This is a genomic window from Streptomyces lavendulae subsp. lavendulae (assembly GCF_002803845.1).
Taxonomy (GTDB): domain Bacteria; phylum Actinomycetota; class Actinomycetes; order Streptomycetales; family Streptomycetaceae; genus Streptomyces; species Streptomyces lavendulae.
The window spans coordinates 3,991,334-4,046,072 of record NZ_CP024985.1; the positions used below are offsets into that span (position 1 = coordinate 3,991,334).

Below are 54,739 nucleotides of genomic sequence, written 5' to 3' on the forward strand. Positions count from 1 at the left end.
AAGAAGGACCCGCAGGACATCGCGCTGCGCCGCCGCTTCGGCTACACCGGGGGCGAGCTGACCGCGTACGAGGACGAGCACCTGTCCGACCCGGCCGAGGCGGCCGCCGTCAGCAAGCTCCTCCAGCAGGAGATCGAGCGCCCGCGCGTCGGCCCCATGCGCGACATCGTCGCGACGATCCAGCCCGAACAGGACGAGATCGTCCGCTCCGGCCTGTCCGGCTCGGTCTGCGTCCAGGGCGGCCCCGGCACCGGAAAGACCGCCGTCGGCCTGCACCGCGTCGCCTACCTCCTCTACGCGCACCGCGACCGTCTGGCCCGCACCGGCACCCTCGTCATCGGGCCGAACCGTTCCTTCCTCCACTACATCGAGCAGGTCCTGCCGGCCCTGGGCGAGCTGGAGGTCAAGCAGGCCACCGTCGACGACCTCGTCGCCCGCGAGGGCCTGGAGGTACGCGGCGACGACACCGCCGAAACCGCCGTGATCAAGGGCGACGCCCGGATGGCCCAGGTGCTGCGCCGCGCGGTCCGCTCACACGTCACCGAGCCCACCGAACCGCTGATGGTGGTGCGCGGCTCGCGCCGCTGGCGGGTACCGGCCTACGAACTGGCGGAGATCGTCTCCGAACTCCAGACGCGCGACATCCGCTACGGAGCCGCCCGCGACGCCCTCCCCCAGCGGATCGCCCACGCGGTCCTCGTCCGCATGGAACAGGCGGGCGAGGCACCCGACGACCGGGTGCAGGACGCGGTGGCCCGCAACGCGGCGGTGAAGGCCGCCGTCAAGGCGGTCTGGCCGCCGGTGGAACCGTCGAAGCTGGTGCTGCGCCTCCTGTCCGAGCCGGAGTTCCTGGCCGCGCACGCCGAGGGGATCCTCACCGAGGACGAACAGAAGCTCCTGCTGTGGCCGAAGCCGTTCCGCAGCGTGCGGTCGGCGAAGTGGTCGGCGGCGGACCTCGTCCTCATCGACGAGGCCTCCGACCTGGTGGAGCGCACCCACTCCCTGGGCCACGTGGTCCTCGACGAGGCCCAGGACCTGTCCCCGATGCAGTACCGGGCCGTCGGGCGCCGCTGCACGACCGGCTCCGCGACCGTCCTCGGCGACCTCGCCCAGGGCACCACCCCGTGGGCCACCCGCAGCTGGGACGAGGCCCTCACCCACCTCGGCAAGCCGGAAGCGGCGGTGGAGGAGCTCACGGCGGGCTTCCGCGTGCCGCGCGAGGTGATCGCGTACGCGTCGCGGCTGCTGCCGTCGATCTCGCCGGGGCTGTCCCCGGTGTCCTCGGTCCGCGAGACCCCGGGATCCCTGGTGGTCTCCGAGACGGCCGACCTGACGGCGGACGTCGTGTCGGCCTGCCGGGACTCCCTCGCGCACGAGGGCTCCATCGGCCTGATCGCGGCGGACGCGCGGATCCCCGTACTGGCGGAAGCGCTGCTGGCGGCGGGGCTGCCGTACCTGTCCCCCGGCGAGGAGACGACGGCGCGGTCGCGGCTGACGCTGGTGCCGGCGTCGCTGGCCAAGGGTCTGGAGTACGACTACGTCGTCCTCGACGAGCCCGCCGCCATCGTCTCCGGCGAACCGGACGAGCGGACCGGCCTGCGGCGGCTCTACGTCTGCCTCACCCGCGCGGTCTCAGGCCTCACGGCCCTCCACACGGCCCCCCTCCCGGCCCCCCTCACCTAACCCCCTGGGGCCCCGCCCCGGCCCCCGCGCCTCAATCGCCGGCGAGGCTGGATCTGGCCACCGGTCGCCATCCGCCTGCGGGCCGTCTGCCGGGGGCCAGCCCCCGGACCCCCGCGCCTCAAACGCCGGCGGGGCTGGATTTTGCCCGGCCGGGGGCGGGGACGGGGTGGGGTGTTGGCCGGGACGTAAAACGTGATTTGTTGGCGCGAGGTGCCCGGGGCCACTGGAGGCTCGGACAGGGCGCCATAAATCATGCAGTCCCGGACGACACCCCACCCCGGCACCGACCCCGGCCACCCCCGACCCCGCCCGGCCAGGGCACCCGCCCGGCCAGGGCACCCGCCCGGCCAGGGCAACGGCCCGGCCAGGGCAACGGTCTACCCCAGCGCCTCCCGCCACTCCGCCACCGCCGCCGCCGAGACCGGCCGGTCCCAGCCGGACGGCCTCGCCGCGCCGCCGATGTGGAAGGCGTCGACGCCACCCGCCCGCAGCCCCGGCACGTGCGCCAGCCCCAGCCCCCCGCCGACCAGGATCCGCGCCCCGTACCCCGGCTCACCCGCCCGCGCGGCCTCCGCCAACAGCACGGGCAGCCCCTCCGAGACCCCGGCCGCCGACCCCGCCGTCAGGTAGGTGTCGAGCCCCGGCAGATCCGCGAGCGCCTTCCGCAGCTGGTCGCGGTCCGCCGCCCGGTCGATGGCCCGGTGGAAGGTCCAGCGGCAGCCGTCCAGCTCCGCCACCACCGCCTCGACCGCCGCCAGGTCCGGGCTGCCGTCCGGGTTCAGGAACCCGAGGACGAACTCCGTCGCCCCCTCCGCCCGCATCTCCCGCGCCGCCTCCACCAGCCGGGAGACGTCCCCGGCCGCGAACCCGTCGGCCTTGCGGAGCATCACGCGCAGCGGGATGTCGACCGCCGACCGGATCGCCGCGAAGGTCTCGCGCGACGGCGTGAGCCCGTCGGCGGCCATATCGGTGATCACTTCGAGTCGGTCCGCCCCACCGGCCTGCGCGGCGACCGCGTCCTCCACGTCGAGGGCGATCACCTCCAGGAGCGCACGGTTGCTCATTCGATGCCGTCCTTCGTTCCGGATGCCCGGATAGGGAAAATAGGTCTAGTCCAATATCCAGGGTACGGGCCCACCACCGCGCTCCACCAGCGCTATCACGCCACCCCCACAATGTGCGCATGAACACAGACACCCCGCACAGCGACACCACCGCCCTGCGCGCCCGCTGGCGGGCGACCGCCACCGCCGCCGGAGCCGCCCACGACCCCGACCCCTACGCCGACCGCCTCCTCGCCGCCTGGGCGGAGCCCCACCGCCGGTACCACACCACCGCGCACCTGGCCCACGTACTGGACCGCCTCGACACGCTCGCCCCGCACGCCGCCGACCCCACCGCCGTCGAGCTCGCGGCCTGGTTCCACGACGCCGTCTACCGTCCCGACCGCTCCGAGAACGAGGAACGCAGCGCCGCCCTCGCCGAGCGCGCCCTCCCCGAGCTCGGCATCGACGACTCCCGCACCGCCGAGGTCGCCCGCCTGGTCCGGCTCACCGTCACCCACGACCCCGCCCCCGGCGACACCGACGGCGAGGCCCTCTGCGACGCCGACCTCGCCGTCCTCGCCGGCACCCCGCAGGCCTACGCCGCGTACGCCGCCGCCGTCCGCGAGGAGTACGCGTTCGTCCCCGACGCGGCCTTCCGCACCGGCCGCGCCGCCGTCCTGCGCCAGCTGCTCGCCCTCCCCCGCCTCTTCCGCACCCCCCACGGCGCCGAGCACTGGGAGACCCCGGCCCGCCACAACCTCACGGCGGAACTCCACACGCTCACCTGACCCGACCTGACAGACTCCACGCCGCCGGGAATGTCCCCTCCGCCCCGGCGGTTCGTGAAGAACATGCCCGCAGCCCCCGTACGCCCCCGCATGCCCGTTGCCGTCTACATCCTCGGCCTGTCCGTCTTCGCACTCGGGACCAGCGAGTTCATGCTGTCCGGGCTGCTGCCGCCGATCGCCGAGGACATGGGCGTCACCATCCCGCAGGCGGGACTGCTGATCTCCGCCTTCGCGATCGGCATGGTCGTCGGGGCCCCGCTGCTGGCCGTCGCCACCCTCCGCCTGCCGCGCCGCACCACCCTCGTCTCCCTCATCAGCCTCTTCGGCCTCGGGCAGGTCGCGGGCGCGCTGGCCCCCACATACGGGCTGCTCTTCGCCTCCCGGGTGGTCTCCGCCCTCGCCTGCGCCGGGTTCTGGGCCGTCGGCGCGGCCGTCGCCATCGCCATGGTGGACAAGGACCAGCGGGCCCGCGCCATGGCCGTCATGATCGGCGGGCTCTCCATAGCCAACGTCCTCGGCGTCCCGGCCGGCGCCTTCCTCGGCGAGCAGTTCGGCTGGCGGGCCGCGTTCTGGTCGGTCGGCGCGGCCTCCGCCATCGCCCTCGCCGGCATCCTGGCCCTGATCCCGAAGATCCCGCTGCCCGCCGAGAAGCCCCGCCTCGGCCGCGAGCTGCGCATCTACCGCGACCGTCAGGTGTGGCTGTCCATCGGCATCACCGCACTGGCCGCGGGCGGCGTCTTCTGCGCCTTCAGCTACCTGTCGCCGCTGCTCACGGACGTCGCCGGGCTGGACGCGGCGTGGGTGCCGTGGATCCTCGGCCTCTTCGGCGTCGGCGCGCTGGTCGGCACCACCATCGGCGGGCGGATCGCCGACGCCCACCTGTTCGGGGTGATGCTCTGGGGCATCACCGCCTCCACGGTGTTCCTCGCGGCGCTCACGGTCCTGGCCTCCAGCGCGGCGGCCGCGATCGCCCTGTCCTTCCTGCTGGGCGTCTCGGCGTTCTTCACCGCCCCCGCCCTCAACGCCCGCATGTTCAACGTCGCGGGCGCCGCCCCCACCCTGGCCGGAGCCACCACCACCGCCGCGTTCAACCTCGGCAACACCGGCGGCCCCTGGCTCGGCGGCACCGTCATCGACGCCGGACACGGCTTCGCGAGCCCCGCCTGGGCAGGCGCCGCCATGACCCTCACCGCGATCGCGCTCACCGTGATCGCCCTGCGCCTGGACCGCCGTACGCCGCCCACCGCCAGCACCGTGATCGCCTCGGGCACCGCCACCCCGGCCCCCGCGCCCCAGCCCGCCGAGGCATAACCCCGGCCCCGGCCCGAGCGGCTCCCCGGCCTCAGGCCGGGCGGCCCTTCGGCCGCCGCAGCCCCGCGTCCGTCAGCCGGCGCACCAGCTCCTTGCTGCCGATCTCCACCGCCCCCGCCCCGACCGCGTCCGCGTACCGGTGCGAGGGCACGTCGTAGTGGTCCCGCTCGAAGGCCCGCGGCGGACAGCCGATGCCCGCCGCGAAGGCGTGCAGCTCCTCGTACGAGACGTCGCTGACCAGGTGCGACCACATGCGGCCGTGCCCCGGCCAGACCGGCGGGTCGATGTACACCGTCACGGGCGGCTCACCGGCCCGGGTGGAAGACGGGGCCGAGGCCGCCCACCGCCGCCACCCGTACGCCCGCCTCGGAACACACCCAGTGCGGATCGGGCCCCAGCTCCGGCTCCACGTCCAGCGCGTGCGGCTCCCCGTGCGCGCACACGGGGCACAGCGGCCAGCGCCCGTACTTCTCCAGCAGCGCGTCCTTCACGTCCTGCGCGACGAGTCCGGCGAGGTAGTCGACCCCCTCGGGCCACTGCTCCACCCACCACCGGCGGTGCGTGACCGAGTCCTCGACGAGGGAGACGACATCGGCATCGGCGACCTCACCGGCGGCGAGATCGGCGAGAACAAGTGCACGGGCGACATGCAGCGCCTGTTCCAGGGGGGTCGCGTGGTCCATGCGCCCATTGTGGACCCGGACCGGCCCCGTGGCTAAGGCCCTTCCGGCGGGGGTCCGAAGTCCCGGCGCGCCGGGGCCGCATGGCACCTTGACGCCCACCGGCCCCGAAAATAGCTTTCAAAGGTGAGCCAAAGAGCGAAAGAAACCTTCACCACCGCCCCCGCTCCCACCCCCGCCGCCCTGCGGGCCCGGATCCGCGGGCTCGGGGCGTCCATGACGCGGTCCGCGCAGATCGTCGCCGAAGCCGTCGCCGCCGATCCCGCCGGGTGCTCCCGGCTCACCGTCACCGCCCTCGCCGAACGCACCGGCACCAGCGAGGCCACCGTCGTGCGCACCGCCCGCCTCCTCGGCTACCCCGGCTACCGCGACCTGCGCCTGGCCCTGGCCGCGCTCGCGGGCCGGCAGGAGTCCGACGAGGCGCCCGCCGTCACCGCAGGCATAGCCGTCGACGACCCCCTGGCCGACGTCGTCGCCAAACTGGCGCACGAGGAGGCGCAGACCCTCGCCGACACCGCCGCCGCACTCGACCTGGCCCAGCTGTCCGCCGCCGTCGACGCCCTCGCGACCGCACGCCGCATCGACATCTACGGAGTCGGCGCCTCCGCCCTCGTCGGCCAGGACCTCGCGCAGAAGCTGCTGCGCATCGGCCTGATCGCGCACGCCCACCACGACCCCCACCTCGCCGTCACCAACTCCGTCCTGCTCCGCCCCGGGGACGTGGCCGTCGCCGTCACCCACTCCGGCGCCACGGGCGACGTCATCGACCCGCTGCGCCACGCCTTCGAGCGGGGCGCGACGACCATCGCCGTCACCGGCGGCCCCGCCTCGCCCGTCACCCACTACGCCGACCTCGTCCTGGCCACCTCGGCCGCGCGCGAGAGCCGGCTGCGCCCGGCCGCCATGTCGAGCCGGACCAGCCAGCTCCTCGTCGTCGACTGCCTGTTCGTCGGCGTCGCGCAGCGGACCTACGACACCGCCGCGCCCGCGCTCGCCGCGTCGTACGAGGCCCTCGCCCCCCGCCACCGCGCCACCGCCCCCCGTACCGCACGCCAGGAGCCCCGCACATGACCGCGTACGCCGCCCTCCGCGCCCAGCTCGACACCCTGACCACCGAGGCCTTCCGCCCCGAACTCGCCGACATCGACCGGCTCCCCACCCTGGAGATCGCCCGGATCATGAACGCCGAGGACGCCACCGTCCCGGCCGCCGTCGCCGGCGAGCTGCCCCGGATCGCCGCCGCCGTCGACGCGATCGCCGCGCGCATGGCCCGCGGCGGCCGCCTGGTCTACGCGGGCGCGGGCACCGCGGGCCGCCTCGGGGTCCTGGACGCCAGCGAGTGCCCGCCCACCTTCAACACCGATCCGCAGCAGGTCGTCGGCCTGATCGCGGGCGGCCCCACAGCGATGGTCAAGGCCGTCGAGGGCGCCGAGGACTCCGCGGAGCTGGCCGCCGCGGACCTCACCGCCCTCGGCCTGACCGCCGACGACAGCGTCATCGGCATCTCGGCCTCCGGCCGCACCCCGTACGCGATCGGCGCCGTCGACTTCGCCCGCTCCCGCGGCGCGCTCACCGTCGGCCTGTCCTGCAACGCCGGCTCCGCCCTCGCCGCCGCCGCCGAACACGGCATCGAGGTCGTGGTCGGCCCGGAACTGCTCACCGGATCCACCCGGCTGAAGGCGGGCACCGCCCAGAAGCTCGTCCTGAACCTGATCTCGACCGTCACGATGATCCGCCTCGGCAAGACCTACGGGAACCTCATGGTCGACGTGCGCGCCTCCAACGAGAAGCTGCGCGCCCGCTCCCGCCGCATCGTCGCCCTGGCCACCGGCGCGCCCGACGCGGAGATCGAGGCCGCCCTCACCGCCACCGACGGCGAGGTCAAGAACGCCATCCTCGTGATCCTCGGCGGAGTCGACGGCCCCACCGCCACCGCCCTCCTCGCCACCGCCGGAGGCCACCTGCGCGCCGCCCTCGCCGAAGCCCGCTGACCCCGTTCCCCCCGCCCGCTCCCCCAACGCAAGGCGACCCAGCATGCCCACTGACAAGAACCGCGCCACAGCCGCCGCGATCCTTCCTCTGGTCGGCGGCCCGGACAACATCACCTCCGTCGCGCACTGCATGACCCGTCTGCGCATCGCGCTGCGCGACCGTTCGCTCGTCCGGCACGAGGAGCTCAAGGCCCTCCCCGCGGTCCTGGGCGTGGTCGAGGACGACACCTACCAGATCGTGCTGGGCCCGGGCACCGTCGCCCGCGTCACCCCCGAGTTCGAGGCCCTGGTGGCCGAGGCCCGTACGCAGGCCGCGCCCGCGCCCGACACCGCGCCCGCCGCCGCGTCCGCCACCGCCCCGGAACCCGCCGCGGCCCCGCACCCCGGCGTCACCGCGGCCGAACTCGCCGACCGGGGCACGGCGCTGAAGGACGCCCGCAAGGCCCGCAACGCCACCCCGTTCAAACTGTTCCTGCGCCGCGTCGCGAACATCTTCGTCCCGCTGATCCCCGCCCTCATCGGCTGCGGGATCATCGCGGGCCTGAACGGCATGCTCACCAACCTCGGCTGGCTCCCGGCACTCGTCCCCGCCCTCGCCGCGATCGCCTCCGGCTTCATGTCCCTGATCGCCGTGTTCGTCGGCCACAACACCGCCAAGGAGTTCGGCGGCACCCCGGTCCTCGGCGGCGCGGTCGCCGCGATCATCGTCTTCCCCGGCGTCGCGAAGATCGACGCCTTCGGCCAGCACCTCTCCCCCGGCCAGGGCGGCGTCCTCGGCGCGCTCGCGGCGGCGCTGCTCGCCGTCCAGGTGGAGAAGTGGTGCCGCAAGCGGGTGCCCGAGGCCCTGGACGTACTGGTCACCCCCACCCTCACCGTGCTGGTCTCCGGCCTGGTCACCCTCTTCGGCCTGATGTTCCTCGCCGGCTCGGTCTCCACCGCCATCGGCACCTCCGCCACCTGGCTGCTGTCCACCGGCGGCGCCTTCGCCGGGCTCGTGCTCGGCGGGCTCTTCCTCCCCCTGGTGATGCTGGGCCTGCACCAGGCCCTGATCCCCATCCACACCACCCTCATCGAGCAGACCGGCTACACGGTGCTCCTGCCCATCCTGGCCATGGCGGGCGCGGGCCAGGTCGGCGCGGCCATCGCCGTCTACTTCCGGCTCCCGCGCAACCGCTCGCTGCGCACCACCATCAAGTCCGCGCTCCCGGCCGGATTCCTGGGTGTCGGCGAGCCGCTGATCTACGGGATCTCCCTGCCGCTGGGCCGCCCCTTCGTCACCGCCTGCGTGGGCGGAGCGGCGGGCGGGGCCTTCGTGGGCCTCTTCAACCAGCTCGGCGTCGGCTTCGGCTCCACCGCGATCGGCCCCTCGGGCTGGGCCCTCTTCCCGCTGCTGGACGGCAGGGCGGGCATGGGCGCGACCGTCGCCGTCTACGCGGGCGGCCTCGCCGTCGGCTACCTGACCGGCTTCGCCGCGACCTACTTCTTCGGCTTCACCCGGCAGATGCTGGCCGAGCTCGACACCGACCCGGACCCGGCGGCCGGCACCCCGGCCGCCGGTCCGGCGAAGCAGCCGGTGCCGGCGTAGGGACGGACCGCGGGGCGGCGGCGGTGCCCCGTCACCACCGCCGCCCCGGACCGCCCCGGCTCAGAGACCGTTGGTGAACAGCAGCTTGTTCGGGGTGTTGTCGCTGAGGTTCTGCAGGATGTCCTTCGTGGACGAGTCGTCCAGGAAGTCCGCCACCTCGGCCGGCAGCGCGTTGGGGTGCAGGGACTTGTAGAGGGCGGCCACCCCGGTGACGTGCGGGGTCGCCATCGACGTGCCGTCCAGGGCCACGCTGCCGCCGCCGAGCCGCGCGGAGACGATGTCCTTGCCCGGTCCGTACAGGTCCACGCAATTGCCCCAGTTCGAGAAGTCGGTCTCCTCGTCGAAGCGGTTCGTCGCGCCGACCGTCACCACGCGGGCGGCGGAGGCGGGCGAGACCCGGCAGGCGTCCCTGTTGTCGTTGCCCGCCGCGACGAGGGGCAGCACGCCCCGGTCCGACACCGCGGTGGCGGCCGCGTTCACGGATTCGAGCCGGTCACCGCCCAGGGAGGCGTTCAGGACCGCCGGCTGCCGGGCGTTGCGGGCCACCCAGTCGAAGCCCGCGATGATCCCCGACCAGGCACCGCGGTTGTCGCAGCCGAGGACGCGGACGCTGACCAGGTTCACCTTGCGCGCGACCCCGAAGGTCGTACCGCCGACCGTGCCCGCGACGTGCGTGCCGTGGCCGTTGCAGTCCGCGCCGCCCCGGCCGTCGCCGATCGCGTCGAAGCCGGCGCGCGCACGGCCCCCGAAGTCGGGGTGCGTGAAGTCGATGCCGCTGTCGAGGATGTACGCCGTCACGCCCTGGCCGCTGCGATTGGCACTGAAGTTGTTGTCGAGCGGCAGGAAGCGCTGGTCGATCCGGTCCAGGCCCCAGGAGTGGGCGGGGGACTTCGTCTGAACGCCCTTGGAGGGCATCGGCGGGCCGCTCACCCGCGCGTCCTCCTCCACCGACAGCACGCCGTACGACTCCCGGACCGTCTCCAGCTGCTTCGGCGTGAGGCTCGTCGCGAACCCGTTGATCGCCGTGGTGTAGGTGAACTTCGGCTTCAGCCCGATGGACTCGGCGAAGTTCTTCGGGTCGAGGGACTTGGCGAGGGTGACGATGTAGCTGCCGGGAATGGCGTTCGCGGAGGTGTGCAGCGGAGCCGGCGTCGGCTCCGGGGCTGCGGCAGAGGCCGTACCGGCCGCCACGGGACTCAGGGCCAGGACGGCGGCGGTGGTCAGGCGCGCGGCGAGCAGACGCATGGAGGGGACTCCCTGGAGTGCGTGGGGATCGGCGTGGGTGAGCCGCGCCCGGCACCGGCGGCGGTTCCCGGGAGGCGGCCCTCCGGTTCATCGGGTCACCCCCGGAGCCGACTTGAGCCGCCCGCCTCCGCCTGGCCGAAGGCCCGCACCGCCCGTCGCGGACCCGCCGCACCGACTGCAGAAACGATCATTCGCCGTTGTCGCCCAGCCCCCCGGCCCCCGTTACGGCCCTGAGGAATCCACCCGTACGGGCGACCCGGGGCCCGCCGTGCCGGGGCGATCGCCCGCACCGGTTCCCCGCGCCGTCAGGCCCGGTACACCTGCAGCCGGGAGACCTCGTAGGACATCCGCGTCAGCTCCGGACCGGGCGCCGGGTGGTACCGCCCGGCGGACACCGACAGGTTCACGATGAGGTACGCGTGCCAGCCGCGCCCCACGCCCCGGCGGTCGGAGAAGACGCGCGCGCCGTTGACCCACCAGACGACCGAGGTCCGGCCGAACTCGACCTTCAGGTCCACCCACGCTCCGGGCCGGACCGCGGGATCGCGGTGGTAGCGGTGTGCCTCGCGGACGTGGTTGGAGAGTTCGAGCAGGTCGGGGTTGTCGGGGTGGTACTCGAAGACGTCGATCTCCTGACCGCCGTCGCGCCAGGTCCAGATCGCGGGCCAGGCCCCCGTCTCGACGGGCAGCCGCACCCGCGCCTCCAGCACGTCGCCGGTGCGGACCATGAACTCCTCGTCGCTGCCCTCGGTGGTGAGCAGTCCGGTGTCCCAGTTCCCGTCGGGGCGCAGGGTCGCGAGGAAGGTCCCGCCGCGGCTGTAGGCGGGGTCGGTGACGAGGTGGTCGAGCTTGTTGTCGCCCGGGTTGACCGGGCCGCCGTTGGGATAGGCCCAGGAGCGGCCGGCCACCCACTGGGTGGTCGAGGTGAAGTCGGCGGTGAAGGCGGGGGTACGGCGCGGGGCGAGCCCGGGCAGCCCTCCGCCGCCACCTCCGGGAGCGAGGCGGCGCGTCAGGCGCCGCAGCCATCCGAACGTTTCCGGTTCCATACGGGCGTTCTGCCCGCCCCCGAATGCCTCACACGGACTTTCTCACTCAGAGTAATCATATGATTGCGCCGCGGAAACGAAGGCGCGGATCAGCTCCGGGGACTTCACCCCGCGCTCGCTCTCGACCCCGCTGGAGACGTCCACGCCCCAGGCCCCGGTCGCGGCGACGGCCTCGCGCACGTTGCCCGGATTCAGCCCGCCGGCCAGCAGCCAGCGGCCCTCGGGGGCGGCGAATTCCGCGGAACCCCAGTTCCAGGGCTTGCCGGAGCCCGGGTCGGGCGCGTCGATCAGCAGCAGGTCCTCCCCGTACTCGCCGCAGCGCTCCACGTGCAGGGCGGTGGCCCGCAGCAGGGTCCGGCCGGGCGCGCGCAGGGCCTCGTAGTGCGCCGGCGGCTCCTCCCCGTGCAGCTGCACGCCGCGCACGCCGCTCTCCTCGGTGAACCGGCGCACCTCCTCGACGGACTGCCCCCGGAACACCCCGACGGTGAGCACCCCGGCGGGCACCCGCGCGGCCAGCTCACGCGCCGCACCGGCCCCGATGGTCCGGGGGCTGCCGGGCGCGAACACGAACCCGACGGCCCCGGCCCCCGCCTCCACGGCCACGTCGACGTCACGGGCGGTCTTGAGCCCGCAGATCTTCACGAAGAGATCGCTCATGCCCCAAGTCAACCAAAGCCCCCCGCCCGACGACGCCCCGTCTCGCCCCCCGGGCACGGACACCCGCGCGCCGCTAGCCTGGAACGGGGCTCACGCCCCGTGCACGGCACACCACGCCACGCGGAGGACGACGGTGACGACCATGATCGAGCGGGCCACACCGATAGAGCAGGCGGCACCACCGACGTTCGAAACACTCCTGCGCATGGTCGCGGAGATGGACACGCCAGACGGCTTCAAAGCCGAGCTCATCCGGGGGAAGATCATCGTGTCGCCGTTCTCGTCGCTGCGTTATCTGCGCAGCATGCGTGCGCTTCGTGAGCAGCTCAAGGTCCATGCTCCCGAAGGCCACATCACCGAGACCTCCCCGTTCCTCTTCCGGTTCCCTGCCGCAGAGCGGGCCTACGGCCCCGACCTGTTCGTCGCGGACGAGGCCGCCTTCGAGGACGATGGCCGTCACGCGGACAGTGCGGCCCTGTCCTTGGTCGCCGAGTTCACGTCCACCTCCACGAAAGACGTGGACTGGCACGAGAAGCTGGAGGTGTACGGCCAGGTGGTCCCCGTGTACCTGGTGGCCGACATGCAGGCGAAAGAGATCACCTGCTTCTCCGAACCCTCACCACATGGCTACCGGTCCCGCAGGACGGTGTCCTTCGGCGAGGAGCTGCACGTCCCCGAACCCTTCGACTGCACCGTCGACACCACCGGCTTCTAGAGGACCGGGAACGCCCGAGGGCGGCACCCCCCGTGTGGGGAGTGCCGCCCTCGGCCGAAGAACAGCCGATCAGCCAGGGGCCGATCAGAAGTCCATGTCACCGCCCGGCATGCCGCCGCCCGCGGGGGCACCGGCCTTCTCGGGCTTGTCGGCGATGACGGCCTCGGTGGTGAGGAAGAGGGCCGCGATCGACGCCGCGTTCTGCAGCGCGGAGCGGGTGACCTTCGCCGGGTCGATGATGCCCTCGGCGATCATGTCGACGTACTCGCCGGTGGCGGCGTTCAGACCGTGGCCGACGGCCAGGTTGCGCACCTTCTCGACGACGACGCCACCCTCAAGACCACCGTTGACGGCGATCTGCTTCAGCGGGGCCTCCAGCGCGAGCTTCACGGCGTTGGCGCCGGTCGCCTCGTCACCGGTGAGCTCCAGCTTCTCGAAGACCGAGGAGGCCTGCAGCAGGGCCACGCCACCGCCGGCGACGATGCCCTCCTCGACGGCCGCCTTCGCGTTGCGAACGGCGTCCTCGATGCGGTGCTTGCGCTCCTTGAGCTCGACCTCGGTCGCGGCGCCGGCCTTGATGACGGCCACGCCGCCGGCCAGCTTCGCGAGGCGCTCCTGGAGCTTCTCGCGGTCGTAGTCCGAGTCGGAGTTGTCGATCTCGGCGCGGATCTGGTTGACGCGGCCCTGGACCTGGTCGCTGTCACCGGAGCCGTCGACGATGGTGGTCTCGTCCTTGGTGATGACGACCTTGCGGGCGCGGCCGAGCAGGTCGAGACCGGCGTTCTCCAGCTTGAGGCCGACCTCCTCGGAGATGACCGTGCCGCCCGTGAGGATGGCGATGTCGCCGAGCATGGCCTTGCGGCGGTCGCCGAAGCCCGGGGCCTTGACGGCGACGGACTTGAAGGTGCCGCGGATCTTGTTGACGACCAGGGTCGACAGGGCCTCGCCCTCGACGTCCTCGGCGATGATCAGCAGCGGCTTGCCGGACTGCATGACCTTCTCCAGGAGCGGCAGCAGGTCCTTGACCGAGCCGATCTTGGAGTTGACGATCAGGATGTACGGGTCGTCCAGGGACGCCTCCATACGCTCCATGTCGGTGGCGAAGTAGGCCGAGATGTAGCCCTTGTCGAAGCGCATGCCCTCGGTGAGTTCGAGCTCCAGACCGAAGGTCTGCGACTCCTCGACGGTGATGACGCCTTCCTTGCCGACCTTGTCCATGGCCTCGGCGATGAGCTCGCCGATCTGGGTGTCGGCGGCGGAGATGGAGGCCGTGGAAGCGATCTGCTCCTTGGTCTCGACGTCCTTGGCCTGCGCGAGCAGGGCGGCGGAGACGGCCTCGACGGCCTTCTCGATACCGCGCTTGAGGGCCATCGGGTTGGCACCGGCGGCCACGTTGCGCAGACCCTCGCGGACGAGAGCCTGGGCGAGGACGGTGGCGGTGGTCGTACCGTCGCCGGCGACGTCGTCCGTCTTCTTGGCGACTTCCTTGACCAGCTCGGCGCCGATCTTCTCGTACGGGTCCTCGAGCTCGATCTCCTTGGCGATGGAGACGCCATCGTTGGTGATCGTGGGCGCGCCCCACTTCTTCTCAAGGACGACGTTGCGACCCTTGGGGCCAAGGGTGACCTTGACGGCGTCGGCGAGCTGGTTCATGCCACGCTCGAGACCGCGCCGGGCCTCCTCGTTGAACGCAATGATCTTGGCCATCTGAAGTGGTCCTCCCGGACAGGGGTGGATTGCTCCGGACCGCGCCCGCGCCCGCGACGGACGGCCTGCGGAGCCGGCGGTTCCTTCCCGCCGGACCCGTCGGGCCTCACCGACCCGGTCCTCGTCTTAGTAGCACTCTCACCTGGAGAGTGCTAACGCCAATGATTAGCACTCGACCCCCGCGAGTGCAAGCGGCTTGAGGCAACGCCGGGCTGCTTCCGGCCGGGCGCAAGGGGCGACGCACGAGGGGCCCGCATCCCGTGTCCAGGATGTGGGCCCCTCGTACGTCTGTTGCGTCGGTGGTCGATCGCGCTGGGTTTCAGCCGGCAGCAGCGAGCTTGACCATGTCCGCCTGCGGACCCTTCTGGCCCTGCGAGATCTCGAACTCGACCCGCTGACCCTCTTCAAGGGTGCGGTACCCGTCCATCTGGATGGCGCTGTAGTGGACGAACACATCCGCACCACCGTCGACCGCGATGAAGCCGTAGCCCTTCTCCGCGTTGAACCACTTGACGGTGCCCTGAGCCATGCCTAACTCCCCTATTACTGGCCCTTGCGCGGTACCGCACTTCGCGGTCCCGGGTCAGAACTTGCGCCGGAACGCCTCGACCGGGGCTGAATGTATCCGCACCGCTGCTGTCTGCAACAGGTCAATCCGACGAGAATTCTGGACACGCGGAAACATAGAAATAGAGTGAAAATTTGGCATATGGCAGGGCAACTCGGGCCAGACAATCTTCGCCAAAGCCCCAAAGGGCGCACGCATGTTGACTCAATGTCAACCCTCCCGAGGCCCGCTCATATGCGGCGGGCAAGAGCACCGGAGGGGACTTCCCCAACCCTACCGCGCCCAATCAAGCAGAATTGCCCCCTCCGCTTATTAGCGGAGGGGGCAATTCTACTTTTCGGGGTCTCAGCCGCCCGCGACGGCCGGAATGATCGAGACGCCGGCGCCGTCCGGCGTCGCCGCCTGCAGGCCGCCCTCGAAGCGCACGTCGTCGTCGTTGACGTAGACGTTCACGAAGCGGCGCAGCTTGCCCTGGTCGTCCAGGACGCGCGCGGCGATGCCCGGGTGGTTCTGCTCCAGGGACTGGATGACCTCGGCCAGGGTCGAGCCCTCGGCCGGGACCTCGGCGACGCCGCCGGTGTAGGTGCGCAGGATGGTGGGGATGCGGACGTTGACGCTCATGGCGCTACCGCCTTTCCGGGAGTCGTGGGAAGGGTCAGGCCAGGCCGGCGGCGCGGAACGCGTCCAGGCTCGGGCGGATGGTGGCGGTCTGCCCGCTGTCCGCGGCCACCGCCTCCAGGGTCTTGAGGCCGTCACCGGTGTTCAGGATCACGGTGGTCAGCGCCGGGTCGAGCTGCCCGTTCTCGATGAGCTTCTTCGTCACGCCGACGGTCACGCCGCCCGCGGTCTCGGCGAAGATGCCCTCGGTCTGCGCCAGGATCTTGATCGCCTCGACGACCTGGGTGTCGTTGACGTCCTCGACGTAGCCCCCGGTGCGGCGGGCGATGTCCAGGACGTACGGGCCGTCCGCCGGGTTGCCGATGGCGAGCGACTTGGCGATGGTGTCCGGCTTCTGCGGGCGGACCACGTCGTGGCCGGCCTTGAAGGCGGTGGAGACCGGGGAGCAGCCCTCGGCCTGGGCGCCGAAGATCTTGTACGGCTTGTCCTCGACCAGTCCGAGCTTGATCAGCTCCTGCAGACCCTTGTCGATCTTCGTCAGCTGGGAGCCGGACGCGATCGGGATGACGATCTGGTCGGGCAGCTGCCAGCCGAGCTGCTCGCAGATCTCGTACGCCAGGGTCTTGGAGCCCTCGCCGTAGTACGGGCGGAGGTTGACGTTGACGAAGCCCCAGCCCTCGCCCAGCGGGTCGCCGATGAGCTCGGAGCAGAAGCGGTTGACGTCGTCGTAGTTGCCCTCGATGCCGACGAGGTCGCCGCCGTAGACCCCGGCCATGACGACCTTGCCCTGCTCCAGGTCGTGCGGGATGAACACGCAGGAGCGGAAGCCGGCGCGGGCGGCCGCGGCGCCGACGGCGCCGGCCAGGTTGCCGGTGGAGGAGCAGGACAGGGTGGTGAAGCCGAAGGCGCGGGCCGCCTCGACGGCGATGGCCACGACGCGGTCCTTGAAGGAGTGCGTCGGGTTGCCGGAGTCGTCCTTGACGTACAGCTTGCCGGTGACACCCAGCTCCTTGGCCAGGTTCTGCGCGTCCACGAGCTTGGTGAAGCCGGGGTTCAGGCTGGGCTTGGAGGCCACGTCGGCGGGGACGGGCAGCAGCGGCGCGTAGCGCCAGATGTTGTTCGGGCCGGCCTCGATCGCGGCGCGCAGGGCCTCGGGGTCGCCGAGCGGGAGCTCGTAGGCGACTTCCAGCGGACCGAAACACTCGACGCACGCGAAGATCGGGCCGAGCTCGAAGCGGGTGCCGCACTCGCGACAGGAAAGGCCGGTGGCGGGTCCGAGGTCGACGGAACCGGGGGCGGTGGAGGTGGTGACGGTCTGTGCAGCCATGACGGCGAGGCCCTTTCTCCTCATCTTCCCCATGGCGCACTTCGCCATGAGACGGAATTGGCACCTTCCCTAGCCGGGGACCTCGCGGCGTGCGTGTCGAAAACGCATCGCGAGAACCGACTGGAGGGTTGCCGGGGCTTCAACGGGCCGTGTCCCTCTGCCCCTCTGGATGAGCGGTATGGCACCGGCACACGCGCTCTGTGGCGCGCCGGTGCGTTTGTGCGCGGGGACCCCGGCATGCCGTGGTCCTTCGCGTTGTTCAAGACTGTAACCGAAGGCCAGGGCGGTTGAGACAGCCGTCCGAACCGCGAGATGGATCACATATCGGCCGATATCTCCGAGGGCCGCCGAGGAAGCAGGGAGTGCTGAGGGTGCTGGATGAGGTGGAGCGCTGGCTGGCAGACCGCTCCTGGTCCGCCGCCGACCGACCGCTCGACCAGCTGCTCGACCGGAAACGGGCGGCCGGGACGACGGTCAGCGTGGTGCTGCCCGCGCTCGACGAGGAGGCCACGGTCGGGGAGATCGTCGGGGTGATCCGGCGCGATCTGATCGACGGCCTGCCGGTCCCCCTGGTCGACGAGCTGGTGGTGGTCGACTCCGGCTCCACCGACCGTACGGCGGAGGTGGCGGCCGCGGCCGGCGCCCGGGTCGTGCACCGGGACGCGATCCTGCCGCGGATCCCCGCGCTGCCCGGCAAGGGCGAGGTGCTGTGGCGTTCGCTGCTCGCCACCACCGGGGACGTGGTCTGCTTCGTCGACGCCGACCTGCGGGACTTCTCGGCGTCGTTCGTCTCCGGGATCGTCGGCCCGCTGCTGACCGATCCGCAGGTGCAGTTCGTCAAGGCCATGTACGACCGCCCGCTCGCGGACGCCCCCGGCCAGGGTGGACGGGTGACCGAGCTGGTCGCCCGCCCCCTTCTGAACCTGCACTGGCCGCAGCTGGCCGGCTTCGTTCAGCCGCTCGGCGGGGAGTACGCCGTACGGCGCTCCCTGCTGGAGCGGCTCCCCTTCCCCGTCGGCTACGGCGTGGAGCTGGGCCTGCTGGTGGACGCGCTGCACACGGTCGGGCTGGACGCGCTGGCCCAGGTCGACGTCGGGGTCCGGCTGCACCGGCACCAGGACGGGCGGGCGCTGGGCCGGATGGCCGCCGCGATCTACCGGACGGCGCAGGTCCGGCTCTCGCGCGCGCACCTCGTGCGGCCGGAGCTGACCCAGTTCGAGCGGGGGCCGGACGGGTTCGTTCCGCGCACCTACGCGGTGGACACCGAGGAGCGGCCGCCGATGGCCGAGATCAAGGAATACGCGGGCCGCCGCGTGGCTTGACGGCCGCCGGAGCGGCGCCGCACACGAGTTTGAGCCGGGGCGGCCCGGGCTAGGTTCGCCCCATGGCTTCTCAGGTACTCGTCGCGGCGAACCGCGGCCCGCTCTCCTACGCCCTCTCCGACGACGGCACGCTCAGCGCCCGGCGCGGCGGGGGCGGACTCGTCTCCGGCCTGTCGGCGGCCCTCGCGAAGCAGCCGGACGCCCTCTGGATCTGCGCGGCCCTCTCCGACGCCGACCGGGAGGCGGTGCGCCGGGGCACCTCCGAGCCGGGGGTGCGGATGCTGGACATCGACCCGGCCGTGTACGACGGCGCGTACAACGGCATCGCCAACTCGGTGCTCTGGTTCACCCACCACCACCTCTACGACGTCCCGCGCGAGCCGGTCTTCGACGCGGCGTTCCGGCGGCACTGGGACGCGTACGTCTCCTACAACCGGGCCTTCGCCGAGGCCCTGGCCGAGGAGGCCGCCGAGGGGGCCCGCGTCCTGGTGCAGGACTACCACCTGGCGCTGGTGCCGGGGCAGCTGCGGGAGCTGCGCCCCGACCTGCGGATCGCGCACTTCACGCACACGCCGTGGGCGTCGCAGGAGTTCATGGAGATGCTGCCCGAAGACATCCGCGGGCAGCTGGTGTGGGGGATGCTCGGCGCGGACCAGCTGGGCTTCCACGCCTGGCGCTGGTCGGTGAACTTCATCGTCGGATCCAACAGGGAAGACGCGACCGGCATCGCGGAGTCCTCCCTGCCCAGCGGGGTCCCCGAGCGCGGGGTGTGGCACTACAGGGCGGCCGCCGACGGGCGCGGCTTCGAGCGGAAGCGGTTCACCGAGGTCCGGCAGTACCCGCTGGGCGTGGACGCGGACGACCTGCGGGCGCTGGCGCACCGGCCGGTCGTGGACGACAGGCTGGCGGCGCTGCGGGCGGAGGTCGCGGGCCGCAGGACGATCGTGCGGGTGGACCGCACCGAGCTGTCGAAGAACATCCTGCGCGGGCTGCTGGCCTACCGGGAGCTGCTCGTGACGCACCCCGAGTGGCGGGAGCGGGTGGTGCACCTGGCCTCCGCGTACCCGTCGCGGCAGGACCTGGCGGTGTACCGCGCGTACACGGATGCGGTGCGGGAGCTGGCGGCGGAGATCAACGAGGAGTTCGGGACGGCGGACTGGCAGCCGGTGCTGGTGTCGGTCGAGGACGACTTCGCGCGTTCCCTGGCCGCGTACCGGATGGCGGACGTGGCGCTGGTGAACCCGGTGCGGGACGGCATGAACCTGGTCGCGAAGGAGATCCCGGTGGTCTCGGAGGAAGGCTGCGCGCTGGTGCTCTCGACCGGGGCGGGGGCGCACGAGGAGCTGAAGGGCGACGCGATCACCGTGAACCCGTACGACGTCACCGCGACGGCCGAGGCCCTGCACGAGGCGCTGTCGATGCCCCGGGAGGAGCGGGCGGAGCGGACGAAGCGGCTGGCCGCGGCGGCCACGGCGCTGCCCCCGGCGGCCTGGTTCGAGGCTCAGCTGGCGGCGCTGGCCGGGGCCTGAGCGGGGGCGGCCGCGCCCACGGGCCGCGGGCGCGGCCGGAGGCACAGGGCGAGGGCGCCGAGGAGGAATCCGTAGCAGGCGACCAGGCCGTGGCCGTTGGCCTGGGCGAACCAGAGGACGAGGCCGAGGACGGGCACCCCGGCGGAGAGCAGCAGCTCCTTGGCGCGGCCGGGGGCGGGGTGTCCGTCCTCGGCCGTGCCGGCGCGGGGTGCGCGCAGGGCGTGGTGCAGGAGTGCGGCGGCGAGGGTGGCGCCGAGGAAGTAGGTGGCGCCGGAGCTCCCGGCGAAGTTGCGGGGGTCGGCGCCGTGGTGGCCGCCAGCGCCGAGCAGGGCGTCGAGGTGCTCCGGCAGAAGGATCCCGGCGAGGAACAGGGCCAGGGTGCGCGCGGTGCCCCAGTACCGGTCGGCCAGCGCGGCGACGGCGGCGAGGGTGGCGATGTTCCAGGCGCCGCCGAGGAGGCCGCCGTTCTGCAGGAAGACGGCGGTGACCACGCGCCACCACCCGCTCCGGGCGGGGTCGTCGTCGAGCGCGTCCATGGCCCCGGACCAGCACAGCTGCGTGAGGACGCCGGCGAGGGCGAGGGCCGTCAGCACCACCGCCGCCCGGGGGACCGGGCGGCCGCGCAGGGTGTCCCGGCCGACGAGGTCGAGCCCTGCGTTGAACATCATCACCATCAGTGCCGCCGTGGTCGCGTTGAACACGATCGCGCCCATCGCCGCCACCCCCCTTCGGTCGTCGTGGGACGACAGTAGCGCTCCCGGCGGCCACTTTCAAACAGTGTTAGAAAATGGGCGTAGGCTGTCCCCGTGAAGCTGACGAAGGAACGCATCATCGACGCGGGCATGGCGGAGTTCGCCGAGTCCGGCTACCACGGCCTGTCCATGCGGCGCGTGGCCCAGCGGCTCGACGCGAAGGCGGGCAGCCTCTACTACCACGTGCCCAGCAAGGGCGTCCTGGTCCGGCTGATGGCGGACCGGGTGGCCCGGCAGGCCTACGACGCCGGCACCGCCGCCCTGGCCGCACTGGATCCCGGTGCGGGCTGGCGGGAACGGGTGGAGGCCCAGGCCCTGACGCTGCGCGCCGTCATCCGGCGCCACGCCGGGGGCGCGGTGATGTTCGCCGACAGTCCGAAGGTGCTCAGCGACGGGGCGCTGTCGGTGATGGAGCGACTGCTGGAGACCCTGCGCGCGGCGGGGGTGCCGGAGGGGGACTGCGCGGTGGGGGCCGACGCGCTGCTCAGCCACCTCACGGGCTTCGTGCTCCAGGAGCAGAGCGAGTCCCCGGAGGCTCCCGTCGGGCCCGAGGACGTCGCCGCGCTGCTGGAGCGCTTCCCGCTGACGGTGGCGGCGGCCTCGGCCCACGGGGAGGACGAGAAGTTCCTGCGCAGCGTGCGCCTGATCTGCGCGGGCCTCGCGACGCTGATCCCCTGATCCGTCGCGAGGGCCATGCGGACCGGGCGGGTCAGGCGGTGCGCAGGGCCCCGGCGAGGGTCGCGAGGAAGGCCGCCACGGCGCCCGGGCCGGGCAGGACGAGGTCGGCGCGGGCGGCGAGTTCCGGGACCTCCGCGGAGCCGCTGCACACCAGCAGCCCCGGCAGGCCGTCGGCCCGGCGCTTCTCGACCGCCGAGAACGCCGCGAGGTCCCCGAGGTCGTCCCCGGCGTACAGCACGGCCTCGGCCCGCCGCTCCTCCAGGAACTCCGTCAGGGCGACGCCCTTGTCCATGCCCGGCGGACGCAGCTCCAGCACCGCCCGGCCCGGCTCGACCATCAGCCCGTGGCGGGCGGCGAGCTCCGCGAGGGGTTCGCGCAGGGCGCTGAACGCCGCCTCCGGGTCCTCGGCCCGCCGGGTGTGGACGGCCAGCGCGCGGCCCTTCTCCTCGATCCAGGTCCCGCGCCACGCGCCGATCGCGTCGAGGAAGCCCGGCAGCTCGGCCCGTACGGCGGCCACTCCGGGGTGTTCGGCGGGGGCGTGCACGATGCCGGTGACGGCGTCCCAGCGTTCGGCCCCGTAGTGGCCCAGGACGACGAGGTGTTCCAGGCCGGGCACCCCGGCGAAGCCGCCGTAGCGGACGGCGACCCCCGCGGGGCGGCCGGTGACCACGGCGACGGCCGCGACCTGCGGGGCGAGCGCGGCGAGCGCCGGTACGGCGTCCGGGTGCGCGCGCGCCTGGTCCGGGTCGGGGACGATGTCGGCGAGGGTGCCGTCGAAGTCGAGGGCGACGACGGCGCTGCGGGGTGCGCGGAGGAGGGCTTCGAGTCCCTCGCGTCCGGCTGCGGTGGCGGGCACGGGCATCGGCAGGTCGTGCGGATGGCTCCCCATGCAGACGACCCTACCGGCGACGCCGGGACGCGCCCACCCCTTCGCGGACAGTCGCCTACCGCCGGGCCCGCTGGGCCTCGCGGATCCGCCGGAGCCGGTTGACGGTGCCCGGCGCGTGTTCGAGCGCCCGTGGATCGTCCATCAAGGCGTTGAGCAGCTGGTAGTAGCGCACGGGGGTCAGGCCGAGCCCTTCCCGTATCGCCCGCTCCTTGGCGCCGGGCCCGGGCCAGGTGCGGCCTTCGTACGCGAGCACGGCGGCCTCCGTGGCCGTCAGCCGCCCGTCGTCCGTCATACGGCCAGATTAACGCCGCCCGCCGACAGCGCCCCCGCGCGGCCGGGGAGGCCGACGGCGGGGGCGCTGAACGGCGTGCGGCGCCGGCTCAGTGGTCGCCGTCGGCCTTGCGGGCGCTCGTCGCGATGTTCTCCAGGACCTTCGCGGGCTGTCCGCCCGGCTGGACGACCTGTCCGATGTTCTGCTTGATGTCCTCGCTGACCCCGGCCCAGGACTTCTTGCCGACCGGGTAGAGGCGGGACGTCGGCAGGGCGGCCAGGAAGGTCTTCAGCTGGGCCGCCGAACCGCCCGTGCTCGCGTCCATGGCCCGGTAGCCGCTGGTGGTGACGGGCAGCAGGTCGTACGTGTTGGTGAAGGCGGTCACGTTCTTCGCCGAGTACAGGAGGTCCAGGAACTTCCCGGCCTCCTTCCTGTGGCCGTTCTTGAAGGCCATCACCCAGTCCGCGACGCCCATCGCGGAGTGGTCGGCGCCGTCGGCGGTCGGCATCGGGACCATGCCGAACTTCACGCCCTTGCCCGCGGCCTGCTTGATCAGGGTGGGGTGGCCGTTGAGCATGCCCACCTCGCCGCGGGTGAAGGCGTCGAAAGCGGCCTGGCGGTCCAGCTTGCCGGGCTCGACCGGGCCGGTCAGGCCCTGTCCGACCATCTTGTCGCGCAGGAACTCGAAGGACTTCACGTTCTCCGGGGAGTCGATCGCGTACGCCTCCTCGTTGTCGGTGTAGCCGCCGCCGCCCGCGAGCATCCACATCATCGACTCGGCCTGCGCCTCCTCGCGGCCCAGCGGCAGCGCGAAGGGGGTGGGCACGCCCGCGCCCTTGAGCTTCTTGGCGGCGGCCTCCAGGTCGGCCCAGCTCTTGGGCTGCCAGGGGGCCGAGCCGTCCTTGGGGATCACCCCGGCGTCGCCGAGCAGCTTGGTGTTGTAGAAGAGCAGCCGGGTGCTGGCCACGAAGGGCATGCCGTACTGGACCCGCTTGACCTTGCCCGCGTCGGCGAGCGGGGCGAGGAAGTCGGCCTCGGTGTTGACGGAGAGCAGCTCGTCGGCGGTGTAGAGCTTGCCGGCCTCGGCGTAGTCGGCGTAGGCGCCGATCTGCGCGATGTCGGGGGCCTTGCCCGCCTTGACCATCTCGGCGACCTTGGCGTCGACCTCCGACCAGGAGTAGACGCTGACCTCGACGTGCACGCCGGGGTTGTCCTTCTCGAAGGAGGAGGCGAGGCCCTTCCAGTAGGTCGCGGAGGAGTTCTGCGGATTGTCGCCGTAGTCGGCCGCCACGACCCGCAGGGTCACCTCGTTGTCCCCGCTGAGACCCGACACGGTTCCACAGCCCGTCAGCGTCGCCGTCAGGCACAGTGCGGCCCCGGTAGCGGCCAGGCTCAGGTAACGGCCCTTCACGGTTCTCGATCCACCCCTTTTTGTACGTACGATTCGACGTAAGGTCTACACCACTTTGGCGGCTCCTCCACATCCGGAACGGCGTGGCGCCCGGACTGTGTCCGGACCGTATCCGGACCAAGGTCCCGAATTTGTATGGCAGCTCAACAATCCCCTCCAATGGACTAGACCTTTCCCTCCCGAGCACGCGAGACTGTCTCCTGTGAAACCCGTGAAACACGTCATCGCCCTCGATGTGGGCGGCACCGGGATGAAGGCCGCCCTCATCGCCCGGGACGGCAACCTGCTGCACGAGGTGCGCCGCGCCACCGGCCGCGAGCGGGGCCCCGAAGCCGTCGTCGAGACGATCCTGGACTTCGCCGCCGAGCTGCTGCGCCTGGGCGCCGAACGCTTCGGCACGACCGCCTCCGCCGCCGGAGTGGCCGTCCCCGGCATCGTCGACGCCGAACGGGGCACCGCCGTCTACGCCGCCAACCTCGGCTGGCGCGACGTCCCGCTGCGCGCGCTCCTCGGCGCCCGCCTCGGCGGCCTCCCCGTCGCCCTCGGCCACGACGTGCGCACCGGCGGGCTCGCCGAGGGCCGCATCGGCGCGGGCCGGGGCACCGACCGCTTCCTGTTCGTCCCGCTCGGCACCGGCATCGCCGGCGCCATCGGCATCGCCGGCCGCATCGAGGCCGGCGCCCACGGCTACGCGGGCGAGATCGGCCACATCGTCGTCCGCCCCGGCGGTCCCGCCTGCGGCTGCGGCCAGCACGGCTGCCTGGAGACCCTGGCCTCCGCCTCCGCCGTCTCCCGCGCCTGGGCCGCCGCCTCCGGCGACCCGGGGGCCGACGCCGCCGACTGCGCCAAGGCCGTCGAATCCGGCGACACGCGGGCCCGCGAGGTCTGGCTCACCGCCATCGGCGCCCTCGCCGACGGCCTGGTCACCGCGATCACCCTGCTGGACCCGAGCAGGGTGATCATCGGTGGCGGGCTGGCCGAGGCGGGGGAAACCTTGTTCACACCACTACGGGCGGCCGTCGAGGAGCGCGTGACGTTCCAGCGGCTGCCCGAGATCGTTCCGGCGGCCCTCGGGGACACCGCCGGATGCCTGGGCGCAGGGCTGCTCGCCTGGGACCTACTCGCCACGGAGGTACCTGCCTGATGTCCGGAAGCGCACACAGCACCGTTCTCTCCGGCGCCAGGGTGGTGCTGCCCACCGGGACCGTCGCGGGAGGCCGGGTCATCGTCGAGCGCGACCGCATCGCGGGCAGCGCCCACGAGGGCGCCGAGATCGTCGACCTCTCCGGACACTGGATCGTCCCCGGCTTCGTGGACGTGCACAACCACGGCGGCGGCGGGGCCTCCTTCACCTCCGGCACCGCCGAGGAGGTCCTGCGGGGCGTACGCACCCACCGCGAGCACGGCACCACCACCCTCGTCGCCTCCACCGTCACCGGCGACCTCGACGAACTGGCCCGGCGCGCCGCCCTGCTCGCCGAACTCACCCAGCAGGGCGAGATCGCCGGCGTCCACTTCGAGGGCCCCTTCATCAACCCCTGCCGCAAGGGCGCGCACAAGGCCGACCTGCTCCGCGACCCCGACCCGGCCGAGGTCCGCAAGCTGGTCGACGCCGCGCACGGCACCGCCCGGATGTTCACCCTCGCCACCGAACTGCCGGGCGGACTGGACTCCGTACGGCTGCTGGCCGAGCACGGGGTCATCGCCGCGATCGGCCACACGGACTCCACGTACGACCAGACCCGCCAGGCCATCGACGCCGGCGCCACCGTCGCCACCCACCTCTACAACGCGATGCCCGGCCTGGAACACCGCGCCCCCGGGCCGATCGCCGCCCTGCTGGAGGACGAGCGGGTCACCGTCGAGCTGATCAACGACGGCACCCACCTGCACCCGGCCATGCTGGAGCTGGCCTTCCACCACGCCGGCGCCCACCGCGTGGCGCTGATCACCGACGCCATGGACGCGGCCGGCTTCGGCGACGGCACCTACCACCTCGGCCCGCTGGAGGTCGAGGTCAAGGACGGCGTCGCCCGCCTCGTGGAGGGCGGCTCCATCGCGGGCTCCACCCTGACCCTGGACACCGCCTTCAAGCGGTCGGTGACGGTCGACAGGCTCCCCGTGGAATCCGTGGTCCAGGCGATCTCGGCCAACCCCGCCAAGCTCCTCGGCCGCTACGACGAGGTCGGCTCGCTGGAACCGGGCAAGTACGCCGACCTGGTCGTCCTCGACGCCGCGTTCGACCTCAAGGGCGTCATGCGGCGCGGCGAATGGATCGTCAGCCCGCTGTCCTGAGCGGCCTTTCGGCGGTACGGAGCGCGGCGGCGGGCCCTCGGACTGGGCCCGCCGCCCGCTATTTGGCATGATCCCGGCATTCACCGAGACCGGGGCTGACCATGATCCTCACCGTGACGCTCAACACCGCACTCGACGTCACCCACCGGGTGCCGCGACTGCTCCCGCACGCCTCCCACCGGGTCACCGGCGTCGCCGAACGACCGGGCGGCAAGGGCCTGAACGTGGCCCGCGTGCTCGGCGCGCTCGGCCACCCGGTGACGGCGACGGGCTTCGCGGGCGGACCGGCCGGCACGCTCGTGCGCGAGCTGCTCGCCGACTGCCCCGGCGTCACCGACGCCCTCGTCCCCTGCGCGGGCACCACCCGGCGCACCCTGGCCGTCGTCGACGAAACCACCGGCGACACCACGCAGTTCAACGAACCCGGCCCGCAGATCACCGCCGGGGAATGGTCCGCCTTCCTGGCCCGCTACGCCGAACTCGTCTCCGGGGCCCGCGCGGTGGCCCTGTGCGGCAGCCTCCCCCCGGGCGTCCCCGTCGGCGCCTACGCGACCCTCGTGCGCACGGCCCGCACGGCCGGCGTCCCCGTCCTGCTGGACACCAGCGGCGAAGCCCTGCGCCGCGGCGTCGCCGCCCGGCCGGAGATCATCAAGCCCAACTCCGCCGAACTGGCCGAGCTGACCGGCTCCCGCGAGCCGCTCCCCGCCACCCGCGACGCCCGCCGCCGGGGCGCCCACGCGGTGGTCACCTCCCTGGGCCCCGGCGGGCTCCTCGCCGCCACCCCCGACGGCACCTGGCAGGCCGCCCCGCCCCGCGCCCTGTCCGGCAACCCCACCGGCGCGGGCGACTCCGCAGTGGCGGGCCTGCTCTCCGCGCTGGCGGAGGGCCTGGACTGGCCGGCCCGGCTCACCCGCGCGGTGGCCCTCTCGGCGGCCACCGTCCACGCCCCGACGGCGGGAGAGTTCGACCCCCGCACCTACGAGGAGGTACGGGGGTCGGTGAAGGTCACGCCGCTCTAAGGGCGGGCGCCGGGCGGGCCTCAGGCGGGCGCCGGGCGGGCGTCAGCCCTTGGTGTGCCCCTGACCCAGCCTCAGCTGGTCGAAGATGACGTCGCACTGGTTGCCGGCCTCGCACGAGATCCTCATCGCGTTCGACCCCTTCTTCAGGGTTATCCACGCGAACGTGCGGGTCCAGCCCTTGTCCCACGCCCCCGCGTCGGCTTTCGCGAAGTTCGCCAGGTTCAGGGACTGGTTCGGGCTCTGCCCGTTGACCGTGAGGGTCGTCTTCGCATCCTTGCCGGGCACCGCGTAGTTCACGAACAGCGTGTAGTCACCGGCCTCGGGGACGTCGACCGTCCAGGTCAGCGCGGCACCCGGGGTGTTGAAGTTGCCGACGTACTGGCCGCCCGAACTCTTCGACCCCTGCACCGTGCTCTGCAGCACCGCACCACCGGTGAGCGCCATGCCCGCACCGGCGGCCTCGCCCTTCGGCAGCGGGCTCTGGGAGGGCTCCGGGGAGCCGCTCGGATCGGTGGCACCCGGGTTCTGCTGGGGGGCCGACGGCTTCGGGGACTGGGACGACGCCTGGTTGGCGCCCTTCTTGTCCTCGCCCTTCTTGCCGAAGATCACCGCCGCGCTGATGCCGACCGCGACCGCCGCGACCACCGCCACCGCCGCGATCAGCAGGCCCTTGCGGCTGGAACCGCCGCCCCCGCCGTGACCGCCGCGGCCGCCGGGGAGGGGGGCCTGCTGGGTGTGCTGCTGCTGCGCCGGGACGCCGTAGCCACCCGCCTGGAGCGCCTCGGGAGCCTGGTACTGGGCCTGGTAGGCCGGGGCCTGCTGCTGCGGCGGCACCGCGCCGCGCTGGCCGCCGTAGGTCCGCTCGCCGACCGTGCGCACCTGGTTGTACGAGGTACGGGGGACGCCGGGCTGCGCGCCGGGCGGGCCGCCGACCGCGGGGCCGGGGTAGCCGTATCCGCCGCCCTGACCGGGCGGGGTGGCTCCGGCGGCCTGGCCGTCCGCGTAGAGGTAGCCGAACGGGTCGTCGTCCTCGGGCTGGTTCGCCCCACCGTGCGGGCCGTTGTGCGCGGGCGTCGTCATCGCAGGTCACTCCTTTCGACCCACGGGAGCCTACCCCGAACACGTGCGCCCACGGGCAGCCGATCAGACTACCCGGCCCGCCGGTGTGCCTTGGAACGGGACCTTTTCTCGATGTACATCCGCTGGTCGGCGGAGCGCAGCACCTCGTCCGCCGACATCCCGCAGCTGGCCCAGCCGATCCCGAAACTCGCCCCGACGCGGACCGCCCGGCCGTCCACCCGGATCGGCGGGATGATCGCGTTGCGCAGCCGTACGGCGAGGTCGGCGGCGTCCGCGGCGCCCAGTCCGTCGGCGAGGACGACGAACTCGTCACCCCCGAGCCGGGCGACGGTGTCACCGTCCCTGACGCACGTCGTCAGCCGCCGGGCGACCTCGATCAGGACCGCGTCGCCCGTGTGGTGACCGAACCGGTCGTTGATCGACTTGAAACCGTCGAGGTCGCAGAAGAGGACGGCGAGCCCCTTCGTCCCGTCGTCGACGTCCGTGGCGGGCGCCACGATGTGCACGTGGTGGTCGTACGGGCCGTCCGCGTGCGACGTGAAGGCCCCGGAGAACTCGAACGGGTCCGTCCCCGGCGCCGCCCCGGAACCGGCCGCGGCCCCCGTCCCGGCACCGGCACCGGCACCGGCACCGGCACCGGCGGCCGGATAGCCGTAGTCGGAACCGTCGTGGCCGTCGGGGCGAAACCCGTGCTCGCCCGCACCACCCGCCTCGGGGCGCGTCTCGAAGGCCGCGTCGAGCGCCTCCACGGCGGTGGCCCGCACCGACTGGGGCCGCCGGCACAGCCGGGCGCCGAGCCGGGAGCGCAGCTCGGCGCTGTTGGGCAGGCCGGTGAGGGAGTCGTGGCTGGCGCGGTGCGCGAGCTGGAGCTCGTGCCGCTTGCGCTCCTCGATGTCCTCGACGTGCGTGAGCAGGAAGCGGGGGCCGTCGGCGGCGTCCGCGACGACGGAGTTGCGCAGCGAGACCCACACGTACGTGCCGTCGCGCCGCCCGAGGCGCAGCTCGGCGCGGCCGCCCTCGGCGGAGGTGCGCAACAGGGTGCCGATGTCCTCGGGGTGGACCAGGTCGGAGAAGGAGTAGCGGCGCAGGACGGAGGCGGGCCGGCCGAGCAGGCGGCACAGGGCGTCGTTGGTGCGCAGCAGCCGACCGTGCTGGTCGCCGCCCATCTCGGCGATGGCCATGCCGCTGGGCGCGTACTCGAAGGCCTGGCGGAACGACTCTTCGCTGGCGCGCAGCGCCTGCTGCTCGCGTTCCAGCCGGACCAGGGCCCGCTGCATGTTCGCCCGCAGCCGTGCGTTGCTGATCGCAATCGCGGCTTGGAAGGCGTACATCTGGAGCGCTTCGCGCCCCCACGCGCCGGGGCGGCGCCCGTTGCGCGGTCTGTCCACCGAGATGACACCCAGAAGTTCCCCGCCGGTCGCATACATCGGGGCGTACAGCCGGTCCTCGGGGTGCCACTCGTCCTCGAAGCGGGGGTCGGGGCCGTCGGTGTGCCACTGGGGGACGTCGTCCTCGATCAGGACCCAGCCCTCGGTGTGCGGGATGAAGCGCAGCCCGTCCCAGTCCTCGCCCATGGCCAGGCGGCGCTCCCAGGACGGCCGGGAACCGACGCGGCCGGTGATCAGGGCCTCGGCGGCCGGGTCGCCGGCGAAGGCGGCGACGACGAGATCCCCGTCAGGGCGTACGAGATTGACGCAGGCGAGCTCGTAGCCGAGGCCGCGCACGATGCCGTCCACGACGGTCTGCAGAGTGTCCGCCAGGCTGCGGGCCGTGTTGAGTTCGGCCACCACCTGGTGCAGCTGCCGCAGGGTCGCAAGACGGACGTACGGCTCCGACTCGGTCTCCATTGCTCGCTCTCCCCGAGACCTCGACAGCAACTCCAGGTTTGTCATCGGCGTTTCGTTGCGGTGTCCCGTCCACTGAATCACAGTGAGCTGTGCGGCAGGTACACAGGGTCAACAAATCTTGCCCTCTGTGACTCAAGTCACATGAGATGAATATCCGCGCACTCCGGGCGCGTTGGCGAGTGGGAGCGCTCCCCCTCCTTTTCGTGAGCAAACGATACGCCCGGGCCTAGGCCGCGGGGCGGGGACGCGGCTCGGACCAGCGCCCGATGTGCGCCGCACGGCGGCGGGACTAGCGTTCGGGTCGTGCCGAAGACGACCCCTGTGCCCGTACCGACCGTATCGACCGTACCGATCGCGCCGAGCCCGCCGCCCCCTCCGACCCCGGTCGCGCCCGAACCGTCCGCCACCCCTCATCCTGAGGGAGTGAGCAACGACGAGTTCCGGGCGGCCATGTCCCGGCTGGCGGCGGGCGTGTGCCTGATCACCGCGCACGAGCCCCCTTCGACCGCCGACGGGCCGCGCGGGGAGGACGTCGGCATGACGGCCACCGCGTTCATGTCGGTCTCCCTGGACCCGCCGCTGGTGCTGGTGAGCCTGCGCGAGGGCTCCCGGATGGACGACCTGCTGGCGGAGCAGCCGCTGTGGGCGGTGTCGGTCCTCGCGGACGGCCAGCTCCAGGTGGCGGGGCGCTTCGCCATGAAGAACCGGATCAGCGACCGGCTGCTGTTCGAGGGCCTGCCCACGGTACGGGGGGCGGTCAGCGGGGCGCTGCTGCTGTCGGGGGCGCTGGCCACGCTGGAGTGCCGCACGGAGTCCCGCGTCGAGGCGGGCGACCACACCCTGGTCATCGGCCGCGTCCTGACCGCCACCCTCCCGACCCCGGACGCACCACCGCTGACGTACTTCCGTGGCCGCTACCGCCACTTGGCGCCATAGCCCTGGCCGGCGACATCCAGCCCCGCCGGCGATTGAGGCGCGGGGTCCGGGGCGGCGCCCCAGGATCCTTCAGCCCCGCCGGCGATTGAGGCGCCGGGGCCGGGGCCGGGGCCCGGTTACCAGTCGCGGCCCGTGCGGCCTCGCTTCGTTTCGGCGCGGGCCTTCTTCTCCCGCAGGCGCCGCTCGTTGATCCCCCGCGGAATCTTCGTGGCGCGCCGCGCCTTCGGCGGCGGCGCCGTGGCCTCCGCCAGCAGCGCGGCCAGCCGGACCAGCGCCATCTCCCGGTTGCGGAACTGCGAGCGGTGCTCGGAGGCCCGTACCGTCACCACCCCGTCCACCAGCCGGGACGCCAGCCGTTCCAGCGCCCGTTCCTTCCACACGTCCGGCAGCGCCTTGGTCGCCGCCACGTCGAAGAGCAGCTCCACCCGCGAGTCCGAGGTGTTGACGTGCTGGCCGCCCGGCCCCGAGGAACGCGAGAAGCGCCAGGCGAGCTCCGCCTCGGGGAGCACGACCGAACCGCGGATGACATAGGGACCAGGCATGCCCCTATGATCGGCCCCCGCCACGGCCCCCGTCACCCCGATTTCGGGGCGCGCCGGGCGGTTCGGAACCTACCGGACCCCTCCCGGCGTTATGAAGGACAGCAGTACCGTGGCCACGACCACTGAGCGCGGTCATGTGACGAGGAAGGGACACCAGTCAAAATGGCAGTAAGCCTGTCCAAGGGCGGCAACGTTTCGCTCACGAAGGAGGCCCCCGGCCTCAGCGCCGTCACGGTCGGCCTCGGCTGGGACGTCCGTACGACGACCGGTGTCGACTTCGACCTCGACGCCTCGGCCATCGCGGTCAACGCGACCGGCAAGGTCGTCTCCGACGGTCACTTCGTGTTCTTCAACAACAAGTCCACCCCGGACCAGACCATCGTGCACACCGGCGACAACCGCACCGGCGAGGGCTCCGGCGACGACGAGTCCATCAACGTCAACCTGGCCGGCCTGTCCGCCGACGTGGACAAGATCGTCTTCCCGGTCTCGATCTACGACGCCGAGTCCCGCAGCCAGAACTTCGGCCAGGTCCGCAACGCCTACATCCGCGTCGTGAACCAGGCCGGCGGCGCCGAGATCGCCCGCTACGACCTCTCCGAGGACGCCGCCACCGAGACCGCCATGGTCTTCGGCGAGCTCTACCGCAACGGCGCCGAGTGGAAGTTCCGCGCGGTCGGCCAGGGCTACGCCTCCGGCCTCACCGGCATCGCCCAGGACTTCGGCGTCAACGTCTGATCCGGGTCCGGGCTGCCGAAACCCCCTGCCCCCGACCCGGGGCGGGGGGTTTCGCTACCGTTCCAGGGGTGATCCTGCAACCGCTCGTGCCCGTGGACGGCGCCCTGCCCGGCCCGGCGCTCACCGAGATCGCCGCGCTCTACGCGACGAACCGCGCGTTCTTCGAACTGAGCGGCGACTTCCCCGACCCCGCCCGCATCACCGTGGAGCAGGTCGCCACCGCGCTCGCCGACGAACTCGCCGTCGACAGCGCCGAGGTGCTCCTGGCCCGCTCCGCGGGCCGGCTCGTCGGCCTCGCCGTCACCCTCGCCCACCACCCCGACCCGGCCTCCGGGGACCCGGACCCGTGGATCGGCCTGCTCCTCATCGACTCCACCGCTCACCGCGAGGGCCACGGCCGCACGGTGGCCGGGCTGATCGAGGACCGCTTCCGCACCGCCGGGCGCGCGGGCGTACGGCTCGCCGTACTGGAGGACAACGCCGCCGGCCTCGCCTTCTGGCAGGCCCAGGGCTACACCCTCCTGCGCCGCGCCAAGGACCGTGACCGGGGGCGTCCGGTCCGGGTGATGCGCAAGGAACTCTGAGTCCCGTCGCCTTCAGGGGGCCGTGGGACGGTCCTCGCCGTAGAGCCAGACGTCCCACACCTTCTTCAGGTCGTGGCCCGTGCGCCGCTGCGCGTACGCCGTGAAGTCGGCCGTGCTCGCGTTCCCGTGCCGGTGGTCGGCGGCCCAGCCGCGCAGCAGGCCGAAGAACGCCGGGTCCCCGACCTCCTGGCGGATCCGGTGGAGCACCATCGCGCCCCGGTAGTACACCGGATCGTCGGAGATGTGCTCCGGTCCCGGCGGGGAGGCCGGCGGGAAGGCCGCCCAGTCGCCGTCCGCGTGCGGGTCGACCGAGGTGTCGCCGGCCAGGAAGGCGTCGAAGCGCCGCTGCGCGCTCACCCCGCCGTGCTCCTCCGACCACAGCCACTCCGCGTACGTGGCGAAGCCCTCGTTGAGCCACATGTCCTTCCAGGACTTCGGCGACACCGAGTCCCCGAACCACTGGTGCGCCAGCTCGTGCAGGACCAGTTCCTCGTCGGGGGCGCCCGAGTAGACGGGCTTCGTCTGCGTCTCCAGCGCGTAGGTGAGGGTCTGCGCCGGCATCACGATCGAGCCGACGCTGCCGAAGGGGTAGGGGCCGAACTTCTCGGTCCCCCAGTCCACGATCTGCGGCAGCCGCCCCAGCGCGGCCTCGCTGCCCGCCGCCTCGCCGGGCGCGACCGCGTCGTAGACCGGGACGCCCGAGGGGGTCCGGCCCGTCGTCACCTTGAACCGGCCGATGGCGACGGTCGCCAGGTAGCTCGCCATCGGCTCGGGGCTGTGCCACGCGAACTCGGTCTGCCCGTCCGCCACTTCCTTGCGGGAGCGCAGCTCGCCGTTGGAGACGGCCTCGTAGCCGTGCGGGACGGTGACGGTGATGTCGTACGTGGCCTTGTCGCTGGGGTGGTGGTTGCCGGGGAACCAGCCCATCGAGCCCACGGGCTCACCGACGGCCACGGCGCCGTCCCCGCCCGCGATCCAGCCCTCCTTGGAGCCGTCCGGGTCGACCACGGGCTTGGGGCGGCCGCCGTAGTCGATCTCCGTACGGAAGACCTCGCCCTTCTTCAGGTCCTTGGCCGGGCGGACCGTCAGCTCGTTGCCGGTCCGGTTGTAACGGGCTCCGGTCCCCTGGACGTCCACGCTCTCGACCTTGAGGCCGCTCAGGTCCAGGTTGAAGGAGCTGAGGCCCTGTTCGGCGCGGGCGGTGATGACGGCGGTGGCGTGCAGCAGGCCGTCGGCGGGGTCGTAGGCGAGGTCGAGGTCGTAGTGCTCGACCTGGTAGCCGCCGTTGCCTGCGCGGGGGAAGTACGGATCGCGCAGCCCGGACGCGCCGGGCCGCCCCTGCACGGTGGCGCCCGTACATCCCGTGGCCAGGACGGCGAGGGAGAGGAGGGCGGCGACCGCGGGGGCGGCGAGGCGGGTGAGGCCGGTGCGGCCGGGGAGTGCGGGGTGTTCCACGGGTTCGATCCTAAGCGGGCGCCCCGGACGGGGGGCGGGGCCGCGGTCGGACCCCGGCGGAGCCACCCGGCCGCCGGTCCCTGCCTGTCACCGGTGCCTACTTGTCGCCGAGGGCGTCGGCGCCGGCCTTGGCGAACTTCTCGTCCAGGTCGCCGCTCGGGGCGCCGGCCACGCCGATGCCCGCGACCGGGGCGCCGTTGGCCTGCACCGGGCTGCCGCCGGCGAGGAAGAGGGTGCCGGGGATGTCCTTCAGGTTCGGGGTCTGGGCGAGGCGGCCCGCGAGCACCGAGGTCGGGGCGTTCCAGGACACGGCGGTGAAGGCCTTGCGCTGCGCCGACTCGTACGACTGCGGGCCCGCGCCGTCGCCGCGCAGGGTGACGACGGTGTTGCCGTTGCGGTCCACCACCGCGACCGTCACCTTCTGGTTCTCCTTCTCGGCCGCGCGGAGCGCGGCCTGGGCGGCGCGGGTGGCGGCGTCGACGGTGAGGTGGGTGGAGGTGGTGAAGTTCCGGTCGTCGTCCTTCTTGGCCGCGGCCTGGACGGGGGCGGGGGTGGCGCTCGCGCTGACGGCGCCGAACGTCCCGGCGCCGAGGGCGACGGCGAGGGCGGTACCGGTGAGGACGCGGGTGCGGGTGTTCATGGCTGCTGCTCCTGGTGGTCGTCTGCTCGACTGGCTGCTCCAAGCCTCCGCCGGAACCGGCCCCGGTCCCGTCGCCGTACCGGCTCGCGGCGAGGAGCGCACCGGTTGAGGCGGGGGTCATCCGATCGGTCGATGCGGGGGCCCTGGCCGGGCGGTTCTCCTGGGGGGGCGGCGTCGGGGCGGCCGGGGTCGGGTGGCCGGCGTCGGGTGGGGGCGGCGGCAAAATGGATACCGTCCTTCCAGCACCAGGAGCCCCACCGTGCGCAACCCCCCGCGGCCGCACCTCACCGCCTCCGACGACACCCGCGGCCTGGCCACCGTCATGCACGCCGCGTTCTTCCTGCTCCTCGGCGCCTCGGTGGCCCGCTTCCTGCTCCGGCACCCCGGCGAGCCCCGTACCCCCTGGGTCATCGCCCTCAGCATCGCGCTGGCCCTGCTCTACGTCCTCGGGCCCGCCGTCGGCGCCACCCGTACGCTGCCCGCCACCGCGCCCCCGACCCCCCTGCGACGCCGGCTGTGGCTCGGGCTGGTGGTGGCCACCTGGGTGGTGCTCGTCGTCCTCGCGCCGAGCTTCGCCTGGTGCGCCGTCCCCCTCTTCTTCACCGCCCTGCGCACCCTGCCCCCGCGCGCCGCCGTGGTCCTCGTGGCCCTGCTCACCGTCTTCGTCGTCGCGGCCCAGCTCAGGCTCTCCACCGCCTTCGACCCGAACCTCCTGGTCGCCCCGCCCGCCGTCGCCGCCCTCGCCACCGCCGTCTTCGTCCACATGGAGCGCCAGGCGCAGGAACAGCGCGCGCTGATCGACGACCTCATCCGGACCCGGCGGGAGCTCGCCGCCACCGAGCGCCGCGAAGGCACCCTGGCCGAGCGGCAGCGGCTGTCGATGGAGATCCACGACACCCTGGCCCAGCACCTGTCGAGCCAGCAGATGCTGCTCCAGGCGGCGGACCGCACCTGGGAGAGCGACCCGGGCACCGCCCGCGCGCACGTCCGTACCGCAACGGACATCACCGCGCGCGGCCTGGCCGAGGCGCGCAGGCTCGTCCACGACCTGGCTCCGCCCGAGCTGGAGAACGGCGCCGGCCTGGCCGAGGCCCTGCGCGCGCTGGACGCGGGGCCGGGCATCGAGGTTCGCTTCCACCTGGAGGGTGCCCCCGTACCGCTCCCGGACCGCGCCGAATCGGCCCTCCTGCGCATCGCGCAGGGGGCCCTGGCCAACGTCCGCGAGCACGCGGGCGCCCGTACGGCGGCCCTGACCCTGAGCTTCCTCGGCGACCAGGTCGTCCTGGACATCGCGGACGACGGCGCCGGCTTCGCCGAGACCCGTTCGGCCTCCGGCCGCGGCCACGGCCTCCCGGCGATGCGCGCCCGGGTGCGGCAGCTGGGCGGAACCCTGACGATCGAATCCACCCCGGGCGAGGGCACCGTCCTCTCGGCCGTGATCCCCCTGGAGCCCACCCGATGACGACGATCCTCCTCTGCGACGACCACGTGGTGGTCCGGGCCGGCCTGCTCGCGCTGCTGGGCAGCGAGCCGGACATCGAGGTGCTGGGTGAGGCGGGCAGTGGTGAGGAGGCGGTCGCGCTGGCCGCGAAGCTCCGCCCGGACGTGGTCCTGATGGACCTCCAGCTTGGCGAGGGCATCGACGGCGTGGAAGCCACCCGACGCATCACGGCCCTCCCGCAGCCGCCGCACGTACTGGTCCTGACCACGTACGACACCGACGCGGACATCACGCGGGCCATCGGCGCGGGCGCGACGGGCTACCTCCTGAAGGCGGAACGCCCCGAGGAGCTCTTCGCCGCCATCCACTCGGCGGCGGCGGGCCGCACCACCCTGTCCGCGCCCGTCGCCAGCCGCGTCATGGCCCACATGCGGGGCACCCGCCCGACGCTCACGGACCGCGAACTGGACATCCTGGGCCAGCTGGCCCGCGGCCTCGGGAACCGGGACATCGCCCGCGCCCTGTTCATCAGCGAAGCGACGGTCAAGACCCACCTGGGCCGCATCTACGACAAGCTCGGCGTCGACACCCGCGCGGGCGCGGTCTCGGTCGCCAAGGAACAGCGCCTCCTGCCGTCCTGACGGGATCCGGACAGGAGGGCCCGGTCTTCGGACAACCCGGCCCGGGTTCGCGTCGCAGACCTGCCGGACCCGCTCCCTCCGATGGCACGCTCACTCGCGCCACCCCCACCCGCGAAGGAGCTCCCGTGCCCCACCCCACGCCCTCCCGCCGCGCCCGCCTCGCGACCGCCGTCCTCCTCGGCGCAGCCGTCGCCCTCACCACCGGCACGGCGACCGCGAGCACCACACCCACGACAGCCCCCGGCACCGGAACCGGCACCGGCACCGGCACCGGCACCGGCACCGGCACCGGCACCGGCCAGTACTCCGGCACCGTCCCCCTCGGCACCACCCCCTCCGGCACCACCCACCAGCTCCGCGACCCCTCCCGCGGCAACCAGCGCACCCTCGACGCCCTCAACCAGACCTCCGGCCCCGGCGTGCTGTTCACCGACGCCGACGACGTCTGGGGCACCGGCCTGCCCTCCAACCGCCAGACCGCCGCCGTCGACGTCCACTACGCCACCGCCGTGACCTGGGACTTCTACCGCGCCACCTTCAACAGAAGCGGCGTACGCGGCGACGGGGCCGCCACCACCTCCCGCGTCCACTACGGCACCGACTACGGCGGCGCCTTCTGGGACGCGAGCTGCGCCTGCGTCTCGTACGGCGACGGCACCACCCCCGGCCGCCCGCCGACCTCGCTCGACATCGTCGGCCACGAGCTCGCCCACGGCCTGATCGGCTCCACCGCCAACTTCGCCGCCACCGGAGAGCCCGGCGCCCTCGGCGAGGGCACCGCCGACATCCTCGCCACCGCCGGCGAGTTCTTCGCCGAGAACAAGGCCGACGTCGGCGACTACCTCCTCGGCGAACGCGTCTACGACGGCCCGCTCCGCCGCATGGACCGCCCCAGCGCCGACGGCGTCTCCCGCGACTACTGGTCCGCCGACATGGGCGGCCTCGACCCGCACGCCGCCTCCGGCCCCGCCCGCCACTTCTACTACCTCCTCGCCGAAGGCAGCGGCCCCAAGGAGATCAACGGGGTCGCCTACGACTCCCCCACCTACGACGGCTCCAAGCTCCTCGGCATCGGCCGCGACCGGGCCACCCGGATCTGGTACCGGGCCCTGACCCTCCACATGCGCTCCTCCACCGACTACGCCGCCGCCCGCACCGCCACCATCCAGTCGGCCATCGAGCTCTACGGCGCATCGAGCGCCGAGGCCATCCGCGTAGCCGCCGCCTGGAAGGCCGTCAACGTCGGCTGACCCGGCCCACGGTGCCGGGAGGGGCCCACCCGTGACACCATCGGGACGTGCTCGACATCGGCTACTCCCTCTCCCGGCGCTTCCCGGACCCCCCGCAGACCGACTACCGCTCGGCGGACGTCCGGACCCTGCGGCACGACCTGTTCTGCGGCGACGTCTACCTCGCGGACACCGTCAAGGACACCGAGGTGTCCACAGCCTGGGGATGGGTACCGGTCCTCGACTTCGCCTGGGCCCTGTGCGACATCGTCGAGCAGCTCGACGAGGACCCGCGCGGCAGCCGCTCCGCGAACCGCCAGTACGCCGAACTCGACTTCACCGAATCCGCGGACCGGATGCTCTTCGAACGCCGCTTCGGCTGGGTCGACATCGAGGCCGACTGGATGGACCCGGAAGAGCCCCCGCTGACCTTCAGCCACCGCCTGCTGCGCCGCGAGGCCCGCGACTTCCTCCACGACCTGATCGCGGACCTCATCGACATGCACGACGGCCTGGCCGACAACCCGATCATCTGGACCCTCCAGTCCCGCTTCCCCCGCGTCCCGGCATAACCCCGCCGGGGGCAACCCCCCGAACCCACCCCAAGCCCCCACACCTCCACACCCCGAACTCCGGCCCTTGGCCCCCTCGCGGCTCCGCGCCGCGGAATGGGATGTCCGGGCCCCGTCTAGCCCTCCACGCGCAGCCCCAGCTGCGCCGCCAGCGCCGGGGCCAGGTCGAAGAGCTGTGCCGGGCTGATCACCGCCCCGGCCAGGGCCTCCACCCCGCGCGCGATCCCCAGCTCCGACGCCGCCCGCAGGTCCACGTCCGTCATCCGCGCCCCCGTGAAGTCCGCCCCCCGCACCACGCAGCCCCGGAACTCCACGCGCTCCAGCACCGCACCCCCGAAGTCCGGCTCCACCAGTACGCACCCGTCGAAGACCACGTCCTTCAACCGCGCCGTCCGCAGGTTGAGGTAGTCGATCTTCCCGCCCCGTACGAGCACCCGCTCCAGCACCGCCCCGTGCAACTGCGCCCCGCCCAGCCGCGCCTCCACCAGCTCCACGTCCCGCAGCGACGCCCCCGCCAGATCCGTCCCGACCCCCCGGACCCCCTCCAGCACCGAGTCCAGGATCCGCGCCTTCGCCAGCCCCGCCCCGTCCAGCCTGCACCGGCGCAGCGCGCAGTCCATGAACCGCGCCCCGACGCCCTCCTGCCCCGCCAGGTCCACGTCCGCGAACTCCAGCCCGTCATAGTCCCCGTCCGGCTCCAGCCCACCGCCCTCCCACGCCACCAGCCCCGGCAGCCGGACCTCCGCCCGCCTCGCCGCCCTGACCGCCCCGCCAGCCCGCCCGCGCACCCGCTCGCTCCGCACCATCCCCCCATCGTGACCCACGGGACCGACAACGGAACGCCCTTGACCTCAACCCCGCTTCAGGTCGCACGCTGGCCGCATGGACACCATGCGCGCGATCCGCCTCCACGCCTTCGGCCCCGCCGAGAACCTCTCCTACGAGACCGTCCCCCGCCCCGTACCCGGCCCCGGCCAGGTCCGCATCGCCGTCGCCTCCGCCGGCGTCCACCTCCTCGACATCAACCTCCGCAAGGGCATCCAGGGCCCCCCGGCGCCCCTGCCCGAACTCCCCACCACCCCCGGCCGCGAAGTCTCCGGCACCGTCGACGCCGTCGGCCCCGGCACCGACCCCGCCTGGCTCGGCCGGACCGTCGTCGCCCACCTCGGCTTCGCCCCCGGCGGCTACGCCGAGTACGCCGTCACCGACGCCGGCCGCCTCCACCCCGTCCCCGACGGCCTCGACACCGCCCAGGCCGTCACCATGATCGGCACCGGCCGCACCACCCTCGGCATCCTCCAGTTCGCCGACCTCGGCCCCGGCTCCACCGCCCTGATCACCGCCGCCGCCGGAGGCATCGGCACCCTGCTCGTCCAGTACGCCAAGAACGTCGGCGCCACCGTCGTCGCCCTCGCCGGAGGCCCCGCAAAAACCGCCCGGGCCACCGCCAACGGCGCCGACCTCGCCGTCGACTACACCACCGACCACTGGGCCGACACCGTCCGCGCCCACCACCCCGACGGCGCCACCGTCCTCTTCGACTCCGTCGGCGGCACCACCGCACGGACCGCCCTCGGCCTCCTCGCCCCCGGCGCCCGCCACCTCGTCCACGGCTGGTCCTCCGGCCCCCTCACCCTCACCGAAGCCGAACAGGACGACCTCACCGCCCGCGGCATCACCACCCACCACGTCCTCGGCCCCGCCATGCTCGAAGCCGTCGGAGCCCCCGACCCCCTGCGCGTCCTGGAAACCCGCGCCCTCGCCGAAGCCGCCACCGGCCGGCTGCGCCCCGCCGTTCAGCGCTACCCCCTGGCCGAAGCGGCGGCCGCCCACCACGCCCTCGAAACCCGCGGCACCACCGGCAAGGTCGTCCTGGAACCCTGACCGGCACCGCACCCCACCCCACCGCCAAGGCGCGGTGCCGGCCCACCCGGCCCCGACCGGCGAGAACCCCAAGGGGCAACCCGAGCCCGCCGCCACGACGCTCCGGCACCACGCCCGGCGCCCAACCCGGCACGGGTCAACCGGCAGGATCCCCGAGGAACGCCCCGGACCCGCCGTCACGACGCCCCCCGCACCCGCCCCGCCCCGCCCCGGGCGAACGCCGCCACCGCCCGGTACCGCCGACGGCCCTACGGAAGCACCCGCACCCGCACCCGCACCCGTCGGCCCTCCGAGGCCCCACTCACCCCGCCCGCCCCAACAACACCTCCGCCACCGCCACTTCCCGCTCCGGCAGCGCCACCTCCCCGTCCTCCACCTCCCACAGACAGTTCTGCACCACCCGCCCGAGCGTCCACGCCCGCGCCCGCTCCCGGTCCAGCCCCACCACCCCCGTCAGCAGGTCGAACCGCCACCCGACCTCACCCGCCCGGAACCCGTTCACCAACGCCGGCAGCAACTCGAACCCCGGGTCCCCCGCCAGCGGCTTCGGGTCGATCGCCAGCCACGGCTCCCGCTCACCCGCCAGCACGTTCCCGAAGTGCAGGTCCCAGTGCAGCAACCGGTCCCCCGGCTCCGCCGCCACCTCCGCCAACGCCGCCGCGCAGTCCCGCAACAGCCTCCGCTCCCCCGCGTCCGCCAGCCGCCCGGCCGCCTCCGGCACCCCCGCCAGCAACCCCGCCGCGACCTCCCCCAGCCCCCGCAGCCCCTCCGGCGCCCGCACCGACGTCAGCCGCGCCAGCAGCCCCGCCACCACCGTCACCGCCGCCCGCGCGTCCCGCTCCACCAGCCCCGACAGGTGCCGCCCCGCGTCCAGCCGCTCCAGCAACAGCGTCCCCGTAGGCCCGTCCCACTCCAGCAGCCGTACGCAGCCCCGCCCGTCCCACGCGCGCAGCGCGACCGGCTCCCCCGCGCTCTCCTCATCCGGGACCAGCAGCTTCAACGCCGCCTCCGTACCGTCCGCCCGCACCACCGGCAGCACCAGGGCCGTCATCCCGTGCATCGCGGGCCCCGCCACCCGCAGCCCCCACCGCTCCAGGAACTCCGCCACCCGCCCCGGCAGCCCCTCGACGAACTCCCGCCCCGCCGCGCCGCCGTACCGCAGCTGCACCTCGACCAACTCCGCCGGAATCTCCACCACGGCCCCGACCCTACGCAGCCACGCCCGCCCCCTTGAGGGTCCGCGCGAACCCGGCCGCGTCGAACATCGACCCGTCCTTCGCCCCCACCGGCTTCCCGTCCACCAGCACCGCCGGCGTCCCCCGCATCCCCGTCGCCTCGAAGGCCTTCTCCGCCCCGTCGGCCCATCCCGTGTGGGTCCCCTCGGCCACGGCCCGGTCGAAGGCCTCCCCGCGCAGCCCCGGCACCCGCTCGGCGATCCGCAGCAGCAGCCCGTCGGTGAACCTCCCCTCGGGCTGGCTCGCGAAGACCGCCGCGTGGTACTCGGCGAACTTCCCCGCGTCCACCGACGCCCGCAGCGCGTTCACCGCCTTCACCGAACCGCTCGCCCCGCCCTGGTCGAGGAAGGACGCCAGCAGGTACTCGATCCTCACCTTGCCCTCGTCCGCCAGCTTCAGCAGCGTCTCCCCGCCCGCCGCCTCGAACTTCGCACAGGCCCCGCACCGCGGATCCACCAGCACCTGCACGGTGCGCGGCGCCCCGGGCCGCCCCACGACGACCTTCGCCCCGTCCACGGCGGCGGGCAGCGCCGCGAGCCGGTCCGCGATCGGGCTGGTCCGCACGGCCGACAGGTCCGACGCCGCGTCCGACGAGCCCGCGCCGCCCCCCGAACCACCGCAGCCCGCCACCGCCCCGCCCAGCAGCGCCGCCGCCGCGACCGCCGCGACGACCCGTCCCGCGCGCCCTGTCCTCCGTACGCCCAGCATCACCCGACGACACCCTCTCCATAAAAAACTCATAAACCCTAAAACCGACAAACCCCCCTCGACACCCTACGCAACGCCCCGCACCCCCCACATCGGCCATCCGGCCAGCCAACGCCCCCCGAAACACGACACCCCGTCCCTGGACACCCCTCGAACACCCCGTGTACCAACTCCCCCATGACGATCAACGGCGGTATCTCCTTCTGGTACGCGACCGACACCACCGCCCACCAGCCACCCCGCGCCCCCCTCACCACCGACGCCACGGCAGACGTCGTCATCGTCGGCGGCGGCTACACCGGCCTGTGGACCGCCTACTACCTCAAGCGCGCCGCCCCCGACCTCCGCGTCACCGTCCTGGAGCAGAAGTTCTGCGGCTACGGAGCCTCCGGCCGCAACGGCGGCTGGCTCTACAACGGCATCGCCGGCCGCGACCGCTACGCCGCCCTCCACGGCCACCAGGCCGCCCTGCGCCTCCAGCACGCCATGAACGACACCGTCACCGAGGTCATCGACACCGCCGCCAAGGAGGGCATCGACGCCGACGTCCACCGCGGCGGAGTCCTCGAAGTCGCCCGCACCCCCGCCCAGCTCACCCGCCTCAAGGCCTTCCACGCCGCCGAACTCGGCTTCGGCGAGAGCGACCGGGTCCTCTACGACGCCACCGACACCCGCGCCCGCATCGACATCGCCGACGCCGTCGGCTCCAGCTGGACCCCGCACGGAGCCCGCATCCACCCGCTCAAGCTGGTCCGCGGCCTGGCCGCCGCCTGCGAACGCCTCGGCGTGGTCATCCACGAGTCCACCCCCGTCACGGAACTCGCCCCCCGCCGGGCCGTCACCCCCTACGGCACGGTCCGCGCCCCGTACGTCCTGCGCTGCACCGAGGGGTTCACCGCCGCCCTCAAGGGCCAGAAGCGCACCTGGCTCCCCATGAACTCCTCGATGATCGTCACGGCACCCCTCCCCCCGTCCGCCTGGGACTCCCTGGGCTGGTCGGACCAGGCCGTCCTCGGCGACATGGCCCACGCCTACATGTACGCCCAGCGCACCGCCGACGACCGCATCGCGATCGGCGGCCGCGGCGTCCCGTACCGCTTCGGCTCGCGCACCGACAACGACGGCCGCACCCAGCCGGCCACCATCGCCTCCCTCTCCTCCCTCCTCTTCTCCTTCTTCCCGCAGCTCACCGGCACGGAGATCACCCACGCCTGGTCGGGCGTCCTCGGCGTCCCCCGCGACTGGTGCGCCACCGTCACCCTGGACGCCACCACGGGCCTGGGCTGGGCGGGCGGCTACGTCGGCTCCGGCGTGGCCACCGCCAACCTCGCCGCCCGCACCCTGCGCGACCTGGTCCTCGGCCAGACCACCGAGCTGACCACCCTCCCCTGGGTCCACCACCGCGTCCGCCGCTGGGAGCCCGAACCCTTCCGCTGGCTCGGCGTCCACGCCCTCTACGCCGCCTACCGCGAGGCGGACCGCCACGAATCGACCACCCACCGCCCCACGACAACCCCCCTGGCCCGCCTCGCCGACCACATCTCGGGCCGCGGCTGAGGAACGCAAAAGGCCCCGGGTGATCACCCGGGGCCTTCCGCTTCTGTACGAATTCCCTTGATCAGATGCCATCTGACCTGGAATGGAGCCGCCTGTCGGAATCGAACCGACGACCTCAAGATTACAAGTCAAGCGCTCTAGCCAACTGAGCTAAGGCGGCACGACCTCGCACACAACCTCTACGCGCGAAGCCGCCCTCACTCTACACAGCGCCCGATTCCCCAAGCCATCAGATTGAACCCTCCCCCGTAACCCCTCACACACACGTTCGTTGAACGAACCGATGTGCCGTTCTGAAGATCAGACCATGGGAGGGGAGATGGCGGACCGAGTCACAGGGGAAGAAGCCCGGCGCATCAAGCGCGACCTTCTCGGGGTGGGCGACCGGACCGAGCACCGGAAGCGGACCGTGGCGCCGATGAAGGGGCTGATCGGACAAGCGGGCAAACAGCAGCGCACCTACCGCTTCCGCTTCTATCCGACCGCCGACCAGGCGGCCCAGCTCACGCAGACCTTCGGCGCCTGCCGCTGGGTCTACAACGAAGGCCTCGCCCTCCGGTGAAGGCCTGGGAAGACCACCGGGTCTCACTGGGTTACGCGGAGACCTGCCGGGCCCTGACCGGGTGGAAGCGCGTACGAGGGACGGCGTGGCTGAAGGAGACCTCGTCCACGGTCCTCCAGCAGTCCCTCCGACACCTGGACTCGGCCTTCTCACGATTCTTCAAGGGCTCGGCGAAGTATCCGCGGAGGAAGTCCAAACACCGCTCGAAGGACTCGGCGACCTACGTCCGCACCGGCTTCCGGTGGGTCGAAGACCCGAACCGTCCCGGTACGGCCTCGGTTACCCTGGCCAAGCAGACGGCGCCACGTCGGGAGCCCAAGGCCGTGGGCCTCGACCTCGGCCTCGCGACGCTGGTGACGATGGACGACGGGGAGAAGCTCCCGCACCCCCGCCTCCTGTCGCTGCCCTCCAGCGTGACCTGCACCGGAAACAGAAGGGGTCGAAGAACCGGGGGAAGGTACGGGAGCGGCTCGCCCGCCTGTACGCCTCGATCGGCGACGTCCGTCGTGATCAGCTGGACCAGCTGACGACCCGCCTCGTGCGCGAGAACCAAGTGCTCGTGGTGGAAGACCTGCCGATCGCCAATCTCACCTTCGGAGCTGCTGGACCTCGTACCGGCGGCGTAGCGAAGTGGAGCAGTACGGACCGACGGGCCGTCGGCCGCAACACCTGTGGAGCCTGCGTAGGACCAGCCGGGTGCGACCCCCAGGGTCGCACCCGGCCGGCAGCGGGCGTCGAAGCAGGAACCACTGCTCGCGAGGGCCCGCCCGGCCCGCAATCCGGCCCGTCAGATTGCTGACAGGAGGCCTCGCAGCCGGTAGCGTCGGGCGGAGTCTGCTTACTGGACTAGACCTTCCACTCGGATCGTCCGGCACGTTCCTGCCGGTAGAAGGGATTCATCACCATGGCTTCTGTGACTTTCGACCGCGCGACCCGGCTCTACCCGGGCAGCGACAAGCCCGCCGTCGACCAGCTGGAGCTGGAGATCGAGGACGGCGAGTTCCTCGTCCTCGTCGGCCCCTCCGGCTGCGGCAAGTCCACCTCCCTGCGCATGCTCGCGGGCCTGGAGGACGTCAACGGCGGTGCCATCCGCATCGGTGACCGCGACGTCACGCACCTGCCGCCCAAGGACCGGGACATCGCGATGGTGTTCCAGAACTACGCGCTCTACCCGCACATGACCGTCGCCGACAACATGGGCTTCGCGCTCAAGATCGCCGGCGAGGACAAGGCCACCATCCGCCGCAAGGTGGAGGACGCGGCGAAGATGCTGGACCTCACCCAGTACCTCGACCGCAAGCCCAAGGCGCTCTCCGGCGGTCAGCGCCAGCGCGTCGCGATGGGCCGGGCCATCGTCCGCAAGCCGCAGGTCTTCCTCATGGACGAGCCGCTGTCGAACCTCGACGCCAAGCTCCGCGTGTCCACCCGCACGCAGATCGCCGCCCTCCAGCGCGACCTCGGGATCACCACCGTCTACGTCACCCACGACCAGGTCGAGGCCATGACGATGGGCGACCGCGTGGCGGTCCTCAAGGACGGTCTGCTGCAGCAGGTCGACACCCCGCGCAACATGTACGACCGGCCCGCGAACCTGTTCGTGGCCGGGTTCATCGGCTCCCCCGCCATGAACCTCGTCGAGGTCCCGATCGCCGACGGCGGCGTGAAGTTCGGCGAGAGCGTCGTCCCGGTCTCCCGTGCGGCGCTGTCGGCGGCCGCGGACGCCGGCGACCGCACGGTCACCGTCGGCGTGCGCCCCGAGCACTTCGACGTCGGCGACGCGGGCGGTCTGACGATCACCGTCAACGTGGTCGAGGAACTGGGCGCCGACGGCTACGTCTACGGCAGCGCCCTGCTCGGCACCGACAAGACCGCGCAGGACATCGTGGTCCGCGTGGGCGGCCGCCAGGTCCCGGAGAAGGGCTCGACCCTGCACCTGGTGCCGCGCGCCGACGAGATCCACGTGTTCTCGACGTCCACCGGTGCCCGTCTGTCCGACTGACGCGCAGGCATCCGCGGAAGGGGCGTCCTGCCAAGGGGCGCCCCTTCCGCGTCAGTTGTGGGCCACGGCAGGAACCGCGGCACGAACCGCGGCAGACCGGGCCATTCGGCCGCACCCGTCAACCCCCGATTCGAAAAGCCACGTCGAACCGTCCCCCGACCGGGTGACTAAATGTCGCCAAATCCTCACCGAGCGCTAATCTCGCCCTCGTGACCCACACTGCCCGCCGAATCGGCCGTTCCCTCGCCCTGGTCCTGCCCGTCGTCCTGGTCCTGTCCGGGACCCTCGCGGTCACGATGGTCCCCTGGGCGGACAACTCCCCCTCCCAGATCCTGACCGCCTCCGCCGAGGACGTCTCCGTCCCCGCGAAGCCGCGCGCCGCGCAGGACGTGCTGCGCGACCGGCTGCTCGGGGAAATCCGGCAGGGCGAGGAGCCGGGTGACGTCCTGACCCACCTCCAGCAGGAGGTGGACAAGCGCCCCTCGCTCGCCGAGCACTGCGTGGGCATCGCACGGGCCCTGGGCCGGGCCGCCGTGGACGCGTACGGGCCCACGAAGGCCCAGTCGTTCGCGCGCCCGGTGTGCGACACCTCGTACGCCTCGGGTGTCGCCTCGATGGGCTGACGTCCGCCGCGCCTGCCTCCGCCGGGGCAGGGGCCGTCCCTACGCTGACGGCCATGAGCGATGTTCCCCCCGCACCTCCCGTACCTCCTGTTTCGCCCCAACCCACCGACTGCGCGGCCGCGTTCCCGGCCCCGCCCACCCAGGCGGTCGTCCTGGCGGGCGGCCAGGGATCGCGGCTGCGGCCGTATACGGACGACCGTCCGAAGCCGATGGTCGAGATCCCCGGGACGGGACTGCCGATCATCGGGCACCAGCTGGCCTGGCTGGCGGCGGAGGGGGTCACCGACGTCGTCGTCTCCTGCGGGCACCTCGCGGACGTGCTCCAGGAGTGGCTGGCGCGGACCCCGTTGCCGCTGCGCGTGACGACGGTGGTCGAGGAGGAGCCGCTGGGGCGCGGCGGCGGCCTCAAGTACGCGGCCCGGCACCTGCCTTGCACCGACCGGCCGTGGTACGCGACCAACGGGGACGTGTGGACGCGGTTCCCGCTGCGCGAGATGGCGGCCTTCCACGAGGAGCGCGGGGCGACGGCCACGCTGGCGCTGGCGCGGCCGCGGATCCCGTGGGGGGTGGTGGAGACGAACGAGTTCGGGCAGGTGCTGGACTTCATCGAGGCGCCGCCGTCGCCGTACCCGGTCAATGCCGGCGTGTACGTCTTCGCTCCCGAATTCGCGGCGCTGCTGCCCGATGTGGGGGACCACGAGCGCACGACGTTCCCGCATCTGGCGCGCGAGCGGCGGCTGGCGGGGTTTCCGCTGCCGCAGGGGGCCTACTGGCGGGCGATCGACACGGCGAAGGACCTGACCGAGGCCGCACGGGAGTTGGCGGCGCAGAACGCCCTCTGAGCGCCCGCGCGCATCCCCGTACGCGCGTACTGCCCCCGCGTCCTCCCCCGGCCCGCGTACGCGGAAGGGCCCGGCGCGCTCGCTGGCGTGCCGGGCCCTTCGGGGTGGGAGGGGTCAGCCGAGGAGGCCGCCGACGAGGCCGGGCTTCTTGGCCGGGGCGTCCCCGCCGCCGCCGCGGTTCCCGGAGGAGGAGGCGGGCGCCTGCTGCGGGCTGGACTGCTTCGGTGCGCTGCTGCGCGGGGCCTGGCCGCTGCCGCCGCTCCTGGTGGCGCTGGGGGCACCGGAGCCGGTGCCGGTGCCGGCGGTCTCCCGGGTGGTGGAGCCGGTACCGGTGCGGCCGGGCTTGGCGGAGGGGGTGGGGGCGGACGCGGAGGGGGTGGCGGCCTGCTTCGAGGGCTGCTGCTGCTTGACCGCGGGCCCGGACGGCCGGGCGGGGGGCTGGGGCAGGGGGCTGCCGGGGAGGTAGTTGCTGGGTGCCTGGCCGGGGCCGGGGACGGTGACGACGGTGCTGGAGCGGACGGCGCCGCCGAGGACGGAGCCGATGAGGAGGGTGAGTCCGCAGACGACGGTGGCCATCACCGCGCCGCGGCGCAGGACGCGGCGGCGCAGCCGCCAGAGCTCGGCGCGGGGGCCGAGGGTGCGCCAGGCCTCTCCGGCGAGGCGGCCGTCGAGGGAGTAGACGGGCGCGCCGGCGATGATCAGCGGGCTCCAGGCAGCCAGGTAGATGATGTCGGGGGCGTCGTAGGCGGGGACGGTCTTCCAGCTGACCGTCATCAGCAGGGCGGCGGAGAGCAGGGCGCCGATGCAGGCGGCGAAGCGCTGCCAGAGGCCGAAGACGGTCAGGACGCCGACGATGACCTGGAAGAAGGCGACGCTGAGGCCGGCTCCCACGGGGTGGGCGAGCGCGAAGTCGCGCAGGGGTTCGGCCAGGGCCCAGGGGTGCAGGGTGTGGAGCCAGCTGACCATGGAGCCGCGTTCGCCGCCGTCGAAGTAGACGGGGTCGCACAGTTTGCCCATGCCGGCGTAGATGGAGATGAAGCCGAGGAAGACGCGCAGCGGGAGCAGTACGACGCCGAGGTTCATCCGGCGGCCGGGGTAGTAGGAGGCCTGGGCGCGGGGGTCGGCGGGGCCGCGCCGGGAGTCGGTGTACTGCGGGGGGTGCTGCTGGGGGTACTGCTGGGGGTACTGCGGGTCGTACGGCTGGTGGGGCAGGTCCCGTACGGCGGCCAGCGGCCGGGTCTCGTCGGGGTCCCCGTAGGTGCGCTGGCCGATGACGGTGGGGGTGGCGAGGGTGTCGTCGGCGAGGTCGTGCGCGAGGTCGATCCGGGGGATGGTCTGGGTGGCGCCGCCGTCGTACTCGTCGTGTACGCGGCCGGCCTCCCGCACGGCCTGGAGGAGCCCGCCCGTGGCCGCTGCGTCGCCGGGGGCGGATTTGCCGCTCCAGACGACGGGGGCGCGGCGGCGGGTGGCTCCGGCTGCGGCGACCGCGGCGGCGCCGAGTACGGGCGCGCGGCCGGGGGCATTCGCGGGCTTGGAACGCGCGCTCGGGCTCGGTGCGAGCCGCACGCGGAAGCTGGCGTGGTTGACGATGACCTGTGCGGGGTCGCACGGCACCTTGACCATGCTCAGCGCGGGCTGGTCGTCGAACCCTGACGTTCTGGTGTCCACACTCATCTAACCGAGTGATCAGTGTTTAGGACACTGCCTTGACAGCAGGGATCTGTCCGAGACCCGTCAAGATCAAGTCACCCCGCCCGGAACGGGCGGGGTGACACGCTCACGGGTGACTCCCCGTGAGGCAAGTGGATCAAGCGGCGGGGCGGGCGGGACCCGCCCCGGGGGCCGTCGGGGCGTGCCCGGCCCCCGGTGCCCGGTGCCGTCAGACGCGGCCGGCCTCGGCGCGGCGGCGGGCGGCCTCGTAGAGGACGACGCCCGCGGCGACGCCCGCGTTGAGCGACTCGGCGCCGCCGGGCATCGGGATGCGCACGAGGTAGTCGCAGTTCTCGCCGACGAGGCGGCCGAGGCCCTTGCCCTCGGAGCCGACGACGATGACGACGGGACCGCCGAGCGCTTCGAGGTCGGCGACGGAGTGCTCGCCCTCGGCGGCGAGGCCGACGATGGCCAGACCGGCCTTCTTGTACTCCTGGAGGGCCCGGGTCAGGTTGGTGACGCGGGAGACCGGGGTGCGGGCGGCGGTGCCTGCGGAGGTCTTCCAGGCTCCGGCGGTCATGCCGGCGGCGCGGCGCTCGGGGATGACCACGCCGTGGCCACCGAAGGCGGAGACGGAGCGGACGATCGCGCCGAGGTTGCGGGGGTCGGTGACCCCGTCGAGGGCCACGATCAGCGGGTCGTCGCCGTTGTCGTAGGCGTCGGCGGTGAGGTCCTCGGGGTGCGCGTACTCGTACGGCGGGACCTGGAGGACCAGGCCCTGGTGGTTGAGCCCGTTGGTCATGCGGTCGAGCTCGGGGCGCGGGGCTTCCATCAGGTTGATGTTGCCGCGCTCGCCGGCGAGCTGGATGGCCTCGCGGACGCGCTCGTCGTTGTCGATGAACTGCTGCACGTAGAGGGTGGTGGCGGGGACGCCGTCGCGCAGGGCCTCGAAGACCGGGTTGCGGCCGACGACCATCTCGCTCTGGCCCTTGGGGCCGCCGCGGCGCGGTGCGGGGCGGCGCTTGGCGGCCTGGCGGGCCATGGCGTTGGCGATGCGGTTCGCCTTGTGCTTCTTGCGGTCCTCGGCCTTGGGCGTGGGGCCCTTGCCTTCCAGGCCCTTGCGCCGCTGGCCACCGCTGCCGACCGTGGCGCCCTTCTTGTTGGACGTGCGGCGGTTCCTGCGCTGGCTGTTCCCGGCCATGACCTCTACCTGTTTTCGTTGGTGCTGCGATATGTACGTATGAAGAGTGTGCCGCCCGGAAGGCCGGGCGGCACAGTCGGACTGCTCCGGAGGGCCCTGTCGGTCGTACGCCGCCTAGCGCGGGCCGAGGGTCCAGCGGGGTCCGGTGGGGCTGTCCTCGATGACCAGGCCGGACTGCTGGAGCTGGTCGCGGATGGCGTCGGCGGTGGCCCAGTCCTTGCGGGAGCGGGCGGACTCGCGCTGCTCCAGGACGAGGCGCACGAGGGTGTCGACGGCGCCGTGCAGGTCCTCGCCCCGGTCGGCGCTCTCGCCGGCCCAGTGCGGGTCGAGCGGGTCCAGGCCGAGGACGCCCAGCATGGCGCGCACCTCGGAGAGGCGGGCGATGGCCGCGTCCTTGTCGTCGGCGGCGAGGGCGCTGTTGCCCTGGCGGACGGTGGTGTGGACGATGGCGAGCGCCTGCGGGACGCCCAGGTCGTCGTCCATGGCCTCGGCGAAGGCCGGCGGGACCTCGGCGGCGGCCTCGACCGGCCCGCCCGCCTTCTCGATGACGCGCTGGTAGAAGCCCTCGATGCGGGCGAAGGCGGACTCCGCCTCGCGCAGGGCCTCCTCGCTGTACTCGATCATCGAGCGGTAGTGCGGGGTGCCGAGGTAGTAGCGGAGCACGATCGGGCGCCACTGCTTGACCATCTCGGAGACCAGCACCGAGTTGCCGAGGGACTTGGACATCTTCTCGCCGGACATGGTGACCCAGGCGTTGTGCACCCAGTACTTGGCGAACTCGTCGCCGAAGGCCTGGGCCTGGGCGATCTCGTTCTCGTGGTGCGGGAAGATCAGGTCCAGGCCGCCGCCGTGGATGTCGAAGGCCTCGCCGAGGTACTTGTGCGCCATGGCGGAGCATTCGAGGTGCCAGCCGGGACGGCCGCGGCCCCAGGGGGTCTCCCAGGAGGGCTCGCCGGGCTTGGCGGACTTCCACATGGCGAAGTCGCGCGGGTCGCGCTTGCCGGTCTCGCCGGTGGACTCCGGCTGGCGGATGTTGTCCAGCTCCTGGCGGGAGAGCGAGAGGTAGCCGGGGAAGGACTTCACGTCGAAGTAGACGTTGCCCTCGGACTCGTAGGCGTGGCCGCGCTCGATGAGCCCGCGCATCATCTCGATCATCTCGGGGACGTGACCGGTGGCGCGGGGCTCGTAGGTCGGCCGCAGGCAGCCCAGGGCGTCGTAGCCGTTGTTGAAGGCCAGCTCGTTGTCGTAGCCGATGGACCACCACGGGCGGCCCTGCTCGGCGGACTTCGCGATGATCTTGTCGTCGATGTCGGTGACGTTGCGGATGAAGGTGACGTCGTAGCCGCGGTACGCGAACCAGCGGCGCATCACGTCGAAGTTCAGGTAGGACCTGATGTGCCCGATGTGCGGGGCGGCCTGCACGGTCGCGCCACAGAGGTAGATCGAGACGCAGCCCGGGACGAGCGGGGTGAAGTCGCGGATCTGCCGGGCGCTGGTGTCGTACAGGCGAATAGTCACGGCATCCAGGGTAGTGGGCCTCTAGCAGTGCCCCGCGACCCTTTGGGCACCCGGGGGGCGGGTTTGTTGCCGAAGAGGCGCGGGCGGGGGTCCCGCGAGGTCCCGTACGGGCGGTTTACCCGTCTTGCCCGGCACTGTGCGCACCGGCGGCGCCCCGCCGCGCCCCCGGGCCGCCACGCGGTCTCGACCGGGTCGCGAGGCCCCGGCCCGGCGGGCCGGGGCTCCGGGGCGTCAGACGCGGTAGACGAGTGCCGTGGCGATGGCGGCGAGCCCCTCGGCACGGCCGGTGAGGCCCAGGCCGTCGGTGGTGGTGCCGGAGACGGCGACGGGGGCGCCCGCCGCGGCCGCGAGCGCCTTCTGCGCTTCTTCGCGCCGCTTTCCGATCTTCGGGCGCACGCCGATCACCTGGATCGCGATGTTGCCGATCTCGAACCCCTCGGCGCGCACGATCCGGGCGGCCTCCGCCAGCAGGGTGACGCCCGCGGCGCCGGACCACTCGGGGCGGGAGGTGCCGAAGTGGGCGCCGAGGTCGCCGACCCCGGCGGCCGAGAAGAGGGCGTCACAGGCGGCGTGGGCGGCGACGTCCCCGTCGGAGTGGCCGGCGAGGCCGTCCTCGCCCTCCCACAGCAGCCCGGCGCACCACAGCTCGCGCCCGGCCTCGAAGGCGTGGACGTCGGTCCCGATCCCGACGAGCGGGATCAGCGGGGCGCCGGCGGCGGCCCGGTCGGCGCGGCCTTCGGGATCAGTAGGCATCGGTGGCCCTCCTGCGGGCGAGTACGGCCTCGGCGAGGACCAGGTCGAGCGGACGGGTGACCTTGAAGGCCTCTTCGTGGCCGGGGACGACCACGACGGTGACCCCGGTGCGTTCCACCATGCCGGCGTCGTCCGTGGCGCCCTCGCCGCTGACGGCGATGGCCTCGTGGGCGCGCAGCAGGGTGGCCAGGTCGAAGCCCTGCGGGGTCTGTACGGCGCGCAGCCGGGCCCGCTCGGGCGTGGCGACGACCGGTTCGGGCCGGCCGGGCGCGCCGGGCTCGACCTCCTTGACGGTGTCGGCCAGCGGCAGGGCGGGGACCACGGCGGGGGCGCCGTCGCGGACGGCCTCGACGACGGAGTCGACGGTGTCCACGGGGACCAGCGGGCGGGCCGCGTCGTGGATGAGGACGGAGGTGATGTCGGCCGGGAGGGCGTCCAGGCCGGCCCGTACGGACTCCTGGCGGGTGTCCCCGCCGGGGACGACCAGGATCTCGGTGCGCTCGGGCAGCGCGTGCTCGTCCAGCAGGTGCCGCACCTCGGCGGTGCCGTCGGACGGCGCGACGACCACGACGAGGGACACCGCGCGGGAGCGGGCCATGGCGCGGACGGCGTGGATGAGCATCGGCGTCCCGCCGAGGGCCCGCAGGGCCTTGGGCGCGCCGGGGCCGAGGCGTACCCCGCGGCCGGCGGCCGGGATCACCGCGGCGGTGCGGTGGGGGCGCGATTGGTCAGACATCAGTAGTAGCTCCGGGCCAGGTTTGTGACTTCGGCCGACATGGGTATGGCCTGAAGGGTGCCGGGTGCGACGCCCTCGCCCCTTCCGTGACGACCGGTCGAGCCGGCTGGCCGGGCCCGGCGCGCCAGAAGCAGGCCTACGGGTCCGTGGAAGTGGATGCAGTGGGTGCGGGCGCAGCATGTGCGAGCGCAGTGGGTGTGGACGCAGTGGGTGTGGACGCAGTGGGTGTGGACGCAGACATGCCGCAGCGCCCGGCAACGACCCCCTCGTGGAGGAGAGGGTCCGTCATCGGGCACCGCGGCACACTGTGGTTCGGTTCGAGCGTCAGGACGCGAGAACCTCGTCGAGGAGGGCCTCTGCCTTGTCCTCGTTGGTGTTTTCGGCGAGCGCGAGCTCGCTCACCAGAATCTGGCGCGCCTTCGCGAGCATGCGCTTCTCACCCGCGGAAAGCCCGCGCTCACGCTCACGACGCCACAGGTCACGCACCACTTCGGCGACCTTGATGACATCGCCAGAAGCGAGCTTCTCCAGATTTGCCTTGTAGCGCCGGGACCAGTTCGTCGGCTCTTCTGCGTACGGTGCGCGGAGCACCTCGAAGACCCGGTCCAGCCCGTCCTGGCCGACTACGTCGCG

General features: G+C 73.0%; 56 protein-coding genes, 1 tRNA gene and 1 riboswitch (2 of these 58 cut by a window edge). Of the genes, 28 read left to right on the forward strand and 29 right to left on the reverse strand.

Translation table 11 applies throughout. The features are described from left to right. On the forward strand, positions 1-1,683 hold the 3' portion of the coding sequence (locus SLAV_RS17285; protein WP_394298632.1) for a HelD family protein. 291 nt of this gene lie to the left of the window's left edge; only the last 1,683 of its 1,974 coding nucleotides appear in the window; its start codon lies off the left edge, out of view; the stop codon is at positions 1,681-1,683. A gap of 377 nt (positions 1,684-2,060) precedes the next feature. Here SLAV_RS17285 and SLAV_RS17290 read toward each other — a convergent pair whose 3' ends face one another. Next, positions 2,061-2,747 carry a copper homeostasis protein CutC gene (locus SLAV_RS17290; RefSeq protein ID WP_030232515.1) on the reverse strand — a complete coding sequence of 229 codons (687 nt, stop codon included), beginning with the start codon at positions 2,745-2,747 and terminating at the stop codon, positions 2,061-2,063. Between the two features lie 119 nt (positions 2,748-2,866). On the opposite strand from SLAV_RS17290, the gene SLAV_RS17295 reads away from it, so the two are divergent. Then, positions 2,867-3,517 carry an HD domain-containing protein gene (locus SLAV_RS17295; RefSeq protein WP_030232512.1) on the forward strand — a complete coding sequence of 217 codons (651 nt, stop codon included), beginning with the start codon at positions 2,867-2,869 and terminating at the stop codon, positions 3,515-3,517. Positions 3,518-3,607: 90 nt separating this feature from the next. Continuing rightward, positions 3,608-4,828: a Cmx/CmrA family chloramphenicol efflux MFS transporter gene (locus tag SLAV_RS17300; protein WP_051841092.1), complete on the forward strand. Its 1,221-nt coding sequence runs from the start codon at positions 3,608-3,610 to the stop codon at positions 4,826-4,828. Between the two features lie 31 nt (positions 4,829-4,859). Here the strand turns inward: SLAV_RS17300 and SLAV_RS17305 are convergent, their stop codons facing one another. Both SLAV_RS17305 and SLAV_RS17310 read right to left on the reverse strand, forming a co-directional pair. Continuing rightward, positions 4,860-5,126: a DUF4031 domain-containing protein gene (locus tag SLAV_RS17305; RefSeq protein WP_030232506.1), complete on the reverse strand. Its 267-nt coding sequence runs from the start codon at positions 5,124-5,126 to the stop codon at positions 4,860-4,862. 7 nt (positions 5,127-5,133) lie between these two features. After that, the gene (locus SLAV_RS17310; RefSeq protein ID WP_030232504.1) at positions 5,134-5,511 is read right to left on the reverse strand and encodes a DUF8819 family protein; all 378 of its coding nucleotides are present in this window, start codon (positions 5,509-5,511) and stop codon (positions 5,134-5,136) included. Between the two features lie 123 nt (positions 5,512-5,634). On the opposite strand from SLAV_RS17310, the gene SLAV_RS17315 reads away from it, so the two are divergent. Genes SLAV_RS17315 through SLAV_RS17325 form a run of 3 tightly spaced genes read left to right on the forward strand, consistent with a single transcriptional unit; the run spans position 5,635 to position 9,084 of the window. After that, positions 5,635-6,579 carry a MurR/RpiR family transcriptional regulator gene (locus SLAV_RS17315; RefSeq protein ID WP_030232501.1) on the forward strand — a complete coding sequence of 315 codons (945 nt, stop codon included), beginning with the start codon at positions 5,635-5,637 and terminating at the stop codon, positions 6,577-6,579. Then, positions 6,576-7,499, forward strand: coding sequence for an N-acetylmuramic acid 6-phosphate etherase (gene murQ, locus SLAV_RS17320; protein WP_030232498.1), 924 nt, complete (start codon positions 6,576-6,578; stop codon positions 7,497-7,499). The genes SLAV_RS17315 and murQ overlap by 4 nt, the downstream gene beginning before the upstream one ends. A gap of 43 nt (positions 7,500-7,542) precedes the next feature. Further along, positions 7,543-9,084 (forward strand): PTS transporter subunit EIIC, encoded by a 1,542-nt coding sequence (locus SLAV_RS17325; protein ID WP_030232496.1) that lies wholly within the window; start codon positions 7,543-7,545, stop codon positions 9,082-9,084. Positions 9,085-9,144: 60 nt separating this feature from the next. Here the strand turns inward: SLAV_RS17325 and SLAV_RS17330 are convergent, their stop codons facing one another. The 3 genes from SLAV_RS17330 to SLAV_RS17340 form a co-directional block, all read right to left on the reverse strand. Beyond that, positions 9,145-10,329, reverse strand: a complete 1,185-nt coding sequence (locus tag SLAV_RS17330) for a S8 family peptidase (RefSeq protein WP_030232493.1) — start codon at positions 10,327-10,329, stop codon at positions 9,145-9,147. Positions 10,330-10,634: 305 nt separating this feature from the next. Further along, positions 10,635-11,375: a LamG domain-containing protein gene (locus SLAV_RS17335; RefSeq protein ID WP_234333688.1), complete on the reverse strand. Its 741-nt coding sequence runs from the start codon at positions 11,373-11,375 to the stop codon at positions 10,635-10,637. Positions 11,376-11,417: 42 nt separating this feature from the next. Continuing rightward, positions 11,418-12,032 carry a phosphoribosylanthranilate isomerase gene (locus tag SLAV_RS17340; protein ID WP_030232488.1) on the reverse strand — a complete coding sequence of 205 codons (615 nt, stop codon included), beginning with the start codon at positions 12,030-12,032 and terminating at the stop codon, positions 11,418-11,420. Positions 12,033-12,174: 142 nt separating this feature from the next. Here SLAV_RS17340 and SLAV_RS17345 point away from each other — a divergent pair, with 142 nt between their 5' ends. Then, entirely contained in the window at positions 12,175-12,747 is a 573-nt protein-coding gene (locus SLAV_RS17345) for a Uma2 family endonuclease (RefSeq protein WP_100661294.1), read from the forward strand. An 84-nt stretch (positions 12,748-12,831) separates the two neighbouring features. On the opposite strand, the gene groL is transcribed toward SLAV_RS17345, so the two are convergent. From groL to thrC, 4 genes are all read right to left on the reverse strand, one after another. Then, positions 12,832-14,454, reverse strand: coding sequence for a chaperonin GroEL (groL, locus tag SLAV_RS17350; protein ID WP_030232482.1), 1,623 nt, complete (start codon positions 14,452-14,454; stop codon positions 12,832-12,834). Between the two features lie 319 nt (positions 14,455-14,773). Next, positions 14,774-14,983: a cold-shock protein gene (locus SLAV_RS17355; protein WP_030232479.1), complete on the reverse strand. Its 210-nt coding sequence runs from the start codon at positions 14,981-14,983 to the stop codon at positions 14,774-14,776. Between the two features lie 384 nt (positions 14,984-15,367). Further along, complete coding sequence (locus SLAV_RS17360) at positions 15,368-15,643, reverse strand: MoaD/ThiS family protein (RefSeq protein WP_030232477.1); 276 nt, start codon at positions 15,641-15,643, stop codon at positions 15,368-15,370. 34 nt (positions 15,644-15,677) lie between these two features. Further along, on the reverse strand, positions 15,678-16,967 hold the full coding sequence (gene thrC / locus SLAV_RS17365) for a threonine synthase (RefSeq protein WP_030232474.1): 1,290 nt from the start codon (positions 16,965-16,967) through the stop codon (positions 15,678-15,680). 17 nt (positions 16,968-16,984) lie between these two features. After that, positions 16,985-17,143: riboswitch (SAM riboswitch) on the reverse strand. A 195-nt stretch (positions 17,144-17,338) separates the two neighbouring features. On the opposite strand from thrC, the gene SLAV_RS17370 reads away from it, so the two are divergent. Together SLAV_RS17370 and SLAV_RS17375 are read left to right on the forward strand one after the other, a co-directional pair. Further along, positions 17,339-18,289, forward strand: a complete 951-nt coding sequence (locus SLAV_RS17370; protein WP_030232472.1) for a glucosyl-3-phosphoglycerate synthase — start codon at positions 17,339-17,341, stop codon at positions 18,287-18,289. A gap of 62 nt (positions 18,290-18,351) precedes the next feature. Next, positions 18,352-19,818 carry an alpha,alpha-trehalose-phosphate synthase (UDP-forming) gene (locus tag SLAV_RS17375; RefSeq protein WP_030232468.1) on the forward strand — a complete coding sequence of 489 codons (1,467 nt, stop codon included), beginning with the start codon at positions 18,352-18,354 and terminating at the stop codon, positions 19,816-19,818. Here the strand turns inward: SLAV_RS17375 and SLAV_RS17380 are convergent. After that, a complete protein-coding gene (locus SLAV_RS17380) occupies positions 19,791-20,531 on the reverse strand; it encodes a hypothetical protein (protein WP_078950416.1) in 741 nt (246 codons plus the stop codon). The genes SLAV_RS17375 and SLAV_RS17380 overlap by 28 nt on opposite strands. Positions 20,532-20,624: 93 nt before the next feature. Between SLAV_RS17380 and SLAV_RS17385 the strand changes: the two genes are divergently transcribed. After that, positions 20,625-21,248, forward strand: coding sequence for a TetR/AcrR family transcriptional regulator (locus SLAV_RS17385; RefSeq protein WP_037687640.1), 624 nt, complete (start codon positions 20,625-20,627; stop codon positions 21,246-21,248). A gap of 31 nt (positions 21,249-21,279) precedes the next feature. On the opposite strand, the gene otsB is transcribed toward SLAV_RS17385, so the two are convergent. From otsB to SLAV_RS17400, 3 genes are all read right to left on the reverse strand, one after another. Then, positions 21,280-22,137, reverse strand: coding sequence for a trehalose-phosphatase (otsB, locus tag SLAV_RS17390; RefSeq protein WP_030232460.1), 858 nt, complete (start codon positions 22,135-22,137; stop codon positions 21,280-21,282). Between the two features lie 55 nt (positions 22,138-22,192). Beyond that, the gene (locus SLAV_RS17395; RefSeq protein ID WP_030232458.1) at positions 22,193-22,429 is read right to left on the reverse strand and encodes a DUF3263 domain-containing protein; all 237 of its coding nucleotides are present in this window, start codon (positions 22,427-22,429) and stop codon (positions 22,193-22,195) included. An 88-nt stretch (positions 22,430-22,517) separates the two neighbouring features. Next, the gene (locus SLAV_RS17400) at positions 22,518-23,819 is read right to left on the reverse strand and encodes an extracellular solute-binding protein (protein WP_030232456.1); all 1,302 of its coding nucleotides are present in this window, start codon (positions 23,817-23,819) and stop codon (positions 22,518-22,520) included. A gap of 211 nt (positions 23,820-24,030) precedes the next feature. Between SLAV_RS17400 and SLAV_RS17405 the strand changes: the two genes are divergently transcribed. The 3 genes from SLAV_RS17405 to SLAV_RS17415 all read left to right on the forward strand — a co-directional run bounded on the left by SLAV_RS17405 (position 24,031) and on the right by SLAV_RS17415 (position 27,133). Beyond that, positions 24,031-24,963 (forward strand): ROK family protein, encoded by a 933-nt coding sequence (locus SLAV_RS17405; RefSeq protein ID WP_030232455.1) that lies wholly within the window; start codon positions 24,031-24,033, stop codon positions 24,961-24,963. Beyond that, the gene (gene nagA / locus SLAV_RS17410; RefSeq protein WP_030232453.1) at positions 24,963-26,114 is read left to right on the forward strand and encodes an N-acetylglucosamine-6-phosphate deacetylase; all 1,152 of its coding nucleotides are present in this window, start codon (positions 24,963-24,965) and stop codon (positions 26,112-26,114) included. The genes SLAV_RS17405 and nagA overlap by 1 nt, the downstream gene beginning before the upstream one ends. A gap of 101 nt (positions 26,115-26,215) precedes the next feature. Continuing rightward, a complete protein-coding gene (locus tag SLAV_RS17415; RefSeq protein WP_030232450.1) occupies positions 26,216-27,133 on the forward strand; it encodes a 1-phosphofructokinase family hexose kinase in 918 nt (305 codons plus the stop codon). A 42-nt stretch (positions 27,134-27,175) separates the two neighbouring features. Here the strand turns inward: SLAV_RS17415 and SLAV_RS17420 are convergent, their stop codons facing one another. Then, on the reverse strand, positions 27,176-28,213 hold the full coding sequence (locus SLAV_RS17420) for a CBM35 domain-containing protein (RefSeq protein WP_030232446.1): 1,038 nt from the start codon (positions 28,211-28,213) through the stop codon (positions 27,176-27,178). A gap of 68 nt (positions 28,214-28,281) precedes the next feature. Then, positions 28,282-30,060 carry a diguanylate cyclase CdgB gene (gene cdgB, locus SLAV_RS17425; RefSeq protein WP_030232443.1) on the reverse strand — a complete coding sequence of 593 codons (1,779 nt, stop codon included), beginning with the start codon at positions 30,058-30,060 and terminating at the stop codon, positions 28,282-28,284. 351 nt (positions 30,061-30,411) lie between these two features. Between cdgB and SLAV_RS17430 the strand changes: the two genes are divergently transcribed. Then, positions 30,412-30,996, forward strand: coding sequence for a flavin reductase family protein (locus tag SLAV_RS17430; RefSeq protein WP_078950415.1), 585 nt, complete (start codon positions 30,412-30,414; stop codon positions 30,994-30,996). A gap of 116 nt (positions 30,997-31,112) precedes the next feature. On the opposite strand, the gene arfB is transcribed toward SLAV_RS17430, so the two are convergent. Beyond that, positions 31,113-31,538: an alternative ribosome rescue aminoacyl-tRNA hydrolase ArfB gene (gene arfB / locus SLAV_RS17435; RefSeq protein WP_030232438.1), complete on the reverse strand. Its 426-nt coding sequence runs from the start codon at positions 31,536-31,538 to the stop codon at positions 31,113-31,115. Between the two features lie 162 nt (positions 31,539-31,700). On the opposite strand from arfB, the gene SLAV_RS17440 reads away from it, so the two are divergent. Then, positions 31,701-32,276 carry a TerD family protein gene (locus SLAV_RS17440; protein ID WP_030232435.1) on the forward strand — a complete coding sequence of 192 codons (576 nt, stop codon included), beginning with the start codon at positions 31,701-31,703 and terminating at the stop codon, positions 32,274-32,276. A 68-nt stretch (positions 32,277-32,344) separates the two neighbouring features. Continuing rightward, positions 32,345-32,860 (forward strand): GNAT family N-acetyltransferase, encoded by a 516-nt coding sequence (locus tag SLAV_RS17445; RefSeq protein WP_030232432.1) that lies wholly within the window; start codon positions 32,345-32,347, stop codon positions 32,858-32,860. Between the two features lie 12 nt (positions 32,861-32,872). On the opposite strand, the gene SLAV_RS17450 is transcribed toward SLAV_RS17445, so the two are convergent. Further along, complete coding sequence (locus SLAV_RS17450) at positions 32,873-34,315, reverse strand: M1 family metallopeptidase (RefSeq protein WP_030232430.1); 1,443 nt, start codon at positions 34,313-34,315, stop codon at positions 32,873-32,875. A 97-nt stretch (positions 34,316-34,412) separates the two neighbouring features. After that, positions 34,413-34,955, reverse strand: coding sequence for a GlcG/HbpS family heme-binding protein (locus SLAV_RS17455; RefSeq protein ID WP_030232427.1), 543 nt, complete (start codon positions 34,953-34,955; stop codon positions 34,413-34,415). A 322-nt stretch (positions 34,956-35,277) separates the two neighbouring features. On the opposite strand from SLAV_RS17455, the gene SLAV_RS17460 reads away from it, so the two are divergent. From SLAV_RS17460 to SLAV_RS17475, 4 genes are all read left to right on the forward strand, one after another. After that, on the forward strand, positions 35,278-36,417 hold the full coding sequence (locus SLAV_RS17460; RefSeq protein ID WP_063760320.1) for a sensor histidine kinase: 1,140 nt from the start codon (positions 35,278-35,280) through the stop codon (positions 36,415-36,417). Then, on the forward strand, positions 36,414-37,037 hold the full coding sequence (locus SLAV_RS17465; protein WP_030232421.1) for a response regulator: 624 nt from the start codon (positions 36,414-36,416) through the stop codon (positions 37,035-37,037). Before SLAV_RS17460 ends, SLAV_RS17465 begins: the two co-directional genes overlap by 4 nt. 125 nt (positions 37,038-37,162) lie before the next feature. Next, positions 37,163-38,287, forward strand: a complete 1,125-nt coding sequence (locus tag SLAV_RS17470) for a M4 family metallopeptidase (protein ID WP_051841090.1) — start codon at positions 37,163-37,165, stop codon at positions 38,285-38,287. 47 nt (positions 38,288-38,334) lie between these two features. After that, entirely contained in the window at positions 38,335-38,838 is a 504-nt protein-coding gene (locus SLAV_RS17475) for a hypothetical protein (protein WP_030232416.1), read from the forward strand. 116 nt (positions 38,839-38,954) lie between these two features. Here the strand turns inward: SLAV_RS17475 and SLAV_RS43165 are convergent, their stop codons facing one another. Continuing rightward, a complete protein-coding gene (locus SLAV_RS43165) occupies positions 38,955-39,644 on the reverse strand; it encodes a pentapeptide repeat-containing protein (RefSeq protein WP_030232414.1) in 690 nt (229 codons plus the stop codon). 85 nt (positions 39,645-39,729) lie between these two features. Here SLAV_RS43165 and SLAV_RS17485 point away from each other — a divergent pair, with 85 nt between their 5' ends. After that, a complete protein-coding gene (locus SLAV_RS17485; RefSeq protein ID WP_030232411.1) occupies positions 39,730-40,722 on the forward strand; it encodes a zinc-binding dehydrogenase in 993 nt (330 codons plus the stop codon). 301 nt (positions 40,723-41,023) lie between these two features. Here SLAV_RS17485 and SLAV_RS17490 read toward each other — a convergent pair whose 3' ends face one another. Both SLAV_RS17490 and SLAV_RS17495 read right to left on the reverse strand, forming a co-directional pair. After that, a complete protein-coding gene (locus tag SLAV_RS17490) occupies positions 41,024-41,920 on the reverse strand; it encodes an aminoglycoside phosphotransferase family protein (RefSeq protein ID WP_030232408.1) in 897 nt (298 codons plus the stop codon). 10 nt (positions 41,921-41,930) lie between these two features. After that, the gene (locus tag SLAV_RS17495) at positions 41,931-42,665 is read right to left on the reverse strand and encodes a DsbA family protein (protein WP_051841089.1); all 735 of its coding nucleotides are present in this window, start codon (positions 42,663-42,665) and stop codon (positions 41,931-41,933) included. Between the two features lie 177 nt (positions 42,666-42,842). Between SLAV_RS17495 and SLAV_RS17500 the strand changes: the two genes are divergently transcribed. Beyond that, the gene (locus tag SLAV_RS17500; protein ID WP_030232403.1) at positions 42,843-44,222 is read left to right on the forward strand and encodes an NAD(P)/FAD-dependent oxidoreductase; all 1,380 of its coding nucleotides are present in this window, start codon (positions 42,843-42,845) and stop codon (positions 44,220-44,222) included. Positions 44,223-44,305: 83 nt separating this feature from the next. Here SLAV_RS17500 and SLAV_RS17505 read toward each other — a convergent pair. Next, a tRNA-Thr gene (locus SLAV_RS17505) sits at positions 44,306-44,382 on the reverse strand. A gap of 159 nt (positions 44,383-44,541) precedes the next feature. Between SLAV_RS17505 and SLAV_RS43650 the strand changes: the two genes are divergently transcribed. The 6 genes from SLAV_RS43650 (at position 44,542) to SLAV_RS17525 (ending at position 48,248) form a co-directional block, all read left to right on the forward strand. Further along, positions 44,542-44,784, forward strand: coding sequence for a helix-turn-helix domain-containing protein (locus tag SLAV_RS43650; protein WP_391284883.1), 243 nt, complete (start codon positions 44,542-44,544; stop codon positions 44,782-44,784). Continuing rightward, positions 44,781-45,311, forward strand: a complete 531-nt coding sequence (locus tag SLAV_RS43655) for a hypothetical protein (RefSeq protein ID WP_051841087.1) — start codon at positions 44,781-44,783, stop codon at positions 45,309-45,311. The genes SLAV_RS43650 and SLAV_RS43655 overlap by 4 nt, the downstream gene beginning before the upstream one ends. Further along, positions 45,203-45,583 (forward strand): transposase, encoded by a 381-nt coding sequence (locus tag SLAV_RS43660; RefSeq protein WP_388098084.1) that lies wholly within the window; start codon positions 45,203-45,205, stop codon positions 45,581-45,583. Before SLAV_RS43655 ends, SLAV_RS43660 begins: the two co-directional genes overlap by 109 nt. Before the next feature lie 105 nt (positions 45,584-45,688). Then, complete coding sequence (locus tag SLAV_RS17515; RefSeq protein ID WP_030232400.1) at positions 45,689-46,783, forward strand: ABC transporter ATP-binding protein; 1,095 nt, start codon at positions 45,689-45,691, stop codon at positions 46,781-46,783. A 209-nt stretch (positions 46,784-46,992) separates the two neighbouring features. Beyond that, positions 46,993-47,406, forward strand: a complete 414-nt coding sequence (locus SLAV_RS17520) for a hypothetical protein (RefSeq protein WP_030232397.1) — start codon at positions 46,993-46,995, stop codon at positions 47,404-47,406. A gap of 53 nt (positions 47,407-47,459) precedes the next feature. After that, positions 47,460-48,248 (forward strand): nucleotidyltransferase family protein, encoded by a 789-nt coding sequence (locus SLAV_RS17525; RefSeq protein WP_078950413.1) that lies wholly within the window; start codon positions 47,460-47,462, stop codon positions 48,246-48,248. 114 nt (positions 48,249-48,362) lie between these two features. On the opposite strand, the gene SLAV_RS17530 is transcribed toward SLAV_RS17525, so the two are convergent. The 6 genes from SLAV_RS17530 to SLAV_RS17555 all read right to left on the reverse strand — a co-directional run. After that, a complete protein-coding gene (locus SLAV_RS17530; RefSeq protein WP_030232393.1) occupies positions 48,363-49,922 on the reverse strand; it encodes a DoxX family protein in 1,560 nt (519 codons plus the stop codon). Positions 49,923-50,127: 205 nt separating this feature from the next. Continuing rightward, on the reverse strand, positions 50,128-51,099 hold the full coding sequence (rlmB, locus tag SLAV_RS17535) for a 23S rRNA (guanosine(2251)-2'-O)-methyltransferase RlmB (protein ID WP_030232391.1): 972 nt from the start codon (positions 51,097-51,099) through the stop codon (positions 50,128-50,130). Between the two features lie 114 nt (positions 51,100-51,213). After that, positions 51,214-52,617 carry a cysteine--tRNA ligase gene (gene cysS, locus SLAV_RS17540; protein WP_030232390.1) on the reverse strand — a complete coding sequence of 468 codons (1,404 nt, stop codon included), beginning with the start codon at positions 52,615-52,617 and terminating at the stop codon, positions 51,214-51,216. 231 nt (positions 52,618-52,848) lie between these two features. Next, positions 52,849-53,370 (reverse strand): 2-C-methyl-D-erythritol 2,4-cyclodiphosphate synthase, encoded by a 522-nt coding sequence (ispF, locus tag SLAV_RS17545; RefSeq protein ID WP_051841086.1) that lies wholly within the window; start codon positions 53,368-53,370, stop codon positions 52,849-52,851. Continuing rightward, positions 53,360-54,106 carry a 2-C-methyl-D-erythritol 4-phosphate cytidylyltransferase gene (ispD, locus tag SLAV_RS17550; protein ID WP_030232384.1) on the reverse strand — a complete coding sequence of 249 codons (747 nt, stop codon included), beginning with the start codon at positions 54,104-54,106 and terminating at the stop codon, positions 53,360-53,362. Before ispD ends, ispF begins: the two co-directional genes overlap by 11 nt. A 324-nt stretch (positions 54,107-54,430) precedes the next feature. Continuing rightward, positions 54,431-54,739: the 3' portion of a CarD family transcriptional regulator gene (locus tag SLAV_RS17555; RefSeq protein WP_003953493.1), read on the reverse strand. The gene runs 174 nt beyond the window's last position; the window shows 309 of its 483 coding nt (coding positions 175-483); the start codon falls outside the window, past its right edge — the gene reads right to left on this strand; it ends in the stop codon at positions 54,431-54,433.

Coding starts and splice junctions, on each gene's coding strand:
- SLAV_RS17455 (WP_030232427.1), bottom strand. CDS start 34,955: ATGAACACCCGCACCCGCGTCCTCACCGGTACCGCCCTCGCCGTCGCC.
- SLAV_RS17360 (WP_030232477.1), bottom strand. CDS start 15,643: ATGAGCGTCAACGTCCGCATCCCCACCATCCTGCGCACCTACACCGGC.
- nagA (WP_030232453.1), top strand. CDS start 24,963: ATGTCCGGAAGCGCACACAGCACCGTTCTCTCCGGCGCCAGGGTGGTG.
- cdgB (WP_030232443.1), bottom strand. CDS start 30,060: ATGGAGACCGAGTCGGAGCCGTACGTCCGTCTTGCGACCCTGCGGCAG.
- murQ (WP_030232498.1), top strand. CDS start 6,576: ATGACCGCGTACGCCGCCCTCCGCGCCCAGCTCGACACCCTGACCACC.
- SLAV_RS17415 (WP_030232450.1), top strand. CDS start 26,216: ATGATCCTCACCGTGACGCTCAACACCGCACTCGACGTCACCCACCGG.
- ispF (WP_051841086.1), bottom strand. CDS start 53,370: ATGCCTACTGATCCCGAAGGCCGCGCCGACCGGGCCGCCGCCGGCGCC.
- SLAV_RS17515 (WP_030232400.1), top strand. CDS start 45,689: ATGGCTTCTGTGACTTTCGACCGCGCGACCCGGCTCTACCCGGGCAGC.
- arfB (WP_030232438.1), bottom strand. CDS start 31,538: ATGCCTGGTCCCTATGTCATCCGCGGTTCGGTCGTGCTCCCCGAGGCG.
- thrC (WP_030232474.1), bottom strand. CDS start 16,967: ATGGCTGCACAGACCGTCACCACCTCCACCGCCCCCGGTTCCGTCGAC.
- SLAV_RS17495 (WP_051841089.1), bottom strand. CDS start 42,665: ATGCTGGGCGTACGGAGGACAGGGCGCGCGGGACGGGTCGTCGCGGCG.
- SLAV_RS17420 (WP_030232446.1), bottom strand. CDS start 28,213: ATGACGACGCCCGCGCACAACGGCCCGCACGGTGGGGCGAACCAGCCC.
- SLAV_RS17335 (WP_234333688.1), bottom strand. CDS start 11,375: ATGGAACCGGAAACGTTCGGATGGCTGCGGCGCCTGACGCGCCGCCTC.
- SLAV_RS43165 (WP_030232414.1), bottom strand. CDS start 39,644: ATGGTGCGGAGCGAGCGGGTGCGCGGGCGGGCTGGCGGGGCGGTCAGG.
- SLAV_RS43650 (WP_391284883.1), top strand. CDS start 44,542: ATGGCGGACCGAGTCACAGGGGAAGAAGCCCGGCGCATCAAGCGCGAC.
- SLAV_RS17325 (WP_030232496.1), top strand. CDS start 7,543: ATGCCCACTGACAAGAACCGCGCCACAGCCGCCGCGATCCTTCCTCTG.
- ispD (WP_030232384.1), bottom strand. CDS start 54,106: ATGTCTGACCAATCGCGCCCCCACCGCACCGCCGCGGTGATCCCGGCC.
- SLAV_RS17340 (WP_030232488.1), bottom strand. CDS start 12,032: ATGAGCGATCTCTTCGTGAAGATCTGCGGGCTCAAGACCGCCCGTGAC.
- SLAV_RS17330 (WP_030232493.1), bottom strand. CDS start 10,329: ATGCGTCTGCTCGCCGCGCGCCTGACCACCGCCGCCGTCCTGGCCCTG.
- SLAV_RS17460 (WP_063760320.1), top strand. CDS start 35,278: ATGCACGCCGCGTTCTTCCTGCTCCTCGGCGCCTCGGTGGCCCGCTTC.
- SLAV_RS17290 (WP_030232515.1), bottom strand. CDS start 2,747: ATGAGCAACCGTGCGCTCCTGGAGGTGATCGCCCTCGACGTGGAGGAC.
- SLAV_RS17300 (WP_051841092.1), top strand. CDS start 3,608: ATGCCCGTTGCCGTCTACATCCTCGGCCTGTCCGTCTTCGCACTCGGG.
- SLAV_RS17355 (WP_030232479.1), bottom strand. CDS start 14,983: ATGGCTCAGGGCACCGTCAAGTGGTTCAACGCGGAGAAGGGCTACGGC.
- SLAV_RS17295 (WP_030232512.1), top strand. CDS start 2,867: ATGAACACAGACACCCCGCACAGCGACACCACCGCCCTGCGCGCCCGC.
- SLAV_RS17530 (WP_030232393.1), bottom strand. CDS start 49,922: ATGAGTGTGGACACCAGAACGTCAGGGTTCGACGACCAGCCCGCGCTG.
- groL (WP_030232482.1), bottom strand. CDS start 14,454: ATGGCCAAGATCATTGCGTTCAACGAGGAGGCCCGGCGCGGTCTCGAG.
- SLAV_RS17380 (WP_078950416.1), bottom strand. CDS start 20,531: ATGGGCGCGATCGTGTTCAACGCGACCACGGCGGCACTGATGGTGATG.
- SLAV_RS17375 (WP_030232468.1), top strand. CDS start 18,352: ATGGCTTCTCAGGTACTCGTCGCGGCGAACCGCGGCCCGCTCTCCTAC.
- SLAV_RS17395 (WP_030232458.1), bottom strand. CDS start 22,429: ATGACGGACGACGGGCGGCTGACGGCCACGGAGGCCGCCGTGCTCGCG.
- SLAV_RS17345 (WP_100661294.1), top strand. CDS start 12,175: ATGATCGAGCGGGCCACACCGATAGAGCAGGCGGCACCACCGACGTTC.
- SLAV_RS17525 (WP_078950413.1), top strand. CDS start 47,460: ATGAGCGATGTTCCCCCCGCACCTCCCGTACCTCCTGTTTCGCCCCAA.
- SLAV_RS17465 (WP_030232421.1), top strand. CDS start 36,414: ATGACGACGATCCTCCTCTGCGACGACCACGTGGTGGTCCGGGCCGGC.
- otsB (WP_030232460.1), bottom strand. CDS start 22,137: ATGGGGAGCCATCCGCACGACCTGCCGATGCCCGTGCCCGCCACCGCA.
- SLAV_RS17500 (WP_030232403.1), top strand. CDS start 42,843: ATGACGATCAACGGCGGTATCTCCTTCTGGTACGCGACCGACACCACC.
- rlmB (WP_030232391.1), bottom strand. CDS start 51,099: ATGGCCGGGAACAGCCAGCGCAGGAACCGCCGCACGTCCAACAAGAAG.
- SLAV_RS17440 (WP_030232435.1), top strand. CDS start 31,701: ATGGCAGTAAGCCTGTCCAAGGGCGGCAACGTTTCGCTCACGAAGGAG.
- SLAV_RS17310 (WP_030232504.1), bottom strand. CDS start 5,511: ATGGACCACGCGACCCCCCTGGAACAGGCGCTGCATGTCGCCCGTGCA.
- SLAV_RS17485 (WP_030232411.1), top strand. CDS start 39,730: ATGCGCGCGATCCGCCTCCACGCCTTCGGCCCCGCCGAGAACCTCTCC.